We start from the raw sequence: 55,948 nt of genomic DNA, 5'->3' as shown, positions 1-55,948 counted from the left end.
CATTTGTTGTTTTATCTGATCGAGTGGGCGCGTGGTCGCCCCTTGTCGGATCGGGTGCAGGGTTGGGGGATACAGATCGGTATCAGTTTGGTGGTCGGGGTGATGTTGCTTGCTCTGGTCAATGATCTGGGTCGACTGTAACGCTTCGCTGAATTGCGAATCTGCCGCATTTTGCGGCAGTTTGTTTATTGCCAGTTGGAATAAGAAAGGACTTCATGAAACGTCTGCTGCTAACTGCGGTTCTCACCGTATTGATGATCGCCGAAGTTCACGCCGAGTCCTTCACTATCTCTGATATTCGCGTCAATGGCCTCCAGCGGGTCTCCGCGGGTAGCGTCTTTGGTGCTTTGCCGTTGAACGTCGGTGAACAGGCGGATGATCGTCGCCTGGTGGAATCCACTCGTGCGTTGTTCAAAACCGGTTTCTTTCAAGATATCCAGCTGGGCCGAGATGGCAACGTCCTGGTCATCACGGTAGTCGAGCGCCCGTCGGTCGCCAGTATCGAGATCGAGGGTAACAAGGCGATCTCCACTGAAGACCTGATGAAAGGCCTCAAACAATCCGGTCTGTCCGAAGGCGAGATCTTCCAGCGCGCCACCCTCGAAGGTGTGCGTAACGAACTGCAGCGCCAATACGTCGCTCAGGGTCGCTACTCGGCCACCGTCGACACCGAAGTGGTGCCGCAGCCGCGTAACCGCGTTGCGCTGAAGGTCAATATCAACGAAGGCACGGTTGCTGCCATCCAGCACATCAACGTGGTGGGTAACACCGTCTTCCCTGATGAAGACCTGATCGACCTGTTCGAACTCAAGACCACCAACTGGCTGTCGTTCTTCAAGAACGATGACAAGTACGCTCGTGAAAAACTCTCCGGTGACCTGGAGCGCCTGCGTTCCTATTACCTGGACCGTGGCTATATCAATATGGATATCGCTTCGACCCAGGTGTCTATTACCCCGGACAAGAAGCACGTCTACATCACCGTCAACGTCAATGAAGGCGAGAAGTACACCGTCCGTGACGTCAAGCTGAGCGGCGACCTGAAAGTCCCTGAAGACCAGGTCAAGTCCCTGCTGCTGGTGCAGAAAGGCCAGGTGTTCTCGCGCAAGCTGATGACCACCACTTCCGAGCTGATCACCCGCCGTCTGGGTAACGAGGGTTACACCTTCGCCAACGTCAATGGCGTGCCTCAGCCTCACGATGAAGACCACACGGTCGACATCACTTTCGCCGTTGATCCAGGCAAGCGTGCTTACGTGAACCGCATCAACTTCCGCGGCAACACCAAGTCCGAAGACGAAGTGCTGCGACGTGAAATGCGTCAAATGGAAGGCGGCTGGGCTTCGACCTACCTGATCGACCAATCCAAGACTCGTCTTGAGCGTCTGGGCTTCTTCAAGGAAGTCAACGTCGAAACGCCGGCTGTGCCGGGCGTCGACGATCAGGTTGACGTGAACTACAGCGTTGAAGAGCAGGCCTCCGGTTCGATTACCGCCAGCGTCGGTTTTGCCCAGAGCGCCGGTCTGATCCTCGGTGGTTCGATCACCCAGAACAACTTCCTGGGTACGGGTAACAAGGTCAGCATCGGCTTGACCCGCAGTGAGTACCAGAGCCGCTATAACTTCGGTTATGTCGACCCGTACTGGACTGCTGATGGCGTAAGCCTGGGTTACAACGCGTTCTATCGCACCACTGACTACAAAGACCTCGACGTCGACGTAGCCAGCTATGCCGTGGACAGCCTGGGTGCGGGCGTGAGCGTCGGTTACCCGATTAGCGAGACTTCGCGTCTGACCTTCGGCCTGACTGCGCAACAAGACAAGATCAAGACCGGTCAATACACCGTTGACGAGATCTTCGACTTCGTTAACAAGGAAGGCGACAACTACCTGAACTTCAAGGCTTCGGCCGGCTGGTCCGAGTCCACACTGAACAAAGGCGTATTGGCGACCCGTGGTCATTCCCAAAGCCTGACACTGGAAACCACCACGCCTGGCAGTGACCTGTCGTTCTTCAAACTTGATTACCGTGGCCAGTTGTTCCAGCCATTGTCTGAGAACTACACCATGCGCCTGCACACCGAGCTGGGCTACGGCGATGGTTACGGTTCTACCGATGGCTTGCCGTTCTATGAAAACTACTATGCTGGTGGTTTCAACTCGGTTCGTGGCTTCAAGGACAGCACCCTCGGTCCTCGCAGTACCCCAAGTCGCGGTGCGGCTGTGACGGGTAACACCGGTACGCTCGCTGACCCGGACCAGGACCCGCTGCCGTTTGGTGGTAACGTTCTGATCCAGGGGGGTGTCGAGGTGTTGTTCCCGCTGCCATTCGTCAAGGATCAGCGTTCGCTGCGTACTTCGGTATTCTGGGATGTGGGTAACGTCTTCGACTCCAAGTGCGAAAAAACCACGAACGCGAATGTCGGTTCAACCGCTCAAACAGCGTGCAACGACATCAGCCTGAGCAACGTGGCCAGCTCAGTCGGTGTAGGCGTGACCTGGGTTACCGCACTGGGTCCTCTGAGCTTCGCGTTGGCCATGCCGATCAAGAAACCGGATGAAGCTGAGACTCAAGTGTTCCAATTCTCCCTCGGCCAGACGTTCTAAGCGTTTGACCCAAGATAACGACAATGGATTTTGTAGGAGTGCATCGTGCGTAAGTTGACTCAATTGGTTCTCCTGGCGACCGTACTGGTAGCAGGTCCGGCTTTTGCCGACATGAAAATCGCCGTTCTGAACTATCAGATGGCTCTGCTGGAGTCCGACGCGGCCAAGAAATACGCTGTGGATGCCGAGAAGAAGTTCGGCCCTCAGCTGACCAAACTCAAGACTCTGGAAAGCAGTGCCAAAGGCATCCAGGACCGTCTGATGGCTGGCGGCGACAAGATGCAGCAAGGCGAGCGTGAGCGCCTGGAACTCGAGTTCAAGCAAAAGGCCCGTGACTTCCAGTTCCAGTCCAAGGAACTGAACGAAGCCAAAGCCGTTGCCGACCGTGAAATGCTGAAGCAACTCAAGCCGAAACTGGACAGCGCTGTGGAAGAAGTCATCAAGAAAGGTGCTTTTGACCTGGTCTTCGAGCGTGGCGCAGTGATTGATGTCAAACCTCAGTACGACATCACTCGCCAGGTTATCGAGCGCATGAATCAGCTGAAGTAACCATGACAGCGACTATAAAGCTCGGCCAATTGGCCGAGTTCCTCGGGGCCACATTGCGTGGCGACCCGGAGAAAGAAATTACTGGGCTAGCCACTTTGCAAGAGGCTGGCCCAGCTCAGTTGAGCTTTCTCGCAAACCCCCAATACCGTAAGTACCTGGCTGACAGCCGGGCCGCAGCCCTGTTGCTGAAGGCCGCTGATGCTGAAGGTTTTGCAGGTAATGCGCTGGTGGTGCCTGATCCGTATCTGGCCTACGCGCGGGTTTCCCATCTGTTTGATCCCAAGCCAAAGGCCGCTGCCGGTATTCATCCGACAGCCGTTGTGGCAGCGGATGCAGTGGTCGATCCGGCGGCGAGCATTGGTGCCTTTGCGGTGATCGAAAGCTGCGCGCGTATTGCTGCGGGAGTGACCGTTGGTGCGCACTGCTTCATCGGTGCCCGCTGCGAGATTGGCGAAGGCGGTTGGCTGGCGCCGCGAGTCACGCTGTACCACGATGTTCGCGTCGGTAAACGGGTGGTGATTCAATCGGGTGCCGTACTCGGTGGTGAAGGTTTCGGTTTTGCCAACGAAAAAGGTGTCTGGCAGAAAATCGCCCAGATCGGTGGTGTATTGGTCGGTGATGATGTGGAGATTGGCGTGAATACCGCTATCGATCGCGGTGCGCTGGCCGATACCGTGCTGGGTAACGGTGTGAAGCTCGACAACCAGATTCAGATCGCTCACAACGTGCAGGTCGGTGATCACACCGCCATGGCCGCGTGCGTGGGGATCTCCGGCAGCACCAAAATCGGCAAGCATTGCATGCTCGCCGGTGGTGTAGGGCTGGTGGGGCATATCGAAATTTGCGACAACGTTTTTATCACCGGGATGACCATGGTGACCCACTCGATTACCGAAAAGGGTTCCTATTCTTCCGGTACGGCGATGCAACCAGCAGCCGAATGGCGCAAAAGCGCGGCCCGTATCCGTCAGCTCGATGACATCGCGCGACGTCTGCGACAGCTGGAAAAGCGTGTAGGGGAAGTGACCCCTGGCGGTAATGCTTCATCAGATGGCTGATACCATTTCCATATCAAGTGTGCACAGCCGCTAGACTGCCTCCTTGATTTGCTAGAGGGGTGCGCGTCAGTCGCGCGCTCCCAATCTTTACATAGGCTTCCCCCCGAAATGATGGACATCAACGAGATTCGCGAATACCTGCCTCACCGTTACCCGTTCCTGCTGGTGGACCGAGTCGTGGAACTGGATGTGGAAGGCAAGCGCATTCGCGCCTACAAGAATGTCAGCATCAACGAGCCGTTCTTCAATGGTCACTTCCCTGCGCATCCAATCATGCCGGGCGTATTGATCATCGAAGCGATGGCTCAGGCTGCCGGTATCCTTGGCTTCAAAATGCTCGACGTGAAGCCCGCCGACGGCACGCTTTACTACTTCGTCGGCTCCGACAAGCTGCGTTTTCGCCAGCCCGTCACCCCAGGCGATCAGTTGATCCTCGAAGCCCGCTTCATCAGCTGCAAGCGTCAGATCTGGAAGTTTGAGTGCCAGGCTTCGGTCGATGGCAAGCCAGTCTGCTCCGCTGAAATTATCTGCGCGGAACGCAAACTATGAGTTTGATTGACCCTCGCGCAATCATCGATCCGACGGCCATCCTGGCTGACGGCGTCGAGGTCGGCCCTTGGTCGATCATCGGCGCAGGTGTGGAAATCGGCGAGGGGACAGTGATCGGGCCGCATGTGATTCTCAAAGGCCCGACCCGAATCGGTAAGCACAACCGCATCTACCAGTTTTCTTCGGTAGGCGAGGACACGCCCGATCTGAAATACAAGGGTGAAGAAACCCGTCTGGTCATCGGTGACCACAACGTCATCCGTGAAGGCGTGACCATTCACCGTGGGACCATTCAGGACCGTTCTGAAACGACCCTGGGCGATCACAATCTGATCATGGCCTATGCCCACATCGGCCACGACAGTGTCATCGGCAACCACTGCATCCTGGTCAACAACACCGCGCTGGCGGGCCATGTGCACGTTGAAGACTGGGCGATCCTGTCCGGTTTTACCCTGGTTCACCAGTACTGCCATATCGGCGCCCACAGCTTTTCCGGTATGGGCACCGCCATCGGCAAGGATGTCCCGGCCTACGTCACTGTGTTTGGCAACCCGGCCGAAGCCCGCAGCATGAACTTCGAAGGCATGCGTCGTCGTGGTTTCAGCGAAGATGCGATCCACGCGCTGCGTCGTGCCTACAAGGTGGTTTACCGCCAGGGGCTGACGGTCGAACAGGCGCTCGCCGAACTGGCCGAACCGTCGGCCCAGTTCCCGGAAGTCGCGGTATTCCGTGATTCCATCCAGTCTTCGACCCGCGGCATCACTCGTTAATCATGGCTAATCTGCGTATTGCGCTGGTGGCGGGTGAGGCTTCCGGTGACATTCTGGGCGCGGGTCTCATGCGCGCACTCAAGGCTCAGCATCCGGCTGTCGAGTTCATGGGTGTCGGCGGTCCGCTGATGCAGGCTGAAGGCCTGACCTCGTATTTCCCGATGGAGCGTCTCTCTGTCATGGGTCTGGTGGAAGTGTTGGGCCGATTGCGCGAGCTGATGGCTCGTCGCAGGAAGTTGATCACCGACCTCATCGCCCAGAAGCCGGATGTGTTCATCGGCATCGATGCCCCGGACTTCAACCTCACTATCGAACTGAAGCTGCGTCAGGCCGGGATCAAGACCGTGCATTACGTCAGCCCGTCGGTTTGGGCGTGGCGGCAGAAGCGGGTGCTGAAGATTCGCGAAGGCTGCGACCTGATGCTGACGTTGTTCCCGTTCGAAGCGAAATTTTATGAAGAGAAGGGCGTGCCGGTGCGGTTTGTCGGGCACTCCCTGGCTGATGCTATCCCGCTTGAAGCGGATCGCGCTGCAGCGCGGGCTGAACTCGGCTTGCCTGACGGGCCGCTGGTTGCGCTGATGCCGGGCAGTCGTGGTGGCGAAGTCGGCCGTCTCGGTGCGCTGTTCCTCGATACCGCCCAGCGCCTGCGGGCCTTGCGCCCCGGCGTACGTTTCGTCATGCCGTGCGCCAGCCCTGAGCGCCGAGCGCAGCTGGAAGAATTGCTGGCCGGTCGCGATTTGCCATTGACCTTGCTCAATGGCAACTCCCATCTGGCCCTGGCGGCCTGTGACGCTGTGCTGATCGCTTCCGGGACCGCTACGCTTGAAGCGTTGTTGTACAAACGGCCGATGGTGGTCGCTTACCGCTTGGCGCCGCTGACGTTCTGGATTCTCAAGCGCATGGTGAAAAGCCCCTATATCTCGTTGCCGAACCTGCTGGCGCAGCGCCTGTTGGTGCCCGAGTTGCTGCAGGACGACGCGACAGTTGAGGCCTTGGCCCAGACGCTGTCGCCACTGATCGAAGGCGGTGAAGAACAGACCCGCGGCTTCGATGAAATTCACCGTACCTTACGTCTGGACGCCTCCAATCAGGCGGCGGACGCGGTACTGAACCTGATCGGCAAAACACAATGAGCAAAGCAAGCACTCAGATGGGCCTGGACTTCACCCTGGTCGCCGAAGTTGAAGATCTGGTCGCAGGCGTCGACGAAGTCGGTCGCGGCCCGCTCTGCGGTGCGGTGGTGACAGCCGCGGTGATCCTCGATCCGAACCGTCCGATCCTGGGTCTGAATGACTCGAAGAAGCTCACCGAAGCCCGCCGCGAAAAGCTCTACGACGAGATCTGCGAAAAGGCCCTGAGCTGGTGCATCGCCCGGGCCGAAGTCGAAGAAATCGACGAGCTGAACATCCTTCACGCCACGATGCTGGCCATGCAGCGCGCAGTCGAAGGCCTGCACATCACACCGAAACTGGCGATGATCGACGGCAACCGTTGCCCGAAACTGTCCATGCGCGCCGAAGCGGTGGTGCAGGGCGACGGTAAGGTACCGGCCATCGCTGCAGCGTCGATTCTGGCCAAGGTCAGCCGCGACCGCGAGATGGCAGCGTTCGAGCTGATTTACCCGGGTTACGGCATCGGCGGCCACAAAGGCTACCCGACGCCCGTTCATCTGGAAGCGCTGGCCCGCTTGGGGCCAACGCCGATTCACCGCCGCTCGTTTGCCCCCGTACGTCTGGCGTACGAGGCTCGGGAAAACCTGATCGAGAGCTAGTCACAAGGCTGATGTTTTTGCCAAGGCCCGGTACAATCCGGGCCTTGTTGTCTTCCACGTTTCTAGTTTCTAGACAGGATCACTATGCCGGCTTCATTCGTTCATCTACGCCTGCACACTGAGTATTCCCTGGTCGACGGTCTGGTGCGGATCAAACCGCTGGTCAAGACCCTGGTCGGCATGAACATGCCTGCCGTAGCGGTCACCGATCAGAACAATATGTGTTCCCTGGTCAAATTCTACAAAGCGGCCATGGGCGCCGGGATCAAGCCGATCTGCGGCGCCGACCTGTGGCTGTCGAACAAGGACCCGGACAGCCCGTTGAGCCGGATCAGCCTGCTGGCGATGAACGCCGTGGGCTATCGCAACCTCACCGAACTGATCTCCCGCGGCTTCATCGACGGCCAGCGCAACGGCTCGGTCATCATCGAGCGCGAGTGGGTGGCTGAAGCCAGCGAAGGCTTGATCATGCTGTCGGCGGCGAAAGAAGGCGAGATCGGCCTGGCTATGCTCGGCGGCAACCCGGCCGAAGCCGAAACCCTGGCCCGCGAATGGATGGCGGTGTTCCCTGACCGTTTCTATCTGGAGATCCAGCGCACCAACCGCCCCTACGATGAAGAACAATTGCACGGAGCCGTGGCCCTGGCCGAGAAAATCGGTGCGCCACTGGTGGCGACCAACGACGTGCGCTTCATCAAGCAGGAAGATTTTGCGGCTCACGAAACCCGCGTTTGCATCGGTGAGGGCCGTGCCCTCGACGATCCGCGGCGTTCGAAGAATTACAGCGATCAGCAATACCTCAAAAGCACCGAGGAAATGGCCGAGCTGTTCAGTGACTTGCCCGAGGCGCTGGAAAACACCGTCGAAATTGCCAAGCGCTGCAACATCGAAGTGAAGCTGGGCAAGCACTTCCTGCCCAACTTCCCGATTCCCGATGGCATGACCATCGATGAATACTTCCGCAAGGTTTCCTTCGACGGTCTGGAAGAACGTCTCAGTGTTCTGTTGCCCAAGGACACCACCGAAGACTACGAAGCCAAGCGTCAGGTCTATATCGACCGGCTGAATTTCGAGCTGGATATCATCATCCAGATGGGCTTCCCCGGTTACTTTCTGATCGTTATGGACTTTATCCAGTGGGCCAAGAGCAACGGCGTGCCGGTAGGTCCTGGTCGTGGGTCGGGTGCCGGGTCGCTGGTGGCCTATGTGCAGAAGATCACCGACCTCGATCCACTGGAATATGACCTGCTGTTCGAACGTTTCCTTAACCCGGAACGGGTATCGATGCCCGACTTCGACGTCGACTTCTGCATGGATGGTCGCGACCGGGTCATCGAATACGTGGCCGAGAAATACGGCCGCAACGCCGTAAGCCAGATCATCACCTTCGGTTCCATGGCGGCAAAAGCGGTGGTCCGTGACGTGGCGCGGGTGCAGGGCAAGTCCTACGGACTGGCGGATCGTCTGTCGAAGATGATCCCGTTCGAAGTCGGCATGACCCTGGAAAAAGCCTACGAACAGGAAGAAATCCTGCGTGACTTCATCAAGGTCGATGAAGAGGCCGCAGAAATCTGGGAAATGGCCCGCAAGCTTGAAGGCGTTGTGCGTAACGTCGGCAAGCACGCCGGTGGTGTGGTTATTGCGCCGACCAAACTGACGGACTTTTCGCCGATCTATTGCGACGAGGCCGGTGATGGTCTGGTAACCCAGTTCGACAAGGACGACGTTGAGGCTGCCGGTCTGGTGAAGTTCGACTTCCTCGGTCTACGGACCCTGACGGTCATCGACTGGGCGCTGAAAACGATTAACCGCGACCGCGCCAAGGTTGATGAGCCGCCGCTGGACATCGCTTTCATCCCGCTGGATGACAAGCCGACCTACCAGTTGCTGCAAAAAGCTGAAACCACCGCGGTGTTCCAGCTTGAATCTCGAGGCATGAAAGAGCTGATCAAAAAGCTCAAGCCTGACTGCCTGGAAGACTTGATCGCACTGGTGGCCCTGTTCCGTCCGGGTCCGTTGCAGTCGGGCATGGTGGACGACTTTATCAACCGTAAGCACGGTCGCGCCGAACTGGCGTACCCGCACTCGGACTACCAGTACGAAGGCCTTAAACCCGTATTGGCGCCGACTTACGGCATCATCCTGTATCAGGAACAGGTGATGCAGATTGCCCAGGTCATGGCCGGCTACACGCTGGGTGGCGCGGACATGCTGCGCCGGGCCATGGGTAAGAAAAAGCCCGAAGAAATGGCCAAGCAGCGCGGCGGTTTCATTGAAGGTTGCACCGCTAACAATATCGACGCGGACCTGGCCGGTAACATTTTCGACCTGGTGGAAAAATTCGCCGGTTATGGCTTCAACAAATCTCACTCGGCTGCTTACGGTCTGGTGTCTTACCAAACGGCGTGGCTGAAGACTCACTACCCGGCGCCGTTCATGGCCGCGGTGCTGTCGGCGGACATGCACAACACCGACAAGGTCGTGACCTTGATCGAAGAAATTCGCACCATGAAGCTGCGTCTCGACGCGCCGGATGTGAATACTTCGGAGTTCAAGTTCACGGTAAATGACGAAGGCCGCATTATTTACGGCCTCGGCGCGATCAAGGGTGTGGGCGAAGGTCCGGTGGAAGCGATCACCGAGGCGCGTCGGGACGGTCCGTTCACGGATCTGTTCGATTTCTGCGCCCGTGTCGATCTCAAGCGTATCAACAAACGCACCCTGGACGGTTTGATCCGCAGCGGTGCGCTGGATCGTCTAGGGCCGTTTTTCCATGACGAACCGAAAGCCTATCAAGCCAACATCGACCAAAATCGTGCGGTGTTGCTGACAGCGATGGAAGGGGCGATCAAGGCCGCCGAACAAACCGCTCGCACCCACGACAGTGGCCATGCCGACCTGTTTGGCGGGCTGTTCGTCGAAGAAGACGCCGACGTCTACGCCAATCACCGCAAGGCCAAGGAACTGACCCTCAAGGAACGCCTGAAAGGGGAGAAAGATACCTTGGGCCTGTACCTGACCGGTCACCCGATCGACGAATATGAAGGCGAGATCCGCCGTTTCGCTCGTCAGCGCATCATCGACCTGAAACCAGCTCGTGATACCCAGACCGTCGCGGGCATGATCATCGCCCTGCGAGTCATGAAGAACAAAAAGGGCGACAAGATGGGTTTCATTACCCTCGACGACCGCTCTGGGCGGATCGAAGCCTCGTTGTTCGCCGAAGCATTCCATTCGGCGCAATCGCTGTTGCAGACCGACGCGATGGTGGTGGTCGAAGGCGAAGTCAGTAACGACGATTTCTCCGGCGGGCTGCGGCTGCGGGTCAAGCGGGTGATGAGCATGGAAGATGCGCGCACCAATCTGGCCGAAAGCCTGCGCTTGAAGCTGCAGACCAAGGACCTCAAGGGCGATCAGCTACGCTGGCTGGGTGAACTGTTCAAGCGTCACCGTGGTGCGTGCCCGATCACCATGGAATATACGAGTCCCGATGCGAAAGCCTTGCTGCAGTTCGGCGAGACCTGGCGAATCGACCCGGCGGATGCTTTGATTCAAGCCCTGCGTGACCAGTTCGGGCGAGACAACGTCTTCCTCCAATACCGTTGACGGTCAGGTGCTGCTCTTGTGAATGGGTGCGGCTCTGATCTCGACCCAATTTTTAATCTCGACCTGAACGCGCCTCTCCCTTAAGGTAGGGCGCGAATAGACAACCGGCCGACCCAAGCTCTCTTGGAGGTCGACCCAAGACGGACGCCTATGAACCCGAATTTTCTAGATTTCGAACAGCCGATCGCCGACCTGCAAGCCAAGATCGAAGAGTTGCGCTTGGTCGGTAATGACAATTCGCTGAATATCGGCGATGAGATCTCCCGCCTGCAGGACAAAAGCAGCACGCTGACCGAAGACATTTTCGGCAAGCTGACCAGCTGGCAGATCGCGCGTCTGGCGCGTCACCCGCGTCGCCCGTACACCCTGGACTACATCGAACACATCTTCACCGAGTTCGACGAATTGCACGGCGACCGTCACTTCTCTGACGACGCCGCCATCGTGGGCGGCGTTGCCCGTCTGGACGACCAGCCGGTGATGATCATCGGTCACCAAAAAGGCCGCGAAGTGCGCGAGAAAGTTCGTCGCAACTTTGGCATGCCGCGTCCGGAAGGCTACCGCAAGGCGTGCCGTCTGATGGAAATGGCAGAACGTTTCAAAATGCCGATCCTGACCTTCATCGACACCCCGGGCGCCTACCCGGGTATCGACGCTGAAGAGCGCAACCAGAGCGAAGCGATTGCCTGGAACCTGCGCGTCATGGCACGCCTGAAAACCCCAATCATCGCCACCGTAATCGGTGAAGGTGGTTCCGGTGGCGCTCTGGCAATCGGTGTTTGCGATCAACTGAACATGCTGCAGTACTCGACCTACGCGGTCATTTCGCCGGAAGGTTGCGCCTCGATTCTGTGGAAGACCGCCGAGAAAGCACCGGACGCCGCTGAAGCCATGGGCATCACTGCCGAGCGTCTCAAAGGCCTGGGTATTGTGGATAAAGTGATCGGCGAGCCTTTGGGTGGCGCGCACCGTAATCCAGCCGCTGCGGCGGCATCGATCCGTGCCGAGCTGAGCTCGCAGCTGGCGATGTTGAAGAAGTTCGATAACGAGGCGCTGTTGGCCCGTCGTTACGAGCGTCTGATGAGCTACGGTCTCTGATCGATCGCTCCTGCATCATGTAGGAGCAAGGCTTGCCCGCGATCGGGACGCCTCGGTTTAACAGGCCGACCGCGTTATCGTTTATCGCGAGCAAGCTCGGCTCCTACAGGTTTTGGTGCGTTCATGACTCTCTGCGCAGTACTTCTCAAGCAACTCGCCCCTTGGCGCAACGCTACAACCTGGCGCATTGCCTTCTCCGGTGGTCTCGACTCCACCGTTCTGCTGCACCTTCTAGCCCACCTCGCAAAAACCGAATCCTTGCCGGCGCTCAACGCCATCCACGTCCATCACGGCCTTCAGGCTGTGGCTGATGCGTGGCCGGATCATTGTCAGTCGGTCTGCGATGCTCTGGGTGTGCCGCTGCAGGTGGTTCGCGTGCAGGTTCAACCCGGCGCCAGCCTTGAGCGTGCAGCTCGGGAAGCGCGATATGCCGCGTTCATCGAGGCGACTCAGGCCAATGAAGTGTTGATGACCGCCCAGCACCGTGACGATCAGGCGGAAACCCTGTTGTTTCGGATGTTGCGTGGGGCGGGGGTGAGGGGATTGTCGGGGATGCCACGCCAGCGCCCGCTCGGTAAAGGGCAGTTGCTTCGGCCATTGCTCGATGTCACGCGGGCTGAACTTGAAGCCTATGCGTCCGAGCATCGGCTGAACTGGATCGAAGACCCTTCGAACCAAAACCGACAGTTCTCGCGTAATTACCTGCGGCATCAGGTTTTCCCTGTATTGACCGAGCGCTGGCCGCAAGCGTTGGCGACCATGGTCCGCAGTGCTGCACATCTGAGTGAAGCGCAGGGATTGCTCGATGAGCTTGCGCAAATCGACCTGACCGACGCCAGCACGGCCAATGATTTTGATTGGCTGGGGTTGCCGTCGCTGGAGCTGGCGGCATTGGAAAAGCTGTCCGCTGCTCGTCAGCGTAATGCGTTAAGTCATTGGCTCGAGCCGCTGACGCGACTGCCAGACAGTGACCATTGGTCGGGTTGGGAGGATTTACGCGATGCCACCGGCGATGCCCGCCCGATCTGGCGGCTGGCGAATGGCGAACTGCATCGCGCGGGAGGGCGTATCTGGTGGTTGTCCGATAGCTGGTTGCGCACGCCGCCAGCCGTTGGAACTTGGCCTGATCCCTCGCTATCGCTGGTGTTGCCGGACAACGGAGTGATCACACTCACCGGCCAAATCCCCGATGGTCCGCTGCATATCCGCTATCGTGAGGGAGGCGAGGTCATGAGTCTGCCCGGTCGCGGCCACCGCGATCTGAAGCGATTGCTCAACGAAAGCGGCGTGCCGGGTTTCGCCCGTGGCAGATTGCCGCTGCTCTACCGAGGCGAGCAATTGCTGGCGGTGGCCAACCTGCGGGGCTTGGACGGCAGTGCAAAGGAGCATTGGAATTTGCATTGGCAGCCACCGAACGAAGATCAAGGTTTGAGCTGAAAGGGGCTTTCCGGTAGACTACGCTCCCTTCTTGATACAACTTCTGTGGATTCGCCTGAATTGCAGCAGTTGCCGATTACCAAGCAGTCTTTGCTGGGCGATTCCAAAAAATGTGTAGCGAGCAACGTACCGGTGTTTCATTTTCCGGTCTGTCCCAACGCGGCGGTTTTTTTGAAAGGTGCGCTGTGATTAATGCAGGTGATCGGGGGCTTCGGCCTTCCTTCGCTTTCCCCGGCGGCTCGGACCGCTTTAACGCAGACTTCTAGGGTTTTTCATGACGCGCTACATATTCGTCACGGGCGGTGTTGTTTCTTCATTGGGGAAAGGCATCGCATCGGCTTCATTGGCGGCCATCCTGGAGGCGCGGGGACTTAAGGTCACCATGCTGAAGCTGGACCCGTACATCAACGTTGACCCGGGCACCATGAGCCCGTTCCAGCACGGTGAAGTGTTCGTCACCCACGACGGCGCCGAGACCGACCTGGACCTGGGCCACTACGAGCGGTTCATCCGCACGACCATGACCCAGAACAACAACTTCACCACCGGCCGTGTCTACGAACACGTCCTGCGCAAAGAGCGCCGTGGTGATTACCTGGGCGCCACCATTCAGGTGATCCCGCACATCACCGACGAAATCAAGCGCCGGATCATCAAGGGCGCCGGCGATGCCGACGTGGCGATGGTCGAGATCGGTGGCACCGTGGGTGACATCGAATCCCAGCCGTTCCTCGAAGCGATCCGTCAATTGCGTTTCGAAGTCGGCGCCAAGCGCGCGATGCTGATGCACCTGACACTGGTGCCGTACATCGCCACTGCCGGTGAAACCAAAACCAAGCCTACTCAGCACTCGGTCAAGGAACTGCGTTCCATCGGCCTGCAACCAGACGTGCTGGTCTGCCGTTCCGATCACCCAATCGATATCTCTTCGCGTCGCAAGATCGCGCAATTCACCAACGTTGAAGAACGTGCAGTGATCGCGCTGGAAGACGCCGACACCATCTACAGGATCCCGGGCATTCTGCACGCCCAGGGCCTGGATGATTTCGTTGTCGAGCGTTTCGGCCTGCAATGTGGCGGCGCCGATCTGTCCGAGTGGGAAGCCGTGGTCGACGCCAAGCTCAACCCTGAGCATGAAGTCACCATCGCCATGGTCGGTAAGTACATGGAGCTGCTGGACGCCTACAAGTCGCTGATCGAAGCGATGAGTCACGCCGGCATCAGCAACCGCACCAAGGTCAACCTGCGCTACATCGACTCCGAAGACATCGAAAACCAGGGCACCGCGCTGCTGGAAGGTGTCGACGCGATTCTGGTCCCTGGCGGCTTCGGTCTGCGTGGCGTGGAAGGCAAGATCACTGCCGTTCAATACGCTCGTGAAAACAAGGTCCCGTACCTGGGCATCTGCCTGGGCATGCAAGTGGCCGTGATCGAGTTTGCTCGTAACGTCATGGGCTGGAAAGACGCCAACTCCACCGAGTTCGACCGTGCAAGCGGTCACCCGGTTGTGGGTCTGATCACCGAGTGGGAAGATGCCACCGGCGCGGTCGAAACCCGTACCGAAACGTCCGACCTGGGCGGCACCATGCGCCTCGGGGCACAGGATTGCCTGCTGGAACCGGGTTCCCTGGTGCACGATTGCTACGCCAAGGACGTGATCGTCGAGCGTCACCGTCACCGCTACGAAGTGAACAACAATCTGCTGCCGCAAATCATGGCTGCCGGTCTGAAAATCTCCGGTCGTTCCGGTGATGGCGCGCTGGTTGAAGTGGTTGAAGCCCCGGATCATCCATGGTTCGTCGCTTGCCAGTTCCACCCTGAGTTCACCTCGACACCACGCGACGGCCACCCCTTGTTCAGCGGTTTCGTTAAAGCAGCTTTGATTCAACACCAGAAGAAGGCGCAATTCTGATGGCGCAGAAGATCATTCGCGTAGGCGATATCGAGATTGCCAACGACAAGCCAATGGTGCTTTTCGGTGGCATGAACGTGTTGGAAAGCCGCGACATGGCGATGCAGGTCTGTGAAGAATACGTAAAAGTTACCGAGAAACTCGGGATCCCTTATGTGTTCAAGGCCAGCTTCGACAAGGCCAACCGTTCCTCCGTGACCTCTTACCGTGGCCCCGGCCTGGAAGAGGGCATGCGGATTTTCCAGGACATCAAGCAAGCTTTCGGCGTGCCGATCATCACCGACGTCCACGAGCCTGATCAGGCCGCGGTCGTGGCTGAAGTCTGCGATATCATCCAGCTGCCGGCCTTCTTGTCGCGCCAGACCGACCTTGTGGTCGCGATGGCCAAGACCGGTGCGGTGATCAACATCAAGAAAGCCCAGTTCCTCGCACCTCAGGAAATGAAACACATCCTGAGCAAATGCGTGGAAGCGGGTAACGATCAGTTGATCCTCTGCGAGCGCGGTTCGAGCTTCGGCTACAACAACCTGGTCGTCGACATGCTCGGCTTTGGCATCATGAAGCAGTTCGAATACCCGGTGTTCTTCGACGTGACCCACGCGCTGCAAATGCCCGGCGGTCGCTCCGATTCCGCCGGCGGTCGCCGCGCCCAGGTCACCGATCTGGCGAAAGCCGGTATCAGCCAGTCGTTGGCCGGCCTGTTCCTCGAAGCACACCCGGACCCGGACAACGCCAAATGCGACGGCCCTTGCGCCTTGCGTCTGGACAAACTGGAGCCATTCCTGGCCCAGCTCAAAGCTTTGGACGAACTGGTGAAGAGTTTTCCGACGGTAGAAACCGCGTAATCCTCATTTCTCCGGTAAAGTACCGCACGAATTAATGCTCAGGCCCGCTGGCCGCACTGCTCTTGTAGGAGCATGGCTTGCCAGCGATGGCGCCCTTGAGGGCTCCATCGCCGGCAAGCCGTGCTCCTACAGCGTTTTCGTCAACTTTGGAGTGTTTACAACAATGGCAAAAATCGTCGACATCAAAGGTCGTGAAGTTCTCGACTCCCGTGGCAACCCCACCGTGGAAGCGGACGTGCTTCTCGATAACGGCATCATCGGTAGCGCTTGCGCGCCGTCCGGTGCTTCCACTGGCTCGCGTGAAGCGCTCGAGCTGCGTGATGGCGACAAGAGCCGTTACCTGGGCAAGGGCGTACTCAAAGCCGTCGCCAACATCAACGGTCCGATCCGTGACCTGTTGAAAGGTGCAGACCCAAGCGACCAGAAAGCGCTGGATCACGCGATGATCAAGCTCGACGGTACTGAAAACAAAGGTTCCCTGGGCGCCAACGCGATCCTCGCCGTTTCCCTGGCAGCCGCCAAGGCAGCAGCACAGGACCAGGACCTGCCGCTGTACGCTCACATCGCCAACCTGAACGGCACCCCGGGTGTTTACTCGATGCCGGTTCCGATGATGAACATCATCAACGGTGGCGAGCACGCCGATAACAACGTCGACATCCAGGAATTCATGGTTCAGCCGGTTGGCGCCAAGTCTTTCTCGGAAGGTCTGCGCATGGGCACCGAGATTTTTCATCACCTGAAAGCTGTTCTGAAGGCCCGTGGCCTGAGCACTGCTGTGGGTGACGAGGGTGGTTTCGCACCTAACCTGGCTTCCAACGAAGACGCTTTGAAAGTGATCTCCGAAGCCGTGGCCAACGCCGGTTACAAGCTGGGCACCGACGTGACCCTGGCACTGGACTGCGCGGCCAGCGAATTCTACGAAGACGGTCAATACAACCTGTCCGGCGAAGGCCAGGTGTTCACCGCTGAAGGTTTCGCCGACTACCTCAAAGGTCTGACCGAGCGTTACCCGATCATCTCCATCGAAGATGGCCTGGACGAGTCCGACTGGGCTGGCTGGAAAATTCTCACCGACAAAATCGGCGAGAAGGTTCAGCTGGTAGGCGACGACCTGTTCGTCACCAACACCAAGATCCTGAAAGAAGGCATCGATAAAAAGATCGCCAACTCGATCCTGATCAAGTTCAACCAGATCGGCACCCTGACCGAAACCCTGGAAGCCATCCAGATGGCCAAGGCTGCTGGTTACACTGCCGTCATCTCGCACCGCTCCGGCGAAACCGAAGATTCGACCATTGCCGACCTGGCTGTGGGCACTGCGGCTGGCCAGATCAAAACCGGTTCCCTGTGCCGTTCCGACCGCGTTTCCAAGTACAACCAACTGCTGCGTATCGAAGAGCAGTTGAATGGCAAAGCCAAGTACAACGGTCGCAGCGAATTCCGCGGCTGATTGCTGGATAGTAAAAAAGACACCGGATTGTGTCGGAAAAATCGCTCCAGCGATGGATTTGCCACTAATCTGATGCCTTATTAGCACAAGCCTGGTTTTTCCAGGCTTCGTGCTATCAGATGCTTCAAAGTTTTGGCATGGCTGTCTTTTTTCACTGGATACCTGATATTCGATGCGCAGTCCCAATTGGTTGTTCCTCGTCTTGCTCCTGCTGCTGGCTGGCCTGCAATACCGCCTGTGGGTGGGTAATGGCAGTCTGGCGCAAGTGGCCGAACTGACTCAGCAGATCGCAGATCAACACGCGGAGAACGAGGGGCTGCTCGAGCGCAATCGGGTGATGGACGCTGAAGTCAGTGAGTTGAAAAAGGGCATGGAGACCGTTGAAGAACGGGCCCGCCATGAGTTGGGCATGGTCAAGGACGGTGAAACCCTTTACCAGTTGGCTCAATGAACCCCTCGTTACCGGCCTTCTGGGCCGTGATTCCTGCCGCGGGCGTCGGTGCCCGTATGGCCGCGGACCGTCCCAAGCAATACTTGCAACTGGGCGGGCGCACTATTCTCGAACACAGCCTCGGCTGTTTCCTTGATCATCCTTCCCTGAAGGGGTTGGTGGTCAGTCTTGCTGTTGATGATCCTTACTGGCCGAATTTGGCGTGTGCTTGCGATCCGCGTATTCAGCGGGTTGAAGGCGGCTCCGAGCGCTCCGGGTCGGTGCTCAGTGCGTTGCTGCATTTGCATGCGCTGGGCGCTGATGATGAGGATTGGGTGTTGGTTCACGATGCCGCACGGCCGAATCTGGCCCGGGATGATCTCGATAAGTTACTGAGCGAACTGGCTGACGATCCGGTCGGTGGTTTGTTGGGTGTTCCTGCACGGGACACCCTCAAGCGTGTCGACAAGCACGGGCGTGTGCTGGAAACCGTGGATCGCAATGTGATCTGGCAGGCCTATACACCGCAGATGTTTCGCCTTGGTGCGCTGCATCGGGCATTGGCCGACAGTCTGGTGGCAGACGCGGTCATCACTGACGAAGCTTCGGCGATGGAGTGGGCAGGTATGGCTCCGCGGTTGATCGAAGGCCGATCCGACAACCTCAAGGTCACTCGCCCTGAAGACCTCGAATGGTTGCGCCAACGTTGGACTAACCGTCGCTAGGCAGCGTACTCCGGCCGCTCGGCCAATCCTTCCTTCAAGTAATCCACCAACTTGCGCACCTTCGGCGACAAATGCCGCTGTTGTGGATAAAGCGCCCACACGGCAGTGTTCGGCGGTTGGTGGGCTTCCAGCAGCGAAACCAACTCACCACTTTTAAAATGCTCCAGCACGTAGTAGTCCGGCAGCTGGCACAATCCAACCCCTTGCAACGCCGCATCCAAAACCGCTTGCCCACTGTTGCAGCGCCAGTTTCCCTGTACTCGCTGAGAAAACTCCCGCCCGTTCTGTTCCAGTTGCCAGAGGTCCGAGCTGCCGATGAGGCAGTTGTGGCGGCTCAGTTCCGACAAGCTGTGCGGGCGACCATACCGTTCCAGGTAAGACGGCGATGCGCACAGGTACATGCGCCGTGGCGCCAGGCGTGCCGCCACCAGCCGCGAGTCCTGCAGGCGACCGAGGCGGATTGCCAGGTCCAGGCCTTCATGCACGAGGTCCAGTGGACGATTGCTCAGTTCGAGGTCGATTCGCAGTTGCGGATAGAGCCCCATGAAACGGGTCACCAGCGGCACGATGAAGCGTTCGCCATACGCCACGGCGCAGGTCATGCGCAGCATGCCTTTGGGTTCGCTGGTCAGGTCACCCACCGCTCGCAGTGCTTCTTCTCGACCATCCTGTAAACGCTGGCAATGTTGCAGAAAGGTTTGCCCGGCCTCGGTCAAAGTGACCCGGCGGGTGCTGCGGTAAAGCAGGCGCGTTTGCAGCCGCTCTTCAAGGCGTACAATTTGTCGACTGATGTGGGAGGACGAAACCCCAAGGCGTTCCGCGGCAGCCGTGAACTGGCTGCATTCGGCGACAGCGACGAACTCGTCGATACCTTCCCAGCGGTTTTCGGACATTAGGATTATCCCTGTATGGCAATAATGTTTTGCTTTTGTCCGGATTATTCACCGTGGAGCGTTGTATTACACTCCCGGTCTCGTTTTTATTCACTGGAGAATCCACATGATCAAGTCGCGCGCTGCCGTTGCCTTCGAGGCCAAGAAACCCCTCGAGATCGTTGAAGTCGATGTCTCCATGCCCAAGGCCGGTGAAGTCCTGCTGCGCGTGGTTGCCTCCGGTGTCTGCCATACCGACGCCTACACGCTGTCGGGCACGGACCCGGAAGGCATCTTCCCGTCGATCCTTGGTCATGAAGGTGGTGCAGTGGTTGAAGCAATCGGCGAGGGCGTGACCTCCGTCGCCGTCGGCGATCATGTGATCCCGCTGTACACCCCGGAATGCCGCCAGTGCAAATTCTGTCTGTCGGGAAAAACCAACCTGTGTCAGGCCATTCGCGCGACTCAGGGTAAAGGCCTGATGCCAGATGGCACTTCGCGCTTTTCCTACAAGGGCCAACCAATTTTCCACTACATGGGTACTTCGACATTCTCCGAGTACACCGTGCTGCCGGAAATCTCCGTCGCCAAGATTCCTAAAGAAGCGCCCTTGGAAAAAGTCTGCCTGCTGGGTTGCGGCGTCACTACCGGCATCGGTGCCGTCCTCAATACCGCCAAGGTGAAACCAGGTGATACCGTCGCCATTTTCGGCCTCGGCGGCATCGGTCTGTCGGCCGTAATCGGCGCCGTCAAAGCCAAGGCTGCGCGGATCATTGCCATCGACATCAACCCGACCAAGTTCGCGATCGCCACGCAGTTGGGTGCAACCGATTGTGTGAACCCGAAAGACTTCGATCGTCCGATCCAGGAAGTCATCGTCGACATGACCGACGGCGGCGTCGACTTTTCCTTTGAATGCATCGGCAACGTCCAATTGATGCGTGCTGCACTTGAGTGCTGCCACAAGGGTTGGGGCGAGTCGGTGATCGTCGGTGTTGCCGGTGCCGGCCAGGAAATCGCCACTCGTCCATTCCAGCTGGTGACCGGTCGCGTCTGGCGCGGTTCGGCGTTCGGCGGCGTGCGTGGTCGTACCGAGCTGCCGAGCTATGTCGAAATGGCCGAAACCGGCGAGATCCCGCTGGATACTTTCATCACCCACACCATGGGCCTGGAAGATATCAACAAGGCTTTCGACCTGATGCATGAAGGCAAAAGCATCCGTAGCGTCATCCATTTCTGAGGTCGGTCATGAGCCTGGAAAATATCTCCTGTCAGAAAAGCTTTGGCGGTTGGCACAAGCGCTACCGGCACCGCTCCGATGTACTCGGCTGCGACATGGTGTTTGCCGTGTACCTGCCGCCGCAAGCGGAGCAGGGCGGCAAATTGCCCGTGCTGTACTGGTTGTCCGGCCTGACCTGCACCGACGAGAACTTCATGCAAAAGGCCGGTGCGATGCGCATGGCCGCCGAGCTGGGGCTGATCATCGTTGCACCGGACACCAGTCCTCGCGGTGCCGATGTGCCGGGTGATCCGGATGGCGCCTGGGACTTCGGTCTCGGTGCCGGGTTTTATCTGAATGCCACGCAGGAACCCTGGTCCAGGCACTATCGGATGCATGACTATGTCGTGCAGGAATTGCCCGCATTGGTCGAAGCCCATTTCCCGGCTTCGGACAAGCGCGGCATCAGCGGTCACTCCATGGGTGGCCACGGTGCGCTGGTCTGCGCGTTGCGTAACCCGGGGCGTTATCAGTCGGTGTCGGCGTTCTCGCCGATCAACAATCCGATGGATTGCCCGTGGGGTCAGAAGGCCTTTTCCCGCTACTTGGGTGAAGACCGATCGAAATGGCGCGAGTGGGATGCCTGTGCCTTGATCGCCGAGGCAAACGAGAAGCTGCCATTGCTGGTCGACCAAGGTGATCGCGACGATTTCCTCGCCACCCAGCTCAAGCCTGAAGCCTTGCAACAGGCAGCCAAACTGGCGGGTCATCCGCTGACGTTGCGCTTGCAACCCGGCTATGACCATAGCTATTTCTTCATCGCCAGCTTCATCGCCGACCACTTGCAACATCATGGGCGCGCTCTAAGCGCCTAATGTCCGACAAAGCAGGTAGAATCACGCCCTGACAAAAATCGGGGCGTTTTTTTATGCGTATTGGCCACGGCTATGATGTGCACCGTTTCGCTGAAGGCGATTTCATTACTCTGGGCGGCGTGCGGATTGCGCACGGCTTCGGGCTGCTCGCTCACTCCGACGGTGACGTCCTGCTGCACGCCTTGAGCGATGCCTTGCTCGGCGCCGCTGCGTTGGGTGATATCGGCAAACATTTCCCGGACACCGACCCAACATTCAAGGGCGCCGACAGCCGTGTGCTGTTGCGTCACGTCGTCGCACTGATCCACGCCAAGGGCTGGAAAGTCGGTAACGTCGATAACACCATCGTCGCCCAGGCCCCGAAAATGGCCCCGCATATCGAATCGATGCGCGCGCTGATTGCCGCGGATCTTCAAGTTGAGTTGGATCAAGTGAACGTAAAAGCTACCACCACCGAAAAGCTCGGCTTTGTCGGGCGCGAAGAAGGCATTGCCGTGCACTCCGTTGCCTTGTTGTTGCGCGCATGAACGAGGCGCAATTGCTCGGCCCGCGGGCCTATGGCCAAGTCCTCGGCACCGCGGTACTGAAAGCGACGGCGGAAGATTTTCAGGTCGACGAAGTGCTCAATATTCCCCTCAGTGGCGATGGCGAGCACCTGTGGATCTGGGTGGAAAAACGCGGTCTGAATACCGAAGAAGCGGCACGGCGGATCGCCAAGGCGGCAGGCGTGCCATTGCGCACCGTCAGTTACGCGGGCCTCAAGGATCGTCAGGCGCTGACTCGCCAGTGGTTCAGCGTGCAGCTGCCGGGCAAGGCCGATCCTGATCTGTCGGCGGCGGAAAACGATACGCTGAAAATCCTCAAGACCGGTCGGCACAAACGCAAGCTGCAACGCGGTGCTCACTCGGCCAATGGCTTCACGTTGCGACTGACGCAATTCGCTGGCGACAAAGCGGCGATCGAGGAGCGTCTGCAACTGATCGCCAAGCAAGGTATTCCCAATTATTTCGGCGCTCAGCGTTTTGGGTTTGACGGCGGTAACGTGGTCGATGCCCGTGCGTGGGCTGCTCGCAAAGCCTTGCCAGAACAACGCAACGTGCGTTCGCGGCTGCTCTCCACCGCGCGCAGTTTTCTATTCAATCAGGTGCTGGCGGCGCGCGTCGCCGATGGCACCTGGCAGCGTGCCCTGGTGGGTGATCTGCTGGCCTTCACCGACAGCCGCAGCTTCTTTCCGGCAGGTGTTGCCGAGTGCAGCGACCCGCGTCTGACGATTCTCGATCTGCACCCGACTGGTCCGCAGTGGGGCGAAGGTGACTCGCCGGCGACTGGCGCTGTCCATGAACTGGAGCAGGCAATCGCCACGCGCGAAGCGGACTTGCGTGATTGGTTGATTAACGCCGGTATGAGCCACGAACGTCGCATCCTGCGGCTGCCCATTGGTGGGTTGACGTGGCATTATCCCGAGCCTGACATTCTGCAACTGGAATTCGTCCTCCCGGCCGGATGCTTCGCCACTGTATTGGTGCGCGAGCTCGTTGATCTGGTGCCGGTGGGGCAGACGGACAGCCCATGCGTATTCTGATTTCTAACGACGATGGGGTAACCGCACCCGGTCTCGCCGCGCTTTATGCTGCGCTGGCGGATTACACCGAATGCGTGGTTATCGCCCCGGACCAGGACAAAAGCGGCGCCAGCAGCTCGTTGACGCTCGACCGTCCGTTGCACCCGCAAACCCTGGCCAATGGCTTTATCAGCCTGAATGGCACACCCACCGATTGCGTGCACCTGGGCCTTAACGGCTTGCTGGAACGCGAACCGGACATGGTGGTTTCGGGCATCAACCTGGGCGCCAACCTGGGTGATGACGTGTTGTATTCCGGCACCGTGGCGGCGGCCCTTGAGGGACGTTTCCTGGCGCGCCCTTCGTTTGCCTTTTCGTTGGTCTCACGGCAAGTGGAGAACCTTCCCACAGCCGCGTACTTTGCGCGCAAACTGGTAGAGGCTCACGCGGACCTTGAACTGCCACCGCGTACGGTACTGAACGTGAACATTCCCAATTTGCCGCTGGACCACATCCGGGGTATTCAGCTGACCCGTCTCGGGCATCGCGCACGTGCTGCGGCGCCGATGAAAGTGGTCGATCCGCGCGGTAAATCCGGTTACTGGATTGCGGCGGCAGGCGATGCTGAAGACGGCGGCCCGGGCACCGATTTCCATGCGGTGATGCAGGGCTATGTTTCAATCACTCCACTACAACTGGATCGCACCTTCAATGATGCCTTCAGAAGTCTCGATGGCTGGCTGGAGGGGCTGCACTAATGGGGCGTGAACAAGACGATATGCTGCGTCGCGGCATCGGCATGACCTCTCAGCGGACTCGCGAGCGCCTTATTCAGCGGCTTTATGAGGAGGGGATTTCCAACGCCAAGGTGCTGGAAGTCATCCGCCGTACGCCGCGTCACCTGTTCGTCGACGAGGCGCTGGCCCATCGCGCTTACGAAGATACTGCGCTGCCGATTGGGCATAACCAGACCATCTCCCAGCCTTATATGGTGGCCCGCATGAGCGAGTTGCTGCTGGAGGCAGGTCCTCTCGACAAGGTGATGGAAATCGGCACCGGTTCGGGCTACCAGACGGCGGTGCTGTCGCAACTGGTCGAACGAGTATTTTCGGTCGAGCGCATCAAGGTTTTGCAGGATCGGGCCAAGGAGCGCCTGGTAGAGCTGAACCTGCGCAACGTGGTGTTCCGCTGGGGCGATGGTTGGGAAGGCTGGCCGGCACTGGCGCCGTACAACGGCATTATCGTGACCGCAGTGGCGACGGATGTACCTCAGGCGCTGCTTGATCAATTGGCGCCGGGAGGGCGGCTGGTGATCCCGGTTGGGTCGGGTGAGGTTCAACAATTGATGCTGATCATCCGGGAAGAGCAGGGCTTTTCCAGGCGTGTTCTGGGGGCTGTTCGCTTCGTCCCGTTACTCAATGGGCCGCTCGCCTGAGCATTTGTTTCAGCGCGCTGAATTCTCTTCGATTGCTCCTGTCTTACAGCGGCACCGATCAGTTAAACGGGATTCATCGTCAGGCAGCAAACGTGTGCGCGAAGCCCTTTCGCTTCATTAAAGGTAAAGCCTGCACGGCTCGTTATACTGGCGACATTTCATGCCGGAACACGGCAATCCACATTTTCAGCCACCACAAAGGGAGCGGCGGGTGAGTCTCACAGTCATTGCGCAGCGAATGGGTAAAACGAGCTTTCAGCGCCTGGTGACTGGCCTTGTCTTGAGCACCTTGCTGGTAGGTTGCTCCAGCAACAAGTCGAGTGATGTACGCGTCGTCGATCGCAACAACGGCGTCGCCCAGCGTCCGGCAGTGACCACGGGTCAATACGTCGTCCGACCTAAAGACACCTTGTTCTCCATTGCCTTTCGCTACGGCTGGGACTACAAAGCCCTCGCGGCACGCAACAACATTCCTGCGCCTTATACGATCCATCCGGGTCAGACGATTCGCTTTGACGGCCGTACCGGTTCAACACCGCCAGCAGTGGTCAGTTCGTCGAATTCAACGCCTTCGTCGTCGAGTAAAACCACGGTCTTCCGTCGTCCGGTAACAGGTGTGACCACGGGCACAGGGGGGGTTGTACCGTCCGTCGCGAACAAACCGGCACCCGCTCCACTGCCTCCGGCAGGCCCGGCCCCGACCGGCTGGGGATGGCCATCTAATGGCATTCTCATTGGTAAATTCTCTTCAAACGGGAGTTTGAATAAAGGAATTGATATCGCCGGGGATTTGGGACAGCCTGTTTTAGCTGCGTCTGATGGGACGGTGGTATACGCCGGGAGTGGCTTAAGGGGCTACGGCGAATTAGTCATCATCAAACACAGCGATACCTACGTCAGTGCCTACGGACATAACCGCAGGCTGTTGGTTCGGGAGGGGCAGCAGGTCAAGGTCGGACAGACAATTGCCGAAATGGGGTCAACGGGAACAGACCGGGTGAAGCTGCATTTTGAGATTCGCCGTCAAGGTAAACCCGTAGATCCGCTGCAATTCCTGCCACGTCGTTGATCGCTTTCCAGCCTGTTCCGTCGCGTAGAGGGAACAGGCTCCAGCGTTGCCAAGGATAGAGGCGCCGCTTGAGCTTGAGGTCGAACTCACCAAAGGACTATAACAATGGCTCTCAGTAAAGAAGTGCCGGAGTTTGACATCGACGATGAGGTTCTCCTGATGGAGACCGGCATCGGTACGGATTCGATGTCGAATGATGAAGGGGCTGCTCCACCTTCCGTTCGTGCCAAATCCAAACACTCCGCCTCGTTAAAGCAACACAAGTACATTGACTACACGCGTGCACTCGATGCCACGCAGCTGTACCTCAATGAGATTGGTTTTTCCCCTCTGCTGTCCCCCGAAGAAGAAGTTCATTTTGCGCGCTTGTCGCAAAGTGGAGATCCGGCCGGGCGTAAACGCATGATTGAAAGTAACTTGCGGCTGGTGGTGAAAATCGCCCGGCGTTACGTCAATCGTGGTCTGTCGCTGCTGGACCTGATCGAAGAGGGCAACCTCGGGCTTATCCGGGCAGTAGAGAAGTTCGATCCTGAACGTGGCTTCCGCTTCTCGACCTACGCGACCTGGTGGATTCGTCAGACCATCGAGCGCGCGATCATGAATCAGACCCGGACCATCCGGTTGCCGATTCATGTGGTCAAAGAGCTCAACGTGTACCTGCGGGCCGCACGGGAGCTAACGCAAAAACTCGATCACGAACCCTCACCCGAAGAAATCGCCAACCTGCTGGAAAAGCCAGTGGGAGAGGTCAAGCGCATGCTCGGCCTGAACGAGCGGGTTTCTTCGGTCGACGTCTCGCTGGGTCCGGATTCGGATAAAACCCTGCTGGACACCCTTACCGATGACCGTCCAACCGATCCATGTGAACTGTTGCAGGATGACGACCTGTCTCAGAGCATCGATCAATGGCTCTCGGAGCTGACCGACAAGCAACGTGAAGTGGTGATACGCCGCTTCGGGCTGCGCGGTCATGAGAGCAGCACGCTTGAAGATGTAGGCCTGGAAATTGGCCTGACCCGGGAGCGGGTCAGACAGATTCAGGTTGAAGGCCTGAAGCGTCTTCGGGAGATTCTCGAGAAGAATGGCCTGTCGAGCGAGTCGCTGTTTCAATAAGTCATTTGCTGGCTGGCATTAAAAGCCCCGACTGGTTCGCAATGCTGTTCACTTAAGGATTGTTGACTAATCCTCAGGCAGCAGGAAAATCCGGAATCTGATAAGGAATCCGGATTTTTTATGTCTGTTGCTCAAGATTTAAGCGCTGTTCTGGACTTCGCTGCACAGCCACTCTCACACCTTGGGGTGTTCACCGATCACATTCCTCAGGATTGGATCACCGCTGCGGCCGCTCTGGCGGACAAAGCGACTATCCGACGTCGACGCCTGCCTTCGGACATGGTCCTTTAGCTGGTAGTGGGGATGGCGCTTTTCAGAGGCGAGCCAATAGTTGAGGTCGCTCGCCGACTCAATATCTGTGCCGACGGCCTTAAGTTTGCCTGTTGGCACATCGCCAGCCATCTCGTCGTCATGGCTGGAGCAGTGTCGCCGTCACACACACCCAGACGCCTGGAGGAGCTTCGCGGCAGCATCGGTGTGCTTTTCATAACAAAACGCCCCAGACCGGCGAGGCCCAGGGCGGTGAAGATGTCAAAAAACCGGTATCCGGTTAACCGCAAAGCTGCTCCGCTTAAGTGAACAGCATTACGACTGGTTCGGGGTTTTTTATTACCTGAAAGGCAGGTTTTGAGTTCCCTCCGTAATCATCTCTGGTTTGTAGTCCCTCGCTGTAAGTGTTTGCTTACTCTTTCGTAAGTGTTCGCTAACTCCATGAGTAGCAGTCGTACATATTTTTACGTGAGATAAGATTAACCAATTGATTTATATGCTTATTTTTTTATATGAATAGCCTGTAACGGGCAGTTTCAATTGTCCGGGGCCATTGCTCTTGGTAGGGAACTCTCTAGTATCTGAACCGTGTCAACGGACAGACACTCCCTTCAAGGATGAGGGGAAAGGACATCGCAGGAATCGATTCATCAGGACGATGAAAAGGAATACAGGGAATAGGGAAAAAATGTGGGCGGGTCAAACCGCCCCTTTTTTTGCCTGCAGAAAAGCAAAAAGGCCCGCAAGGGGCCTTTTCGAGAACGCGGGGATAATCAGCGTTCGAGGTTTTTGAGCTTGCCTTTGACGCCATCCCACTCTTCGGCATCGGGCAACGATTCTTTCTTCTCGGTGATGTTGGGCCAGATTTCCGCCAGCTCAACGTTCAGCTGAATAAACTCCTGCATGTCTTCCGGGACTTCATCTTCGGAGAAGATGGCCACGGCAGGGCATTCTGGTTCGCACAGTGCGCAGTCGATGCACTCATCCGGGTGAATCACCAGGAAGTTCGGGCCTTCGTAAAAGCAGTCCACCGGACAGACTTCTACGCAGTCGGTGTACTTGCACTTGATGCAGTTGTCGGTGACGACGAAGGTCATTTCTAATTTTCTCCTCAGGCGGCGGCAGCGGAGCCCCTTCACGTTGGGGTCGCCAGGTTTGGGAGCGATAGTCTGCTGGTCAGGCTATTAGCCAGCAGCATCCCAAACCGCGCGAGATTCTAACAGCTTGCAGGCAAGTGCGTTAGATCCGTGTCTTAAGTGTATAGAGCATTTCGAGCGCACGACGCGGGGTCATGTCGTCCAGATCAAGTTTGGCCAGATCATCCAGTACCGGATGCGGCAGGCTGGCGAACATGTCGCTTTGCTGCGGCGCAGCGGGTTTTCCCTTGGTTGGCTTCGGCACTTCATGGGGCAGCGCGGTAGCTTCCAGCCGGCCCAGGTGTTCGCGAGCGCGCACGATCACTTCGCTCGGCACACCGGCCAACTGTGCAACCGCCAGGCCATAGCTCTGGCTTGCAGGTCCGGGTAGCACGTGGTGCAGGAACACGATCCGCTCATTGTGCTCAGTGGCGTTGAGGTGCACGTTGGCCACCAACGGCTCGGCTTCCGGCAACACGGTCAGCTCAAAGTAGTGGGTGGCGAACAGCGTGTAAGCCCGCAGGTGTGCGAGGCGTTCAGCCGCGGCCCACGCCAGGGACAAGCCATCAAAGGTGCTGGTGCCGCGACCGACTTCGTCCATCAGCACCAGGCTGCGTTCGGTGGCGTTGTGCAAAATGTTCGCTGTTTCACTCATTTCGACCATGAAGGTCGAGCGCCCGCCTGCAAGGTCATCGCTGGAACCGATCCGGGTAAAGATCCGGTCCACCAGAGACAACTCACAACTGGCCGCTGGCACGAAGCTGCCGATGTGCGCCAGCAACACGATCAAAGCGGTCTGGCGCATGTAGGTGGATTTACCGCCCATGTTCGGACCGGTGATCACCAGCATGCGGGTGTTGTCGTCGAGGCTCAAATCGTTGGCCACAAACGGCGTGGTCAGTACTTGCTCGACCACCGGGTGACGACCCTGGCTGATGCGCATGCACGGCTCATCGACGAAGCGCGGGCAATTCAGGTCGAGATTCAATGCGCGTTCGGCGAGGTTGCTCAACACGTCCAGTTCGGCCAAGGCAGCAGCGGTGTCCTGCAGCGGTGGCAACTGGGCGATCAGGTCTTCGAGCAGCGCTTCGTAGAGCATCTTCTCGCGGGCGAGGGCGCGGCTCTTCGCCGACAGCGCCTTGTCTTCGAACGCCTTCAGTTCCGGCGTAATGAAGCGCTCGGCACCTTTCAGCGTCTGGCGACGGATATAGTCTGCCGGCGCTGATTCGGCCTGCTTGCTCGGCAACTCGATGAAGTAGCCGTGAATGCGGTTGTAACCGACTTTCAGATGAGACAGGCCGGTGCGGGCCTTCTCACGGGCTTCGAGGTCAATCAGGAACTGCCCGGCATTTTCGCTGAGCGATTGCAAGTCGTCCAACTCGGCGTCGTAACCGGTTTTCAACACACCACCGTCCCGGATCACTGCGGGCGGGTTGTCGATGATGGCTTTTTCCAGCAGTGCCGCCAGCTCCGGGTAGGTGTTGGTGGTTGTCGCCAGTTGAATGATGTGCGGAGCTTCCAGCTCAGTCATCGCCACTTGCAATTCAGGCAGTGCACCGAGCGCATCGCGTAGGCGAGCCAGGTCACGAGGACGGGCATTGCGCAGGCCGATCCGCGCCAGGATCCGCTCGATGTCGCCGATTTCCTTGAGCTGCGGTTGCAGCTTTTCGAAACGGTAGGCGTCGAGCAGGCAGGTGATCGAGGTCTGGCGTGCCAGCAATACGGTCAGATCCCGCAGCGGACGGTTCAGCCAGCGGGTCAGCAGACGGCTGCCCATGGCGGTCTGGCAGCGATCGACCACCGATTGCAACGTGTTGTCGCGACCGCCAGCCAGGTTAGTGTCCAGTTCGAGGTTGCGGCGGCTCGCGCCGTCCAGCACCACGGTATCGTCCAGGCGTTCATGCCGCAGGCTGCGCAAATGGGGCAGGGCGGTGCGCTGGGTTTCCTTGGCATAGCTGAGCAAGCAACCGGCGGCGCCGATGGCCAGGGTCAGGTTTTCGCAGCCGAAACCTTTGAGGTCTTGGGTGGAAAATTGCTGGCAAAGACTTTTCAGCGCCGAATCGCGCTCGAAATCCCACGGCGCCCGGCGACGAACCCCGCGACGTTTCTCCGCCGGCAGGTCTTTGGGCCAGTCATCCGGAATCATTAGCTCCACCGGATTGACCCGCTCCAGTTCTGCCAGCAGATTCTCCCAGCCCTTGATCTCCAGCACGGTGAAGTTGCCGCTGGTGATGTCCAGCACGGCGAGACCGAACAGGCGCTCGTCACCCAGAACGGCAGCGATCAGGTTATCCCGACGCTCATCCAGCAGGGCTTCATCACTGACCGTGCCGGGCGTGATGATCCGCACGACCTGACGATCCACCGGCCCTTTGCTGGTGGCCGGGTCGCCGACTTGCTCACAGATCACTACCGACTCGCCGAGCTTCACCAGTTTCGCCAGGTAGCCTTCCGCGGCGTGGTAAGGAATCCCACACATCGGAATCGCCTGACCCGCCGACTGCCCGCGGGCAGTCAGGGTGATGTCCAGCAACTTGGAGGCCTTCTTCGCGTCTTCATAGAAGATCTCGTAGAAGTCGCCCATGCGGTAGAACATCAGCTGGTCAGGGTGCTGGTTTTTCAGGCGCCAGTACTGCTGCATCATTGGCGTGTGGGAGGACAGATCGGAGAGTGCTTTATTCATCGGATAATCAGGCAAATTCGTTGAAAGGTGTAGGGCAAAGGAGGGGCATCGGCCCGGCTTTTCCGCGATGGGCGCAAGGTTAACATGGGCAGTCCACCCGACGCAGGCATGAAAGCCCCGCGGTACATTTCTTCTGAGTATGCACGCCTATGCATTGTCTATGCAGTTTGGCATTTGTCTTCTGCAGAAAGAACAAGCACTATGCGCGTTATGCAAAAACGCAATGTTTCTACCGTCTTAAGAGCGCTGCTCGATCAGCACGGGATCTCCCCCACGGAGCTTCACCGTCGCACCGGCGTGCCTCAATCCACACTCTCGCGGATTCTCAGCGGAAAGATCGTCGATCCCTCGGATAAACACATCTCGAAGATCGCCGAGTACTTCGCCGTGAGCACCGACCAGTTGCGGGGCCGTGCGGATGTCGCGCCGGCAGCCAACACTGGGCGCGATCAATTGCATTCGGAACTCAAGGACATAAGTCTGTGGGACGACGATACGCCTGTCGATGATGACGAGGTATCCGTCCCCTTTCTTCGCGAGGTTGAATTGGCTGCAGGATCAGGAAGATTCGTCATCGAAGAGAGCGAGCGCTCTAGTCTGCGCTTCGGTAAGCGGAGTCTGCGCCACAACGGCGTTCAGTTCGACCAGGCCAAATGCGTGACGGTGCGCGGCAACAGTATGTTGCCGGTCCTGCGCGACGGCGCCACGGTTGGCGTGAACGCCGGCAAATGCGGAATTGGCGACATCGTCGACGGTGACCTGTACGCCATCAACCACAATGGTCAGTTGCGGGTGAAACAGCTTTATCGCCTGCCGACAGGGATTCGCCTGCGCAGCTTCAATCGCGATGAGCATCCGGACGAGGACTACACCTTCCAGGAAATCCAGGAAGAGCAGATTGTCATCCTCGGTCACGTCTTCTGGTGGGGCATGTACGCCCGTTAACCTCAACGTTGTCAGATAAAACCCGCCACCGAGCGGGTTTTTTTTCGCCTGCCGAAAAGCCGTCAGAGACTTTGCCTGCGGGACGTTCATGCGCCAGCGCATTGCCAGCGCATAAATAAATGCATTTACGCATTGACTGTATATGCATCCATGCATATTCTTTGTCTCAAGCCGCTCAACAAAGCAGCTCGAGACGAAGCTCTTTAGTTCCACCACAAAGGCAGCGATGAACCGGCCTCAACGGTTCAGAGGGTTGGCAACTGACCCGGGTGTGCAGCGTAAAGCACCACAAGCAGTTATCCGGCGGGCAGGGACCGCGGTCGGAAGAACAATGTGAATCGATCCGTACCGCGCCAGTAGCGCCGAAAGGTCAACGCGAAGGACCGCATTACTGAAAAGCCCGGCAAGCGCCGGGCTTTTTGGAATGCCTACCTACCGTCAGGCAACTCAAGAGACACCGTTTGAAAGACACACACATCACTCATTAATCACCCCCCAGGAGGCGTGACATGACAAACGAGCAACAAGCGTTGCTGGACATGCCGATCTGGCTCGTCATCGTCCTCGCCCTGGTGGGCGGGGTGTCCGGCGAAATGTGGCGTGCCGACAAGGAGGGCGCCCGCGGCTGGTCATTGCTGCGGCGTCTGGCCTTGCGATCCGGGGCCTGCATGGTCTGCGGGGTCTCGGCAATCATGTTGTTGTATGCCGCCGGCGTGTCGATCTGGACGGCTTGCGCGTTCGGTTGCCTTACGGCGATGGCCGGAGCAGACGTTGCCATTGGTCTTTATGAGCGCTGGGCGGCCAAGCGGATTGGCGTTTGCGAAGTGCCGCCGCGAGATACCCGCCAGGACCAATGAACACAAAGCCCAATGGAATGGCGAGCAGCGGTGCCGACCGGCATCCGACCCGCAAGGACGCGGGTTTCTCAAGGCCAGTACCTTTCACTCAAACCCGCCAACAAGCGGGTTTTTTATTGCCCGGTGAAAACACCATGAAGATCACCCCACTGATCACCCAACTGCGTGATCACTGCCCAACCCTCGCCAATCGCGTGGCTGCCGGCATCGACCTCGAAACGCTGAAAGCCAGTACCCCGCTTTCAACTCCTTGCGCCTACGTGGTGCCGATTACCGATCTGGCGGGCGCAAACGCGGCGCAAAACGCTACGTGGCAGACCATTCGCGACCGCTTCGAAGTGACCCTGGTGCTTGACACCACCGACGCTACAAAAGCGCTGGATCTGTTGCACGACCTGCGGGCCGAACTGTGGCGGGCGCTGGTGGGTTTCAAGCCCGGCAGTGATTACGACGCCATCGCCTATGACGGCGGCGAACGGGTTTCCATCAACAGCAACCGCGTGCTGTATCGCCTGCGCTTTTTTGCCGAGTTCCAGCTCGGCCGCAATCTGCCTGGTCAGCCTGCGGAGAGCTGGCACGAACGTGAGCTGGACGGTTTGTCGTCCTTTACCGGGGTCACCGTGCGGGTCGATGCGATTGATCCAGCGGACCCCAATCTGAAACGCCCAGGCCCCGACGGACGCCTGGAACTGACTTTCTCTGGAGACGTAACCCCATGAGCAAACGCATCACCGTGCTGCCGGCCCCAGGCCGTGCCGTGCCCGACCCGGAAGCGGGCGATCTGTTGCCCCTCGAGGGCCGTGAAGTGCCGGACAACGCCTGGTGGCGTCGACGTCTGGCCGATGGCGATATCACTACCAAAGCCGTGAAAGCGGCAAAACCACAGGGAGCCAAATAATGGCGATCGGATTCAGCAACATCCCCGCGGACATTCGTGTTCCGCTGTTTTACGCCGAGATGGACAATTCGGCCGCCAATAGCGCGTCGTCGGCCATGCGCCGTTTGATCGTCGCTCAGGTCAACGACAACATTGCGCCGGCCGAGGTTGGCAAACTGGTGTTGGTGTCCAGCGTGGCGCTAGCCAAAAGCATTGGCGGCCAAGGCTCGATGCTCGCCTCGATGTATGAAACCTGGCGCAAGACCGACCCGATCGGCGAGATCTGGTGCCTGCCGCTGCACAACACTGAAGGCAGCATCGCCAAAGGCGTGTTGACCCTGACCGGCGCGGCCACTCAAAGCGGTGTGCTCAACCTGTACGTCGGCGGCGTTCGCGTTCAAGCGGCCATCGTCAACGGCGCTACGGCAGCTCAGGCCGCTACCACGCTGGCGCTGAAAATCAACGCCTCGGCAGATCTGCCGGTCAGCGCTGCTGCCGTTGAAGGCATCGTGACCCTGAGCGCCAAATGGACTGGCGACAGCGGTAACGACATCAGCCTGCAATTCAATCGCCTAGGCAAGAGCAACGGCGAAGAAACCCCGGCCGGCCTCACCACGGCCATCGCCGCCATGACCGGCGGCGCCGGTGTGCCGGATCAGGTCGCTGCGGTAGCGGCGCTGGGCGATGAACCGTTCGAGTTCATCTGCATGCCATTCTCGGACCTGTCGACCCTCAACACCTGGCAAGCCGTCATGGATGACAGCACCGGTCGTTGGTCGTGGGCCAAGCAATTGTTCGGTCATGTCTACAGCGCCAAGCGCGGCACCATTGGTACTTTGGTCGCTGCCGGCCAAGCGCGTAATGACCAGCACATGACCCTTCAGGCGCTGGAACCGGGCGTCCCGCAACCGTTCTGGGTGCAGGCTGCGGCATTGGCTGCGCGCACCTCAGTGTTCATCTCTGCCGACGCCAGCCGCCCGACCCAAAGCGGCAGCCTGCCAGGTCTCGACCCGGCACCGGCCAGTGAGCGTTTCACCCTGACCGAGCGTCAGTCGCTGCTCAATTACGGTATCGCCACCGCTTACTACGAAGGCGGCTACGTGCGCATTCAGCGTTCGATTACCACCTATCAGAAGAACGCCTACGGCCAGGCAGACAATTCCTACCTGGACAGCGAAACCATGCACCAGTCGGCCTTCATCGTGCGTCGTCTGCAAAGCGTGATCACCAGCAAATACGGTCGCCACAAACTGGCCTCTGACGGCACCCGTTTCGGCGCCGGCCAGCCGATCGTTACCCCGAGCACGATTCGCGGCGAGCTGATCGCCCAGTACGCCAAGCTCGAACTGGAAGGCCACGTAGAAAACGCCGAGCTGTTCGCCGAGCACCTGATCGTCGAGCGCGACGTGCAGGACCCGAGCCGGGTCAACGTGCTGTTCCCGCCGGATTACATCAATGGCCTGCGCGTGTTCGCGCTGCTTAACCAATTCCGTCTGCAGTACGACGACGCAGCCTGATCGCTGCCCTTGACTGTGTGATTTCAGCCCACCACGCGTGGGCTTTTTATTTGAAGGGAGAAACACCATGGGTCAACTGATTGCGGGCACCTGCTACGTCAAAGTGGACGGCGCTCAACTGACTATCAATGGCGGCTGCGAAGCGCCGTTGATGGCTGTGAAACGGGAAACCGTCGTACCGGGTTTCTACAAGGAAACCGACATTTCCCCGTCGTTCAAAGTGACGGCGCTGCACACCGCGGACTTCCCGCTCAAGCAACTGATCGCAGGCACTGACATGACCGTCACTTGCGAATTCAGCAACGGCAAAGTCTACGTACTGGCTGGCGCCTACCTGGTGGAAGAGCCTGTCTCCAAAGGCGACGACGCCACCATCGAACTGAAATTCGAAGGCATCAAGGGGACCTGGCAATGACTGGCGCCGTGAAGCTTCAGGTTGCGATCGAAGCTCACGGCGAGCCCTTGACCGAACTCAACCTGCGCCGTCCAACGGTGCAGGAAGTTCGAGCGATCAAGGCGCTGCCGTACAAGATCGACAAGAGCGAAGAAGTCAGCCTCGACATGGACGTCGCGGCCAAATACATCGCGGTCTGCGCCGGCATCCCGCCGTCGTCGGTCAATCAGTTGGACCTGGCTGACCTCAACGCGCTGAGCTGGGCTGTCGCGAGTTTTTTCATGAGTGCGGCGTCGGAGCCATCACCGACCTGATTTCAGTCGCCTATGACCTGGCCTGGTTCTGGAAGGTTGACCCCGAACAGATGATGGCCAGGCCACTGGATGTGCTCCGCGAATCGCTGGAGCACGCGCAACGGATCAATGCGATGCAGCAGGTGCAGTGATGGCAGACATAGAAAAGGAAGATGAAAAGTCGGTCCGGCTGACCGGGATCGATGAACTGACCCCCAGGCTCGCCGGCCTTCGAGCGAAGGTCGAGGGCTTCAGAACACATCTTGAACAAACCGGGCTGGGCAAGCTGGATATCAGCGGTCTGTTCAAGGGTGGCAGCGTGATCACGCCCTTCGTGGACGGGATCAAGGCCTCCGCTGCGTTCAAGGGCCAATTGACCGAGGTCAATGAGGCCGCCAAAGGTGTCGATGTGCCGAGCGTACCGACCAGCGCCGCGCAAACCATGAATGTGTTCAGTCGGTCGATGGAGCAGGTGTCGGCTGCCGCTAATACCGCGTTACAACCTGCCGTCGCGACCGTCACGGCAGGGCTTCAGCCGCTGCTCATTGGCTTTGGCAGTCTGCTCAATGACAACCCGAAGCTGGTCGAGGGAATTGCGGCCGGTGCCATTGCGTTTTCGGCGATGCAAACCGCCGTGACCGGCGCGACCCAAGTGTTCGATCTGATGAACAGGGTGCTCAAGACCCATCCCATCGTGTTGATTGCCACGGGCATCGCCTTGGCAGCCGGTTTGATTGTGGCCAACTGGAAACCCATTTCGGCGTTCTTCGCCGGGCTTTGGCAAAAGATTTCTCCGGTCGTGATGCCCATGGTCGAGTTCTTCAGGACGATGTTTGCGTTCACGCCGCTGGGACAAATCATCAGCCATTGGGGACCGATCACCGCCGTGTTCGCGGCGATCTGGGACGTCATCAAAGCGGCGGCCACGCCGGTAATCGGATTTTTTCAGACGCTTTTTTCCTGGTCACCACTGGGTTTGATCATCAGCAACTGGACTCCGTTGACGGGCCTGTTCTCGGCCATCTGGGACTTGCTCAGAGCGCTGTCGGTGCCGGTCATGGACTTTCTGCACGGCCTGTTCGACTGGTCGCCGCGGGAGTTGATCATCGCTGGCTGGGGCGCGGTCACCGAATTGTTTTCCGGTATCTGGGACAGCATCAAGGTCCCGGCGCTGGTGATGTACGGCACGCTGCGCAGCCTGTTTGACTGGTTTCCGTTGGAGGAGATCAAAAAGCGTTGGGAGCCGATCACCGAATGGTTCAGCCAATGGTGGGACAAGCTGCAAGGCGTCGTCGCGCCGATCAAGGAATTCTTTGCCGGTGGTTTCGGCAGTCTTGTCGCCAGTGTGACCGGCAAGGTCGAAGGCCTGACCGAGGCTCAAGAAAAAACCAATGCCGAAGGCAACGGTAAGTTTGCGCCGGCGTTTTTTGGCACCGATACCGAGCAACCACAAAGCCTGTCGGTGCTGCCCGGTAATCTGCCGCACAAACCCTCGATGCAGCCTGGATCCCTGACACAAAACTCCAACGCCCTGATTCAGCAAAGCGCCGCCAACAGCCGCACACAACTCGAAGGCGGCCTGACCGTGCGCTTCGAAAATGCGCCGGCCGGCATGCGCACCGATCAGCCGCAAACCAATCAACCGGCGCTGGCGCTCAATTCGCGCATCGGCTACCGCACACTGTCCCTTGGAGGTTCCAATGAGCTGGCGTGATCGTTTGATGCCGGCGTCGTTTCGCGGCGTCCAGTTCTGGGTCGATCAGGCGAAAAACTCGGTCGGCCAAAAGGGCCAGTTGCACGAGTACCCGCAGCGCGATCTGCCGTATTTCGAGGGCCTTGGCCTGCAGGCGAAGATTCACGATCTGACCGCATTTATCGTCGGCCCCGATTGCCTGGAGCAGCGCGACAAACTGCTCAAGGCGCTGGAGCAGGGCAGTGGTGAGCTGGTTCACCCGTGGCTGGGACGTCTGCAGGTCAAGGTCGGCGAATGCGACATGACTCACACCCGCCAGGACGGCGGGCTGGTGACCTTTACCCTGAAGTTTTACCCCGATCAACCGGTGCCGTTTCCGACGGCGGCGGTCAGTACGCAGAAGCTATTGCTGGTGTCGGCCGACAGCTTGCTGGGCTCCGCAGTGAAGCGTTTCGAAGACGCGATGACTTTGATCAAGGCTGCGCGGATCGGCATTGCCAACCTGCGCAACAGCATCAAGGAGGCTTACGAGGTGATTCAGCAGCACCTTCAGCCGTTGATCGATGAGTACCAGCAGATCAGCGATCTGGTCAAAGCCGTCAAGGAACTGCCCAAGGACGTGGCGGCGGAATTCAAGGGATTGATCGGCGACATCAACGAACTGAAGGACTTCGCCCGTGAAGGTTATCGTGGCGTGATTGCCAACGTCTCCCAACAGGTCGAAGCCATCAAGAAGGCCGATGCGCCGAAGCTCACCACCGGCAAGGACACCACCGCTGCGGCCCAGGCGCTGACCAATCTGGTGCAGGACACTTTGATTGTGCAAATGGCCCAGTGGGTCGCGTCGATGCCGGTGGCTTCGCAGGCAGTCAAGCGGGTCACCAACCTGCCGGTCGGGCATCAGGCTGTGCAACCGACCACGCACCAGGACGTTCCGGTGGTCGACGATTTAGAGGCCTTGCGTGTGGCACTTGAGGAAGTGTTCAAGCTGCCCGAGGCCAAGGCGGATCCTGCGCACTATCTGGCGATGAGCAATCTGCGCCAGGCGCTCCGGGCGCATTTGAAAGCGGTCGCGTCGTCCGGCGTTCGACTGGTCAGCAAGTCTTTCAAGCAAAGCCTTCCGGGGCTGGTCGTGATCTATCAGCAAAGTGGAGACGCCACGCGAATCGCTGAAGTACTACAGCGCAACGGCATTATTCATCCGGGTTTTCTCCCGCTGGACGACGTAAAAGTCCTGGGGAAATAGACCATGAATGAACTCGACAACAGCGTGTTGCTGACCGTTGACGGTCTGGAGTATGGCGGCTGGAAAAGCGTTGAAATCACCGCGGACCTAGAGCGCCAGTTCCGCACTTTCAAGCTCGATATCACCTGGCAATGGCCAGGGCAGACGGTCGACCGACCCATTCGTCCGGGTGCGCCCTGCCAAGTGCGAATCGGTTGCGATCTGGTGCTCAGCGGGTATGTGTTCAAGGCGCCGATCAGCTATGACGGGCGGCAGATCAGCCTGAGTATCGAAGGCAGTTCAAAGACTCAGGACCTGGTGGACTGTGCGGCGATCAACACGCCCAACCAATGGCATCAGCAATCGTTACTCAGCATCGTCGAAGCGCTGGCCGCGCCCTATGCCGGGAAAGTGGTCAGCGAAATCCCGGAAACCACGCGGCTCGGCAGCCACACCATCGTGCCGGGGGAAACGGTCTTTCAGTCGATCGACCGCTTGCTCACGCTGTTTCGGGTGTTTTCCACCGATGACGCTGAAGGTCGGGTAGTACTGGCCCGGCCGGGCAGCGGCGGGCGAGCGAGTGATGTGCTTGAGCTGGGCAAAAATATTCTGTCGGCCAACGCGCCGATGGACTTCAGCCAGGTGTTCTCCGAGTACCGGGTGATCGGTCAGCACAAGGGCGGCGACGAGAAGAGCGGTGCGGCCGTGAGCGAAGTGTCCGGGGTTTCCACCGACCCGATTATCGGGCGCAAGCGGATCACCGTGATCAACGAAAGCGCGCAATTGACCCCGGAACTGGCGCAGCAGCGTGCCGATTGGGAAAGCGGTGTTCGCGTCGGCAAGGCTGGCACCACGACCTATCGGGTACAAGGTTGGCGGCAATCCAACGGTGATTTGTGGAAGCACAACACCTTGGTGCGGGTGATCGACAAGGTATTGGGTTTTGACCACGACATGCTGATCTCCAAGGTGACTTACTCGCTGTCCGAACAGGGCTCGGTCACCACACTTCTAGTGGCGCCGCCTTACACCTTCGATGCGAACCCGGTGCCTCCAAAAACCTGACACCCCGCTATGCCTCGCTCCTACAAGGTAATCCACATGAGCCTACTGACACGCCTCCTGGCGCGCGGCACTGTCGTGCTCGCCAACTCGGCTACCAAGCTTCAATCCCTGCAAATGCGCCTCACCGCCGGTGAAGTGAACGACGACATGGAACACTTCGAACCCTACGGTTTCACCAGCAATCCGCTGGCCGGTGCTGAAGGTATCGCCACGTTTTTGGGTGGCGATCGTTCTCACGCCATCGTGCTGGTGGTCGCCGACCGCCGCTATCGCCTCAAGGCACTGGCCCAGGGCGAAGTAGCGATCTACACCGACGAAGGCGACAAGATCCACTTCAAGCGTGGACGGATCATCGACATCGAAACCACCACCCTGAACATCCGCGCCAGCACTGCCGTAAATATCGACACACCGACCCTGAACCAGACCGGCAAGATCGTCTCTCAGGGCGATCAGATTGCCGGTGGCATCAGCCAGATCAAGCACGTGCACGTCGGCGTGCAGGCGGGCAACGGCCAGACCGGCGTGCCGGCGGGAGGCCAGTGATGTTTATCAGCCAAAACCTCCACGCCGCACTGACCCGTTCAGTGCTGATCAGCCTGTTCACCTGGCGCCGCGCCGCCGATGACGATGCCCTCGATGACGAAGAACGTTTCGGCTGGTGGGGCGACACCTTTCCTACGGTCGCGGACGACCGTATCGGCTCACGCCTGTGGCTGCTGCGGCGGGTCAAGCTGACCCGACAGACCCAGATGGACGCCGAGTTCTATGCCCGCGAAGCCTTGCAATGGCTGATCGACGACGGCCACTGCAGCGCCATCGACATCATCAGCGAACGCCTCGACGCTCAGCGCCTGAACCTGCGCACGGTCCTGACCCTGGCCGACGGCGAGCGCCTGGACATCAACCCTGATAACAGTTGGCAGGTGATCTATGCCGTTTGAAACCCCTTCGCTGCCGGTGCTGATCAAGCGCACCCAAAGCGACCTGGCCAGCGATTCGCTGCGCCAGTCCGATGCGCAAGTGCTGGCCCGCACCCTCGGTGGCGCCGCCTATGGTCTGTATGGCTATCTGAACTGGATCGCCGAGCAGATCCTTCCGGACAAGGCCGATGAGTCGACCCTGGAACGGATCGCCGCACTGCGTCTTAACCAGCCGCGCAAAGCCGCACAATCGGCCAGTGGCAGCGTCAGCTTTACCGCCAGCGCTGGCGCTGTGCTGGACGTCGATACTCTGCTGCAATCGAACGACGGTCGCATTTACAAAGTCACTTCCGCCCGCACCACCAGCAATGGCTTGAACAGCACCACCATCGCCGCCCTCGACGCCGGCAGTCTCGGGAATGCCGACGCCGGCATGACGCTGATTCCGGTGCAGCCGATTCTGGGCATTATCGGCAACAGCTTCACGGTGCTGGCGCCGGGGTTGACCGGCGGAATCGCTCGAGAAAGTCTGGAATCCCTGCGGTCCCGGGTGATTCGTTCTTACCGGATCATTCCTCACGGCGGTTCGGCGCAAGACTACGAAACCTGGGCGCTTGAATGTCCGGGGGTGACCCGTGCCTGGTGTCGCGGCAGCTATCCCGGCCCCGGCATTGTCAGTCTGTACATCATGCGGGACGACGATGCGAAACCCGTCCCCAATCCCGAGCAACTGGCTGAAGTCAAGGCCTACATCGAACCTCTGCGCCCGGTCACCGCCGAGTTGCGTGTGCTGCCACCGGTACAAGTGCCGGTGACCTACCGACTGAACCTGAAGCCCGACACCACGGCCGTACGCGCCGCTGTTGAAGCGCAACTGCGCGATCTGCATAACCGCGAAGGAGGCCTGGGCGACACTTTGCTGGTAAGTCACATCCGTGAAGCCATCAGCAGCGCAACCGGCGAAAGTGATCACGGTCTCAAGTCACCTACCGCCGACGTCGAAGCCGAGAGCAACCAGTTGCTGACCTTCGGAGGTTGCGTATGGCAGTGATCAGAACCGCCGCACAATACCGGGCCCAACTGCGCAGCCTGCTACCCAGCGGTCCCGCGTGGGACCCCGAGCGGGTCCCGGAACTTGAAGAAGTCCTTGAAGGCGTCGCCCAGGAACTGGCCCGCCTCGACGCCCGCGCCGCCGACCTGCTCAACGAAATGGACCCCGCCGGCGTCAGCGAACTGGTGCCGGATTGGGAGCGGGTGATGAACCTGCCCGACCCGTGCCTGGGCGCGACGCCACTGTTCGACGACCGCCGCCTCGCCGTACGCCGTCGACTGCTCGCTGTTGGCAGCCAAGCCATCAGCTACTACGTCGAGATCGCCAAGAGTCAGGGGTACCCGAACGCCACCATCACCGAGCTTGAAGTCCCGCGAATGGGACGGGCCCGGTTTGGCCAGACGCATTTCGGAACATGGCAGGCGCATTTCATGTGGACGCTGAACACCGGTGGCCGCCTGCTGCTGGGCCGACGTTTCGGCGCCAGTTACTGGGGCGAACGCTTCGGTATGAACCCGGGTTCTGCACTGGAATGCCAGATCCATCGCAGCGCACCGGCGCATACCAAGGTGCACATCAATTATGACTAAGGAGTAGAGGTGGATGGACTATCCGAAAAGTGTGCCCAGCGCCGGGTTGGTGAATGGGAAGTTTGTGGATGAGAACCCGTTGATGGGGACGCCGGGGTCGTTGATTCCGGCGAGGTGGGGCAACAGCGTCACGGATGAAATCGTCAATGTCATAACCGCCGCCGGTCTTGTGCCTGCTGAAGCGGATAGCACTCAGCTCAGAGCGGCGATCTCGGTGATTGTCGAGAAGAACAAGGCCGACTCTTTCGCGAGCAAGGAAGAAGCTGAGTCAGGAGCAAGCAGCAGTCGATTGATGACGCCGCTACGGGTGTTTCAGGCGATAGAAAAGAAAGTGGTGCAAGCGACAGAGTCGATCTTTGGCTGGGCACGCATCGCTTCTCAAGCCCAAGTCAATGCCGCAGCAGACGACACCACAATCGTGACACCGAAAAAACTCTGTCTGGGTGTCTCCTACAGTTTTGCGGAAAACGGCTACATCGCGTTTCCGGCCTGGCTGGGCGGCTTCATGATTCAGTGGGTACAGGTTTCTATCAGCGTCAATGGCGGCTACGTATCCAAACCTTGGCCACTGGCCTTTAAAAACCAGTGCCGGGGCGCATGGGCCAGTTATTCGCACTCGGGGAACGCTCCGTTTGTTGATATCACTACAGCACCCCTGGTCACTTACTTTGACGCCGTCAGGTTCAGGTCATGAGCAATTCCGGTGGTACTGGCTGGATCGCTGTCCTGAGTGTGGGGAACTGAAATGAAGCGTTTTTATAGCCGCAGTACCGGTAACACCTACCTGGCGGGTTATCACACCAGGCTTCCCGAAGATGCCGTTGAAATTGACGACGAATGCTATAGCGCGGTGATTGCCAATCCGAAGGCGGGAACAGATAGATCTCATGACGATCAGGGCCTGCCGGTGTTGGTTGAACTTGCGCCGCTCTCGGAAGAACAACTTTTGCAGGAAGCCAAGGCATGGCGCGACAACGAATTTGCGCGCGTGGTCTGGCTTCGCGACCGACATCGGGACGAGTTGGAACTGATGAAGGCCACCACGCTTTCCGACACTGACTATCAGGCGCTGCTGGTTTATCTGCAGGCACTGCGCAAGTGGCCTCAGGCGAAGAAGTTTCCCTCCAAACGCTCGCGTCCAAAAAAGCCAGTCTGGATGACTGTCGAGTGAACGGATACCGCTGGTATGAACGCTTTGATTCAAGCGCGCTATCGGTATCTCCAATGAATATTCCAGACAAGGAATGAAATATGGATTATCCAAAAAGCGTCCCCAGTGTCGGGCTGGTCAATGGACGGTTTGTTGACGAAAACCCGGTGGCCGGTTCGCCCGGATCGTTGATACCAGCGGTTTGGGGCAATGCTGTTACGCAAGAGATTTTGAGTGTGGTGGCCGGCGCCGGAATGGCGCCGTTGGAGGCGGACAACGGCCAGTTGCTCAAGGCCATCCAGGCGATCATTGGCGTGACGAGCCCGATGCGTTCGGTGGTCACCCGGCTAGCGGCATCAAAGCTGCTGGCGCCGGAAGAACTCGGTCTGGTGTTGATTGATGCAAGCCCCGGCGCCGCCACCATCACTCTTCCGCCAGCCAACGTTGCCATGGGCGTTCGCGACGTCATTCTTCGACGCGTAGACAATAGCGGTAACCGCCTCGTTATCCGGGCTGCCGGCACTGACCGACTCAAATTTCATACCCATCTTTCGGCAGCCGGTTATACGTTTCTCGTACTGATGGGCGGTGGTGACTGGTGGCATCTGCGCAGTGATGGCGCTGGCAGTTGGTGGCCGGTGGGGCGGTTTGACAATACCCCCTTGGGTCGACCGTTTTTCGAAACGACCACGCTGCTCAGTCCCGGTGGCTATGGGGCACTCAACGGCTCGGTCATGAACCGTGCGCAGTGGCCGTGGTTGTGGGATCACGCCCAGCAATCGGGAATGCTCGGGACCGAGGCCGCGCGGGTCGGGAACGAAGGTAAGTGGACTAGCGGTGACGGTGCGCTGACGTTCCGTGGACCTGAAAATCGCGGGGAGTTTTTAAGGGTTCTGGACGAAGGCCGTGGCGTGGATGCCGGGCGTGTAGTGGGTGCCTTCCAGCCCGGAACTTCTCATTCCTATGCCATGGGGGCGAATGGCGGCGGTGCAGTAGGGTCACGATGGAGTGACAGTCTGGCTGCCGTCGGTGCCGACACCCGTGAGGAGCCACAATATATCGGCTCGCTCAGCAATGGCGGCCCCATCTATCCGGCCGGAACCAGTTACCAGATGGATCCTGCCGGCACCTTGCTCTATCTCTTCAAATCCCGTCCTCGCAACATCGCCTATCCCGGCCGCATCAAACTTATCTGAGGTGTCCATGTTTAATTATCTGATTGATAACTCGGGCGCCTTGTCGGGGCCCGTGGAGTTCTTCGTGACGCCGGGAATCGGTATTCAACTGCCCAGTAATGCCGTTGAACTTTCATTTGAATTGCCGCCTCCGGAACAGGGCCGTACATGGGCACTGGTCAATAATGTCCCGCGCGAAGTGATCGACCGGCGCGGTCTGGTGTATCGCAAAGAGGGCGGGGCTCAGCAGATCTGGAGTGAACTTGGGGAGCTGCCTGACGCCTTTACCACGATTCCATGGCCGGGTGAGTTTTATGTCTGGCGTGATAACACCTGGGAGTCGGATGACCAGGCGCGATTGGCGGATGTCAGGAATCAGGTGTTCACCAAGCGAGACGCGCTACTTCGTGACGCAGTCCTGCGTATAGCCCCGCTTCAATATGCCGAAGATATCGGCGACGGCACTCACGATGAGCAACTGGCATTGATGGAATGGAAACTCTACAGCGTTGAGTTGAATCGCCTTGAACGGCAAGCAACCTTTCCTGCAGAGATCGACTGGCCTCAGGTTCCAGGCTCGACCGAGTAACTGCACTGCCTGTGTTTATGCCCTACAACTTGAGTAGATCAAATGGACTATCCAAAAAGCGTCCCCAGTGCAGGACTGGTCAACGGTAGATTTGCCGATGAAAACCCGATAGCCGGAACTCCCGGCTCCCTGATTCCAGCCAGTTGGGGTAACAGCGTCACCCAGGAAATTCTCAACGCCATCACCGCCGCGGGACTGATGCCTTCCGAGAATCAAAATGATCAGTTGAGCCTGGCCATTAAAGAGTTGGCGAAACTCGACCCCCAACAGAGTTTTCCGGTGCAGGTTTATCGCAAAAACCTGCTGATTAATGGCAACTTCGATATCTGGCAGCGCGGTACAGTCAACTTGGGGCCTTACACCGGTGCTTATATCGCTGACCGTTTTCGTTGCGACTGGAACGGAAACGCCGGGGTGAATATTTCCCGGCAGAGCTTTGCGCTGGGTCAGGGTGAGGTGCCCAATGAGCCCCGTTACTTTATGCGTTGGCAGCAAATCACTGCGGGAGTTGGCGCCAGCGTGCATAAAATTTCCCAGGCTATCGAGTCGGTCAGGACCTTGGCGGGGAAAACCGCGACGCTGACGTTCTGGGCCAAGGCCGACACGGCGCGTCAACTCAATGTGACTGTCGCGCAGTATTGCGGAGCGGGCGGTAGTGTGGATACCGTGACGCCGGTTGGCAGCTTTCAACTCAAAACCTCCTGGACCCGATACAGCTCGACGATTCAAGTACCGTCCCTGGCGGGCAAAACGTTGGGAAGTAGTGGCAATGACTTTCTGCGGCTCTCCTTTGACCTGCCGTTGAATGTTTTGCAGGTTATAGACCTGGCGCAGATCCAGTTGGAAGAGGGGCGGGTGTCGACGCCGTTCGAGCTCCGTAGCCCTGGCGATGAGTTGATGATGTGTCAGCGTTATTACGAAAAAACCTATAGCCAGGATCTGCCGCCTGGAAGCATGACAGGTCCCTACGGTGCGCTGTTATCCACAGTGAAACAGGGGCAAACGAGCTTTGCCTCACAGCCCTTGGCTCAGTGGACCTTCAAGGTTGAGAAGAGAGCTATTCCAAGTCTCAGTTTGTTTACCACTACTTCGAAGGGGGTCGCTGGGCAATGGCGTTCGGGGAGCGATGAAGTTTCATCGGCTAATGCTCGACCTCTTGGGGTGTCGACTCGCGGCATCTGGGTAGATAACTCCGATATCGGGCTGGTTACTCAGACTTATTACATCCACGCCACCGCCGATGCCGAACTTTAAGGAGGTTTTCCCTATGCACTATCAACTCACTAAAGACCCGGCCACTGTCATTCGTCTGCCTGACGGAGCAACCGTGCCTCGGCATCACCGTTTCTGGGATGAATACCAGCAATGGCTGGCGAGTGGTGGCGTGCCGTTGCTCGCCGTGCTGGAAGACGATCCGGAGGCAGAACCTGAACCAGCCACAGTTGCCCGAGCCTGGCGGAACCAGGAACTGGCCGCCAGCCAATGGCTGGTCGACCGTGATCGCGATGAGCAAGCTGCCGGCACTCCGTTGGCTTTGAGCAGCGATCAATATCATGAACTGCTGGATTACCGGCAGGATCTGCGCGACTGGCCCTCGCTAGCCAACTTTCCAAAAGACTTCAGCAAACCCCTGGCGCCGGTCTGGTTTAAAACAACGGCAAATGGAACATGACCCATGTCTCTCACTTCAGCGCAGTTGCAACAAATTTTCCCCAACGCCCGCCCTCAAGCGGGTGTTTTCATTTCCGCCCTCAACACCGCCATGGCCCACCGCAACATCAACACCCCGAAACGCGTCGCCGCCTTCCTCGCACAAGTGGGTCACGAGTCAGGGCAGTTGCAGTACGTGCGTGAGTTGGGGAGTAATCGATACCTCGGCAAATACGATACCGGTTCCCTCGCTGCCCGGTTGGGTAACACTCCGGAGCCGGACGGCGACGGTCAAAAGTACCGTGGCCGAGGCCTGATTCAGATCACTGGTCGCGACAATTACCTTCAGTGCAGTCTCGGACTCTTCGGTGATGATCGTTTACTGTTTTTGCCAGAACTACTGGAGCAACCGCAGTGGGCCGCCGAGTCGGCCGCGTGGTTCTGGGAGCAAAATGGCTTCAACGAACTGGCCGACCGCGACCAGTTCAACAGCATCACCCGCCGCATCAACGGCGGCCTGAACGGGCTGCAAGACCGTTTGCAACTCTGGGCACGGGCGAGGGCGGTGTTATGCCCGCCTTCGGTTTGATGCCGATGTCTTACCGCGTCATTGGCGTTGTTGTGTTTCTGGCTGTGTTGGCCGGTGGCTCGGCGGCGCTGGCCTGGCAGTTTCAGGATTGGCGGTATGGCCGGCAACTGGCGGAACAGGCCAGGTTGCATGCCGAGGCGCTGAATCTGCTGACCCAGGCAGCCGCGACGCAGCAACAGACCGAGCAGGGCAAGCGTCTAGCACTGGAGCAGCGTCTTTCGACCAGCGAACAAAACCATTACCGAGCGCTTAGCGATGCCCAACGTGATCAAGGTCGCCTGCGCGATCGTCTTGCCACTGCTGATCTGCGCCTGTCAGTCCTCCTCGATGCCAATGACGCCGCCTCGGCCTGTGGAGTGCCAACCGCCTCCAGCACCGGCGGCGTGGATCATGGAGCCGCGCGTGCCCGACTTGATCCGACGCATGCTCAACGAATTATCACCATCACCGACGCCGGTGACAGCGCTCTGATTGCCCTGCAGGCCTGTCAGGCTTATATCAGAGCCCTCGCTCGCTAACATTTTGATCGATCCTGCGCCTTGCAAGCGTTATCCGCTCGTGTACGGTAGTTCTCATTCCGCTTGCTCAGGAGATGACCGTGAAAGAAATCACCCAACTGGCCGCTGAACTTGGCAGGCGTTTGCAGGTTCTCAATGCCCATGTCACCGCCGCCGAGTCCTGTACCGGCGGCGGGATCAGCGAGGCGATCACCCGGATTCCGGGGAGTTCGGCATGGTTTGAGGCCGGTTATGTCACTTACTCCAACCCCCAGAAAACCGAGCAATTGAATGTCCCGGTCGAGTTGTTTGCGACGGTGGGGGCGGTCAGTCGCGAGGTGGTCGAGGCCATGGTCCGAGGCGCGCAGAAAAAATGCCAGGCGCGTTTTGCCGTGGCGGTCAGCGGTGTGGCGGGGCCGGATGGCGGTTCGCCGAGCAAGCCGGTGGGCACCGTGTGGCTGGCCTGGGGCGTTGGTGAGCAGGTGTTCAGCGAGGTGCAGCACTTTCCCGGTAACCGTGACGAGGTCCGCCGACAAACGGTGAAGGCCGCGCTAGAGGGGCTGCTGCGCCATACCGCTGAAGAAATCTCAAATCAGGGGTAGGCGATCCTGAAACGCTGTGGAATAATACTGGCTACTTATACAGGTTTTGGCCGTCAGGCCTTATTGATTACGTGAGGACTTTAATGGACGACAACAAGAAGAAAGCCTTGGCTGCAGCCCTGGGTCAGATCGAACGTCAATTCGGCAAGGGTGCCGTAATGCGTATGGGCGATCAGGACCGTCAGGCGATCCCGGCTATCTCCACTGGCTCTCTGGGTCTGGACATTGCGCTCGGCATTGGCGGTCTGCCAAAAGGCCGTATCGTTGAAATCTACGGTCCTGAATCCTCCGGTAAAACCACGCTGACACTGTCGGTGATCGCCCAGGCTCAAAAAGCCGGCGCGACCTGCGCATTCGTCGATGCCGAGCACGCCCTCGACCCTGAATACGCCGGCAAACTGGGCGTCAACGTCGACGACCTGCTGGTTTCGCAACCGGACACCGGCGAGCAGGCCCTGGAAATCACCGACATGCTGGTGCGTTCCAACGCGGTTGACGTGATCATCGTTGACTCCGTAGCAGCTCTGGTACCAAAAGCTGAAATCGAAGGCGAAATGGGTGACATGCACGTGGGCCTGCAAGCCCGTCTGATGTCCCAGGCGCTGCGTAAAATCACCGGTAACATCAAGAACGCCAACTGCCTGGTGATCTTCATCAACCAGATCCGCATGAAAATCGGCGTGATGTTCGGCAGCCCGGAAACCACTACCGGTGGTAACGCGCTGAAGTTCTACGCTTCGGTTCGTCTGGACATCCGCCGTACTGGCGCGGTGAAAGAAGGTGATGAGGTTGTCGGTAGCGAAACCCGCGTCAAGGTTGTGAAGAACAAGGTCGCTTCGCCGTTCCGTCAGGCCGAGTTCCAGATTCTTTACGGCAAGGGCATCTACCTTAACGGCGAGATGATCGACCTGGGTGTTCTGCACGGTTTCGTCGAGAAGTCCGGTGCCTGGTATGCCTACGAAGGCACCAAGATCGGTCAGGGCAAAGCCAACTCGGCCAAGTTCCTGGCGGACAACCCGGAAATCGCCACGAAACTTGAGAAGCAGCTGCGCGACAAACTGCTGACTCCAGCGCCGGACGTTAAAGCATCGCCGGTCAAAGAGACGGCTGATGACCTGGCTGACGCTGATATCTGATTGAACCGATGACCGCCGTACTCGATACACTCGTCGCGGTGCGGCGAACCGCAATGGACCTGCTCGCGCGACGCGAGCACGGTCGAGTCGAGTTGACGCGTAAACTGCGCCAACGCGGCGCCCTTCCTGAAATGATCGACACGGCACTCGACCGTTTGACGGAAGAAGGCCTGCTGTCCGAGTCCCGCTATCTCGAAAGCTTTGTTTCCTACCGTGCCCGTTCCGGTTATGGCCCTTTGCGTATTCGTGAAGAGTTGAGCCAGCGCGGCCTGCAACGTATCGACATCGAACTTGCTTTACGCGAGAGCGGTATCAGCTGGCAGGAACAACTGGAAGACACTTGGCGGCGAAAATTTTCCGGGCATTTACCGATAGACGCCCGGGAACGTGCCAAACAGGGCAGGTTCCTGAGTTATCGGGGATATTCAATGGAAATGATCAGCCGCTTGTTCGGCGGCCGAGGGATGGATGATTGACTGAAACGGCTCACTATTTCGATAGTGGGCCGTTTTTTTGCCTACGTAACCTTGGACGGTTCCCGCGTGCGCTGTTGCGATTGGGGTTTGGACTGCGCCCAGTTTTCCGGCAAGTTGATGTAATCCACCAGTTCCCGCAGCCGACCATGATCACGGGCATTGAAGGTGAAGGCCAGTCGCGCCAGATGGCTGAACTGCGGTTCGTCGTGTTCCTCACCGCTGTAGGCATGTTGATGGAAATGATCGCTCAGACACAGGTCGGCAAATGCCCCCTGCATGTGTTCGAGCGCCTGGTCGCTTAGTTTGTGATTCATGCGAATCACAAACTGATGCTTGAGCCAGCGGCTGGAGTGGAAGTTGCTGTAGAACTGGTTGATCTGCTCCACAGCCTCTTCCGCGCTGTAGACCAAGCTCACGAGCTTCATATCGGTCGGCAGGATGTAGCGATTTTCCTCCAGCTGATGGTGAATGAAGTCCAACGCACCTTGCCAGAACTTGCCGCCAGGAGCGTCCAGCAGTATCACGGGCACCAGCGGGCTTTTACCGGTCTGAATCAGAGTCAGCACTTCCAGCGCTTCATCCAGGGTGCCGAAACCTCCTGGGCACAGGACCAGCGCATCGGCTTCCTTGACGAAGAACAGCTTGCGGGTAAAGAAGAAGTGGAAGGGCAGCAAGTTGGTGGTGCCATTCACGGTGGGATTGGCATGCTGTTCGAAGGGGAGGGTGATATTGAATCCCAGGCTGTGTGCCAGGCCGGCACCTTCGTGGGCCGCCGCCATGATGCCGCCACCGGCACCGGTGATGACCATCAAATCTGAGCGCGCCAGCGCGGCGCCAAGTTCCCGGGCCAGACCGTATAAAGGATGTTCTATCGGTGTTCGGGCCGAGCCAAAAACGGTGACCTTGCGGCGCCCCCTGAACTGCTCCAGCGCACGGAAGGCATGTTCCAGTTCGCGTAGGGCTTGCAGGGTGATCTTGGCATTCCAGCGGTTGTGATCTTCCTGGGCCATGCGTAGCACGGTCAGGATCATGTCGCGGTAGATCGGGGTGTTCGGGCTGTTGGGTGAAACCAGGTTGAGTTGCTCTTCGACCTTGCTGATGAGGTCGTGGCCGCTTTCTTCAAAATGACGGCTCAGGAGGTCATTCGGTTGGTAAGGCATCAACTTCTCCTTCCATACAGGCTCTGTTTTTCCCTTGGATGAAGGAAACATTCGCGCAACAAGACGTGCAATGGGCAGCCCCTTTTCTGCCCTGAAAAGTGAACGTGAACACTATGAATCTAGACCCTCGCAGAGATTTTCGCTGACTTGATCATTGCGCCGCAAAGTCTTTCCTGGCAACCGCTTATTGGCGATTTGCGAGGTGCTTTCACCGCTCGTCTGAACGCAGCCCGCGTGTCCGATAGTCTGATTTACTAAATGACAGGCACGTCAACTTTGCGTCAAAGGCAGGGCGTACGGTACAAGTGGTTCAAGGATTTTATCGCTCAAGCAAGGGCGAGGTGCAAGGAGGCGGGAAGCGATGGCCAGAGTCATTCTGGAGATCGATACGCAACTGTATCGATTACTGAAGTCATCGGCCGAGACCAATCATTTGAGTCTCGAAGAGGAGTGCTGCCGGCGTCTGGAGGGGGCCGACCGACGTTCACGTTACTTGCAGGCGCTGGTGGCAGAACTGCGCGCCGAGGATGAACAGCGGCGCGCCAATTCCCATTGATTACTTCTTCTTGGCCGGAGCCGCTTTTGGGCAGTCCGATTCCTGATAGCTGGCGGAGCCGACTGAGCGGTTGGTCTTCACCTCAGTGAAGTCGTAACGCATGACCGCGCCCTTGGCCATCAGCTTGCGGAACGATGGGTTGTTGCACACAGAGGCGCCCAGCTGGAAATACACGGCTTTCGGGTCGGCACGCATCTTGTTGGCGTGGCTGCTTTGTACACTCAGATGATTGATCAGCGTGTTGCCTTCGACGGTGTATCCCTGATCAAGAATGTCTTCGTTGATCGCCCGTGGAGTGCCAGCACTGCTTTGTGTGGCGACGTTTCGCAGCTCTCTGGTGAGATTCTGCTCACTCAAGGAAGCAGCTTGAGCGCTGAAGGACGACGCCAGCAAAATGGCAGCGGTGGGAACGATAAGGCGCAGCATGAAACTCTCCTGGTTCAGTGACTGGTGGTTCGACCCATCACATGACTGTGCGTTCAGTGGCGGCGAATTATAGGGGACGAGACCTGGACGGTACAGGCTTGCGCCGACTGCTCTGATAAACTGCCGGCACTTTCTGCCCTGCCGAGTGTTTACGTGTCGATTTTCTTCCCCTGCCGGCGTTGCCTGCGATGAACCCTGCAACCCCACGCTTTGCTGCAAACGCAGTAGCCCGCTTGCGCGATGAGCGAGAGGAAGAGGGTATCAAGCCGATTCAGGCCCGAGGCTGGAGGGCGTCGCGTTGCCGAGCCTGCCGCGTGATCGAGAGCCACTGCCTATGCGCCTGGCGCCCGCAGGTCGAGGCCCGCTCTGGTGTGTGCCTGATCATGACCAACAAGGAAGTGTTTAAGCCGAGCAACACCGGTTGGCTGATCGCCGATGTGGTGCGCGACAACCATGCATTTATCTGGTCACGCACGGAAACTGATCCGCAGTTGCTGGCGTTGCTGGCCGACCCGCAATGGCAACCGTATCTGGTCTTTCCAGGTGAATACGTCGAACCTGAGCGAGTGACGAACACCGTCGAAGCCGATAGCACCAAGCGACCACTGTTCATTCTACTAGACGCGACCTGGACCGAAGCCCGGAAGATTTTCCGCAAAAGCCCGTATTTTAATGCGTTGCCGATCCTGAGCCTGTTGCCCGAGAAGTTGTCGCGGTACCGGTTGCGCAGGTCGACCCGCAGCGAGCATTTGTGCACGGCCGAGGTGGCGGCGCTGTGTCTCGATCTTGCAGGTGATACCGAGGCTGCGTCGGCGCTGGACGCTTATTTCGACGTGTTCAGCCAGCATTACCTGGATGCGAAACATCAACTGGACATGAACGTTGCAACGCCAGCCCACGCCGAACTGATGCCTTTCGTGCAGAACACGGCCCCGGTCATCTGCTGATTGTCGCCCATACTGCAAAGAACTGTACCGGCCCTGCACCTTGACCACCCCGGTTTCGCTGGGCATGCTTGGCGCCGATTAGGGCGCGGCCAAAGTTTGATACGCCGTATTCTTTACGTGAATAGCCACGTGATTGGCGTTGAACGTGCCCTGTTGGTGCAGCTCCGTGGCTGTGCCTTGAGTTGTTTGAAAAACAGGATCATTTGAAAAATGGCCACATACGAAATCCTGATTGCCGATGACCACCCTCTTTTTCGTAGCGCCCTGCATCAAGCGTTGACTCTAGGCCTGGGCCCCGAAGTCCGTCTGGTGGAAGTGGCGAGCATTGCCGAGTTGGAAACCCGTCTTGACGAGAAGTCCGACTGGGATTTAGTGCTGCTGGACCTGAACATGCCGGGGGCCTACGGTTTTTCTGGGTTGGTGCTGCTGCGCGGTCAGTATCCGCAGATTCCGGTGGTCATGGTGTCGGCCCAGGAAGAAGCTTCGATTATGGTGAAGTCCCGTGAGTTCGGCGCCAGCGGCTTCATCCCCAAGTCCAGTGATCTGAGCGTCATCCAGAAAGCCGTACGCGCGGTGCTCGATGGTGATGTGTTCTGGCCGCCCCAGGCGTTCGAGGCGGTCAGCGTTTCCGCCGAAGCCAAGGCCGCCAGCGAAGGCCTTGCGAGCCTCACGCCCCAGCAGTTTCGTGTCCTGACCATGGTCTGTGAAGGTTTGCTGAATAAGCAGATAGCCTACGAACTGAGCGTTTCCGAAGCGACGATCAAGGCCCACGTGACAGCGATTTTTCGCAAGCTGAATGTGCGGACCCGGACGCAGGCAGCGTTGCTTCTGCAACAACTTGAGTCAATTTCGAACCACTAAGGCGCTGCATGTTCACGCTTTTTTGACTTTGCTTAATCTAGCTTTCCCACTTCCTTCCTGGTCAGTTGCCTACTTTATGTCACCTTTCAAAGGCCAAACCGGCCTAAAACGCATCCTTAACGCCTCCGGTTATTCCCTGGACGGCCTGCGCGCAGCCTTCACCGGCGAAGCGGCCTTTCGGCAGCTGGTGTTGCTCAACGTCATATTGGTCCCGCTGTCGTTCTTCCTGAACGTCAGTCGCGTCGAGCAGGCGTTGCTGATTGCAGTGTGTTTGCTGGCATTGATCGTCGAATTGCTCAATTCGGCAGTGGAAGCGGCCATCGACCGCATTTCCCTTGAATTGCACCCGCTGTCCAAGAACGCCAAGGACATGGGCAGCGCCGCTCAATTCGTGGCGCTGAGCATGATCGCGCTGGTGTGGGCGGTGATTCTGCTTTAAGCGATGGTGGGCAGCACAATCTCGTCGCTGCGCTGAACCCCGGCGGTGAAGGCGCGGCACAGGTCGAGAAATTCACGCATCGCTGATGTCTGATATTTCTGTTTGTGCCAGATGAAATAGAATTGCCGCGCCAGGTCCAGATCCGGTGTCTCCACGGGCACCAGGCTGCCACGGCGAAATGCATCGCGCAGTGCCAGGCGAGAAATACACCCAATCCCCAACCCAGACTCCACAGCACGCTTGATCGCTTCGGTGTGTTCCAGTTCCAGTCGGATATTCAGCGAGCTGCGATGGTGACGCATGGCCTGGTCAAAGGTCAGTCGCGTGCCAGAACCCTGTTCACGCAGAATCCAGGCTTCGTGGGTCAGCTCTTCCATAGTCGCCGTGCCGCGTTTGGCCAGCGGATGCTGGGGCGCGCAGAACACCACCAGCTCATCCTCGACCCAGCTCTGCACTTCGATGTCTGGATGGCTGCAGTCGCCTTCGATTAGACCCAGATCAATTTCATAGTGGGCAACCTGCTGCACAATGTTGGCAGTGTTCTGCACGTGCAGCTTCACCTGGCTTTCCGGATGGCGCTGCATGAAGCTGCCGATCAGCAAGGTGGCCAGGTAATTGCCGATGGTCAGGGTCGCGCCGACCGCCAGAGAGCCGAATCCCGATTTGCCATTGAGCAAGTCTTCGATTTCTTTGGACTGATCGAGCAACGCCACCGCTTGCGGCAGCAGCTGTTTGCCGAGGGCGTTGAGGCTCAGCCGTTTGCCGGCGCGGTCGAACAGCTGACAGCTGGACTGACGCTCTAGCTCGGTGATCGAGGTGCTCGCCGCCGACTGCGAGAGGTTGAGCAGACCCGCAGCACGGGACACGCTTTCCTGCTGGGCGACGGCGACGAATACTTGAAGTTGACGGAGAGTAAATCGCATATCTATATAACCGATAACCCTTATCTTAATAATCCAGTTAACAGATATTGTGGCTGCCATTAGAATGCGATGCAATTGTGCACATCAGCTCATTTTTCGCAGAGCAGGCGCAGAGCAAGCGCAGACAAAATCCCCAGGAGTCCCACGTACATGAGCAACATGAACCACGAGCGTGTCCTCAGTGTTCATCACTGGAACGACACTCTGTTCAGCTTCAAGTGCACCCGCGATCCGGGCCTGCGCTTCGAGAACGGTCAGTTCGTGATGATCGGCCTGCAACAGCCCAGCGGCCGGCCG

Annotated in this window: 59 protein-coding genes and 3 pseudogenes (2 of these 62 running past the window's edge); 56 read left to right on the top strand and 6 right to left on the bottom strand. The window is 58.5% G+C overall.

The genetic code is table 11. The features are described from left to right. The 16 genes from rseP to ispD all read left to right on the top strand — a co-directional run. Positions 1-141, top strand: partial view of a sigma E protease regulator RseP gene (rseP, locus tag QK293_RS09625; protein ID WP_282376967.1) — the final stretch only. Its footprint begins 1,212 nt before the window's first position; 141 of the gene's 1,353 nt are visible here — the last part of the coding sequence; the start codon falls outside the window, past its left edge; it ends in the stop codon at positions 139-141. 74 nt (positions 142-215) lie between these two features. Continuing rightward, the gene (gene bamA / locus QK293_RS09620) at positions 216-2,606 is read left to right on the top strand and encodes an outer membrane protein assembly factor BamA (RefSeq protein WP_282376966.1); all 2,391 of its coding nucleotides are present in this window, start codon (positions 216-218) and stop codon (positions 2,604-2,606) included. A gap of 45 nt (positions 2,607-2,651) precedes the next feature. Further along, positions 2,652-3,155, top strand: a complete 504-nt coding sequence (locus QK293_RS09615; RefSeq protein WP_008028980.1) for an OmpH family outer membrane protein — start codon at positions 2,652-2,654, stop codon at positions 3,153-3,155. Between the two features lie 2 nt (positions 3,156-3,157). Then, a complete protein-coding gene (gene lpxD / locus QK293_RS09610; protein WP_282376965.1) occupies positions 3,158-4,213 on the top strand; it encodes a UDP-3-O-(3-hydroxymyristoyl)glucosamine N-acyltransferase in 1,056 nt (351 codons plus the stop codon). A gap of 108 nt (positions 4,214-4,321) precedes the next feature. Continuing rightward, positions 4,322-4,762 (top strand): 3-hydroxyacyl-ACP dehydratase FabZ, encoded by a 441-nt coding sequence (fabZ, locus tag QK293_RS09605; protein WP_017336708.1) that lies wholly within the window; start codon positions 4,322-4,324, stop codon positions 4,760-4,762. Further along, positions 4,759-5,535: an acyl-ACP--UDP-N-acetylglucosamine O-acyltransferase gene (lpxA, locus tag QK293_RS09600; protein ID WP_262165811.1), complete on the top strand. Its 777-nt coding sequence runs from the start codon at positions 4,759-4,761 to the stop codon at positions 5,533-5,535. The genes fabZ and lpxA overlap by 4 nt, the downstream gene beginning before the upstream one ends. A 2-nt stretch (positions 5,536-5,537) precedes the next feature. Further along, positions 5,538-6,668: a lipid-A-disaccharide synthase gene (gene lpxB, locus QK293_RS09595; RefSeq protein WP_282376961.1), complete on the top strand. Its 1,131-nt coding sequence runs from the start codon at positions 5,538-5,540 to the stop codon at positions 6,666-6,668. Beyond that, a complete protein-coding gene (gene rnhB, locus QK293_RS09590) occupies positions 6,665-7,306 on the top strand; it encodes a ribonuclease HII (protein WP_282376959.1) in 642 nt (213 codons plus the stop codon). Before lpxB ends, rnhB begins: the two co-directional genes overlap by 4 nt. A gap of 84 nt (positions 7,307-7,390) precedes the next feature. Next, positions 7,391-10,912, top strand: coding sequence for a DNA polymerase III subunit alpha (dnaE, locus tag QK293_RS09585; protein WP_282376958.1), 3,522 nt, complete (start codon positions 7,391-7,393; stop codon positions 10,910-10,912). A 150-nt stretch (positions 10,913-11,062) separates the two neighbouring features. Then, positions 11,063-12,010, top strand: coding sequence for an acetyl-CoA carboxylase carboxyltransferase subunit alpha (locus QK293_RS09580; protein WP_282376957.1), 948 nt, complete (start codon positions 11,063-11,065; stop codon positions 12,008-12,010). A gap of 123 nt (positions 12,011-12,133) precedes the next feature. Beyond that, positions 12,134-13,447, top strand: coding sequence for a tRNA lysidine(34) synthetase TilS (gene tilS / locus QK293_RS09575; protein ID WP_282376956.1), 1,314 nt, complete (start codon positions 12,134-12,136; stop codon positions 13,445-13,447). A gap of 274 nt (positions 13,448-13,721) precedes the next feature. Further along, on the top strand, positions 13,722-15,359 hold the full coding sequence (locus tag QK293_RS09570; protein ID WP_282376955.1) for a CTP synthase: 1,638 nt from the start codon (positions 13,722-13,724) through the stop codon (positions 15,357-15,359). Beyond that, positions 15,359-16,204, top strand: a complete 846-nt coding sequence (gene kdsA / locus QK293_RS09565) for a 3-deoxy-8-phosphooctulonate synthase (RefSeq protein WP_282376954.1) — start codon at positions 15,359-15,361, stop codon at positions 16,202-16,204. Before QK293_RS09570 ends, kdsA begins: the two co-directional genes overlap by 1 nt. 163 nt (positions 16,205-16,367) lie before the next feature. Further along, positions 16,368-17,657 carry a phosphopyruvate hydratase gene (eno, locus tag QK293_RS09560; protein WP_282376953.1) on the top strand — a complete coding sequence of 430 codons (1,290 nt, stop codon included), beginning with the start codon at positions 16,368-16,370 and terminating at the stop codon, positions 17,655-17,657. A gap of 172 nt (positions 17,658-17,829) precedes the next feature. Continuing rightward, positions 17,830-18,108, top strand: coding sequence for a cell division protein FtsB (ftsB, locus tag QK293_RS09555; RefSeq protein ID WP_008028992.1), 279 nt, complete (start codon positions 17,830-17,832; stop codon positions 18,106-18,108). Next, entirely contained in the window at positions 18,105-18,812 is a 708-nt protein-coding gene (gene ispD / locus QK293_RS09550; RefSeq protein WP_282376952.1) for a 2-C-methyl-D-erythritol 4-phosphate cytidylyltransferase, read from the top strand. Before ftsB ends, ispD begins: the two co-directional genes overlap by 4 nt. On the opposite strand, the gene QK293_RS09545 is transcribed toward ispD, so the two are convergent. Then, the gene (locus tag QK293_RS09545) at positions 18,809-19,705 is read right to left on the bottom strand and encodes a LysR substrate-binding domain-containing protein (RefSeq protein ID WP_282376951.1); all 897 of its coding nucleotides are present in this window, start codon (positions 19,703-19,705) and stop codon (positions 18,809-18,811) included. The genes ispD and QK293_RS09545 overlap by 4 nt on opposite strands. A 106-nt stretch (positions 19,706-19,811) precedes the next feature. On the opposite strand from QK293_RS09545, the gene QK293_RS09540 reads away from it, so the two are divergent. From QK293_RS09540 to QK293_RS09495, 10 genes and pseudogenes are all read left to right on the top strand, one after another. Continuing rightward, positions 19,812-20,924 carry an S-(hydroxymethyl)glutathione dehydrogenase/class III alcohol dehydrogenase gene (locus QK293_RS09540; RefSeq protein ID WP_282376950.1) on the top strand — a complete coding sequence of 371 codons (1,113 nt, stop codon included), beginning with the start codon at positions 19,812-19,814 and terminating at the stop codon, positions 20,922-20,924. Between the two features lie 8 nt (positions 20,925-20,932). Then, positions 20,933-21,778, top strand: coding sequence for an S-formylglutathione hydrolase (gene fghA / locus QK293_RS09535; RefSeq protein WP_282376949.1), 846 nt, complete (start codon positions 20,933-20,935; stop codon positions 21,776-21,778). A 53-nt stretch (positions 21,779-21,831) separates the two neighbouring features. After that, complete coding sequence (ispF, locus tag QK293_RS09530) at positions 21,832-22,305, top strand: 2-C-methyl-D-erythritol 2,4-cyclodiphosphate synthase (RefSeq protein ID WP_010462780.1); 474 nt, start codon at positions 21,832-21,834, stop codon at positions 22,303-22,305. Further along, positions 22,302-23,360, top strand: coding sequence for a tRNA pseudouridine(13) synthase TruD (gene truD / locus QK293_RS09525; protein ID WP_282376948.1), 1,059 nt, complete (start codon positions 22,302-22,304; stop codon positions 23,358-23,360). The genes ispF and truD overlap by 4 nt, the downstream gene beginning before the upstream one ends. Beyond that, entirely contained in the window at positions 23,348-24,097 is a 750-nt protein-coding gene (surE, locus tag QK293_RS09520; protein WP_149419682.1) for a 5'/3'-nucleotidase SurE, read from the top strand. The genes truD and surE overlap by 13 nt, the downstream gene beginning before the upstream one ends. Before the next feature lie 41 nt (positions 24,098-24,138). After that, positions 24,139-24,774 carry a protein-L-isoaspartate(D-aspartate) O-methyltransferase gene (locus QK293_RS09515; protein ID WP_177318845.1) on the top strand — a complete coding sequence of 212 codons (636 nt, stop codon included), beginning with the start codon at positions 24,139-24,141 and terminating at the stop codon, positions 24,772-24,774. Positions 24,775-24,985: 211 nt separating this feature from the next. Continuing rightward, the gene (locus QK293_RS09510; protein ID WP_282377060.1) at positions 24,986-25,843 is read left to right on the top strand and encodes a peptidoglycan DD-metalloendopeptidase family protein; all 858 of its coding nucleotides are present in this window, start codon (positions 24,986-24,988) and stop codon (positions 25,841-25,843) included. Positions 25,844-25,948: 105 nt separating this feature from the next. Beyond that, a complete protein-coding gene (gene rpoS, locus QK293_RS09505) occupies positions 25,949-26,956 on the top strand; it encodes an RNA polymerase sigma factor RpoS (RefSeq protein ID WP_008154012.1) in 1,008 nt (335 codons plus the stop codon). Between the two features lie 120 nt (positions 26,957-27,076). After that, positions 27,077-27,328 (top strand): annotated as a pseudogene (locus tag QK293_RS09500) (transposase domain-containing protein); the annotation flags it as partial. Next, a pseudogene (locus QK293_RS09495) lies at positions 27,329-27,535 on the top strand (IS4 family transposase); the annotation flags it as partial. A 464-nt stretch (positions 27,536-27,999) separates the two neighbouring features. Here the strand turns inward: QK293_RS09495 and fdxA are convergent. Next, positions 28,000-28,323, bottom strand: coding sequence for a ferredoxin FdxA (fdxA, locus tag QK293_RS09490; RefSeq protein ID WP_282376947.1), 324 nt, complete (start codon positions 28,321-28,323; stop codon positions 28,000-28,002). Positions 28,324-28,465: 142 nt separating this feature from the next. After that, entirely contained in the window at positions 28,466-31,045 is a 2,580-nt protein-coding gene (gene mutS / locus QK293_RS09485) for a DNA mismatch repair protein MutS (RefSeq protein WP_282376946.1), read from the bottom strand. A gap of 210 nt (positions 31,046-31,255) precedes the next feature. On the opposite strand from mutS, the gene QK293_RS09480 reads away from it, so the two are divergent. The 25 genes and pseudogenes from QK293_RS09480 to recX all read left to right on the top strand — a co-directional run bounded on the left by QK293_RS09480 (position 31,256) and on the right by recX (position 50,339). Then, positions 31,256-31,990 carry an XRE family transcriptional regulator gene (locus tag QK293_RS09480; RefSeq protein WP_282377059.1) on the top strand — a complete coding sequence of 245 codons (735 nt, stop codon included), beginning with the start codon at positions 31,256-31,258 and terminating at the stop codon, positions 31,988-31,990. A 509-nt stretch (positions 31,991-32,499) separates the two neighbouring features. Continuing rightward, positions 32,500-32,847 carry a phage holin family protein gene (locus QK293_RS09475; RefSeq protein ID WP_282376945.1) on the top strand — a complete coding sequence of 116 codons (348 nt, stop codon included), beginning with the start codon at positions 32,500-32,502 and terminating at the stop codon, positions 32,845-32,847. A 134-nt stretch (positions 32,848-32,981) separates the two neighbouring features. Next, entirely contained in the window at positions 32,982-33,566 is a 585-nt protein-coding gene (locus tag QK293_RS09470; protein WP_282376944.1) for a hypothetical protein, read from the top strand. Beyond that, positions 33,563-33,745, top strand: coding sequence for a DUF2635 domain-containing protein (locus QK293_RS09465; RefSeq protein WP_003198311.1), 183 nt, complete (start codon positions 33,563-33,565; stop codon positions 33,743-33,745). Before QK293_RS09470 ends, QK293_RS09465 begins: the two co-directional genes overlap by 4 nt. Then, positions 33,745-35,241, top strand: a complete 1,497-nt coding sequence (locus QK293_RS09460) for a phage tail sheath subtilisin-like domain-containing protein (RefSeq protein ID WP_282376943.1) — start codon at positions 33,745-33,747, stop codon at positions 35,239-35,241. Before QK293_RS09465 ends, QK293_RS09460 begins: the two co-directional genes overlap by 1 nt. A 67-nt stretch (positions 35,242-35,308) precedes the next feature. Beyond that, a complete protein-coding gene (locus QK293_RS09455) occupies positions 35,309-35,656 on the top strand; it encodes a phage tail tube protein (RefSeq protein ID WP_282376942.1) in 348 nt (115 codons plus the stop codon). Then, positions 35,653-35,949 (top strand): phage tail assembly protein, encoded by a 297-nt coding sequence (locus tag QK293_RS09450; protein WP_046054588.1) that lies wholly within the window; start codon positions 35,653-35,655, stop codon positions 35,947-35,949. Before QK293_RS09455 ends, QK293_RS09450 begins: the two co-directional genes overlap by 4 nt. A gap of 130 nt (positions 35,950-36,079) precedes the next feature. Further along, positions 36,080-37,642, top strand: a complete 1,563-nt coding sequence (locus tag QK293_RS09445) for a phage tail protein (RefSeq protein WP_282376941.1) — start codon at positions 36,080-36,082, stop codon at positions 37,640-37,642. Beyond that, entirely contained in the window at positions 37,629-38,867 is a 1,239-nt protein-coding gene (locus QK293_RS09440; RefSeq protein ID WP_282376940.1) for a DNA circularization N-terminal domain-containing protein, read from the top strand. Before QK293_RS09445 ends, QK293_RS09440 begins: the two co-directional genes overlap by 14 nt. 3 nt (positions 38,868-38,870) lie before the next feature. Beyond that, positions 38,871-39,911 carry a phage baseplate assembly protein gene (locus QK293_RS09435; protein ID WP_282376938.1) on the top strand — a complete coding sequence of 347 codons (1,041 nt, stop codon included), beginning with the start codon at positions 38,871-38,873 and terminating at the stop codon, positions 39,909-39,911. Positions 39,912-39,947: 36 nt separating this feature from the next. Then, positions 39,948-40,457: a phage baseplate assembly protein gene (locus QK293_RS09430; protein WP_282376937.1), complete on the top strand. Its 510-nt coding sequence runs from the start codon at positions 39,948-39,950 to the stop codon at positions 40,455-40,457. Continuing rightward, entirely contained in the window at positions 40,457-40,855 is a 399-nt protein-coding gene (locus tag QK293_RS09425) for a phage GP46 family protein (protein WP_038979177.1), read from the top strand. The genes QK293_RS09430 and QK293_RS09425 overlap by 1 nt, the downstream gene beginning before the upstream one ends. Then, positions 40,845-41,885, top strand: coding sequence for a baseplate J/gp47 family protein (locus tag QK293_RS09420; RefSeq protein ID WP_282376934.1), 1,041 nt, complete (start codon positions 40,845-40,847; stop codon positions 41,883-41,885). The genes QK293_RS09425 and QK293_RS09420 overlap by 11 nt, the downstream gene beginning before the upstream one ends. Beyond that, entirely contained in the window at positions 41,876-42,475 is a 600-nt protein-coding gene (locus tag QK293_RS09415; protein ID WP_282376933.1) for a putative phage tail protein, read from the top strand. The genes QK293_RS09420 and QK293_RS09415 overlap by 10 nt, the downstream gene beginning before the upstream one ends. Before the next feature lie 13 nt (positions 42,476-42,488). Then, positions 42,489-42,686: pseudogene (locus QK293_RS09410) on the top strand (hypothetical protein); the annotation flags it as partial. A 534-nt stretch (positions 42,687-43,220) separates the two neighbouring features. Next, entirely contained in the window at positions 43,221-43,646 is a 426-nt protein-coding gene (locus tag QK293_RS09405; protein WP_282376932.1) for a phage tail assembly chaperone, read from the top strand. Positions 43,647-43,726: 80 nt separating this feature from the next. Continuing rightward, a complete protein-coding gene (locus tag QK293_RS09400) occupies positions 43,727-44,821 on the top strand; it encodes a phage tail protein (protein WP_282376931.1) in 1,095 nt (364 codons plus the stop codon). 7 nt (positions 44,822-44,828) lie between these two features. Next, positions 44,829-45,389, top strand: a complete 561-nt coding sequence (locus QK293_RS09395) for a tail fiber assembly protein (protein ID WP_282376930.1) — start codon at positions 44,829-44,831, stop codon at positions 45,387-45,389. A 42-nt stretch (positions 45,390-45,431) separates the two neighbouring features. Beyond that, complete coding sequence (locus tag QK293_RS09390) at positions 45,432-46,643, top strand: carbohydrate-binding protein CenC (protein WP_282376929.1); 1,212 nt, start codon at positions 45,432-45,434, stop codon at positions 46,641-46,643. A 13-nt stretch (positions 46,644-46,656) separates the two neighbouring features. Further along, positions 46,657-47,061 carry a phage tail assembly chaperone gene (locus QK293_RS09385; protein WP_282376928.1) on the top strand — a complete coding sequence of 135 codons (405 nt, stop codon included), beginning with the start codon at positions 46,657-46,659 and terminating at the stop codon, positions 47,059-47,061. A 3-nt stretch (positions 47,062-47,064) separates the two neighbouring features. Further along, the gene (locus tag QK293_RS09380; RefSeq protein ID WP_282376927.1) at positions 47,065-47,628 is read left to right on the top strand and encodes a glycoside hydrolase family 19 protein; all 564 of its coding nucleotides are present in this window, start codon (positions 47,065-47,067) and stop codon (positions 47,626-47,628) included. Further along, positions 47,610-48,146, top strand: a complete 537-nt coding sequence (locus QK293_RS09375) for a lysis system i-spanin subunit Rz (protein ID WP_282376926.1) — start codon at positions 47,610-47,612, stop codon at positions 48,144-48,146. Before QK293_RS09380 ends, QK293_RS09375 begins: the two co-directional genes overlap by 19 nt. Positions 48,147-48,226: 80 nt before the next feature. After that, on the top strand, positions 48,227-48,727 hold the full coding sequence (locus tag QK293_RS09370; protein WP_282376925.1) for a CinA family protein: 501 nt from the start codon (positions 48,227-48,229) through the stop codon (positions 48,725-48,727). An 83-nt stretch (positions 48,728-48,810) separates the two neighbouring features. Continuing rightward, positions 48,811-49,863 (top strand): recombinase RecA, encoded by a 1,053-nt coding sequence (gene recA, locus QK293_RS09365; RefSeq protein WP_282376924.1) that lies wholly within the window; start codon positions 48,811-48,813, stop codon positions 49,861-49,863. An 8-nt stretch (positions 49,864-49,871) separates the two neighbouring features. Further along, the gene (gene recX / locus QK293_RS09360; protein ID WP_282376923.1) at positions 49,872-50,339 is read left to right on the top strand and encodes a recombination regulator RecX; all 468 of its coding nucleotides are present in this window, start codon (positions 49,872-49,874) and stop codon (positions 50,337-50,339) included. A 41-nt stretch (positions 50,340-50,380) separates the two neighbouring features. Here the strand turns inward: recX and QK293_RS09355 are convergent, their stop codons facing one another. Then, positions 50,381-51,499, bottom strand: a complete 1,119-nt coding sequence (locus tag QK293_RS09355) for a TIGR00730 family Rossman fold protein (RefSeq protein ID WP_282376921.1) — start codon at positions 51,497-51,499, stop codon at positions 50,381-50,383. Positions 51,500-51,860: 361 nt separating this feature from the next. Between QK293_RS09355 and QK293_RS09350 the strand changes: the two genes are divergently transcribed. After that, positions 51,861-52,055: a hypothetical protein gene (locus tag QK293_RS09350; RefSeq protein WP_282376920.1), complete on the top strand. Its 195-nt coding sequence runs from the start codon at positions 51,861-51,863 to the stop codon at positions 52,053-52,055. Here QK293_RS09350 and QK293_RS09345 read toward each other — a convergent pair whose 3' ends face one another. Further along, positions 52,056-52,481: a PA3611 family quorum-sensing-regulated virulence factor gene (locus tag QK293_RS09345; protein WP_282376918.1), complete on the bottom strand. Its 426-nt coding sequence runs from the start codon at positions 52,479-52,481 to the stop codon at positions 52,056-52,058. A gap of 188 nt (positions 52,482-52,669) precedes the next feature. Here QK293_RS09345 and QK293_RS09340 point away from each other — a divergent pair, with 188 nt between their 5' ends. From QK293_RS09340 to QK293_RS09330, 3 genes are all read left to right on the top strand, one after another. Continuing rightward, positions 52,670-53,428, top strand: a complete 759-nt coding sequence (locus QK293_RS09340; RefSeq protein ID WP_282376916.1) for a tRNA-uridine aminocarboxypropyltransferase — start codon at positions 52,670-52,672, stop codon at positions 53,426-53,428. A 210-nt stretch (positions 53,429-53,638) separates the two neighbouring features. Next, positions 53,639-54,289: a response regulator transcription factor ErdR gene (gene erdR, locus QK293_RS09335; protein WP_282376915.1), complete on the top strand. Its 651-nt coding sequence runs from the start codon at positions 53,639-53,641 to the stop codon at positions 54,287-54,289. Between the two features lie 76 nt (positions 54,290-54,365). Continuing rightward, the gene (locus tag QK293_RS09330) at positions 54,366-54,728 is read left to right on the top strand and encodes a diacylglycerol kinase (RefSeq protein WP_282376914.1); all 363 of its coding nucleotides are present in this window, start codon (positions 54,366-54,368) and stop codon (positions 54,726-54,728) included. Here QK293_RS09330 and QK293_RS09325 read toward each other — a convergent pair. After that, complete coding sequence (locus tag QK293_RS09325) at positions 54,725-55,651, bottom strand: LysR family transcriptional regulator (protein ID WP_008153977.1); 927 nt, start codon at positions 55,649-55,651, stop codon at positions 54,725-54,727. The genes QK293_RS09330 and QK293_RS09325 overlap by 4 nt on opposite strands. A 150-nt stretch (positions 55,652-55,801) precedes the next feature. Between QK293_RS09325 and fpr the strand changes: the two genes are divergently transcribed. Further along, positions 55,802-55,948: the 5' end (the start) of a ferredoxin-NADP reductase gene (gene fpr / locus QK293_RS09320; RefSeq protein ID WP_282376913.1), read on the top strand. The gene runs 633 nt beyond the window's last position; 147 of the gene's 780 nt are visible here — the first part of the coding sequence; its start codon is at positions 55,802-55,804; the stop codon falls past the right edge of the window.

Origin of the sequence: Pseudomonas sp. AL03 (genome assembly GCF_029960815.1) — a bacterium.
In the GTDB taxonomy this organism is placed as follows: domain Bacteria; phylum Pseudomonadota; class Gammaproteobacteria; order Pseudomonadales; family Pseudomonadaceae; genus Aquipseudomonas.
Note: the sequence above shows the minus strand (reverse complement) of the source record. Positions and strands in the feature narration are given on the sequence as shown.

Bases quoted from the DNA above. Each gene is read 5' to 3' on its own strand.
- QK293_RS09355 (WP_282376921.1), bottom strand. From the start codon at position 51,499: ATGCCTTACCAACCGAATGACCTCCTGAGCCGTCATTTTGAAGAAAGC.
- bamA (WP_282376966.1), top strand. From the start codon at position 216: ATGAAACGTCTGCTGCTAACTGCGGTTCTCACCGTATTGATGATCGCC.
- QK293_RS09540 (WP_282376950.1), top strand. From the start codon at position 19,812: ATGATCAAGTCGCGCGCTGCCGTTGCCTTCGAGGCCAAGAAACCCCTC.
- fghA (WP_282376949.1), top strand. From the start codon at position 20,933: ATGAGCCTGGAAAATATCTCCTGTCAGAAAAGCTTTGGCGGTTGGCAC.
- QK293_RS09435 (WP_282376938.1), top strand. From the start codon at position 38,871: ATGAATGAACTCGACAACAGCGTGTTGCTGACCGTTGACGGTCTGGAG.
- ispD (WP_282376952.1), top strand. From the start codon at position 18,105: ATGAACCCCTCGTTACCGGCCTTCTGGGCCGTGATTCCTGCCGCGGGC.
- ispF (WP_010462780.1), top strand. From the start codon at position 21,832: ATGCGTATTGGCCACGGCTATGATGTGCACCGTTTCGCTGAAGGCGAT.
- QK293_RS09415 (WP_282376933.1), top strand. From the start codon at position 41,876: ATGGCAGTGATCAGAACCGCCGCACAATACCGGGCCCAACTGCGCAGC.
- QK293_RS09325 (WP_008153977.1), bottom strand. From the start codon at position 55,651: ATGCGATTTACTCTCCGTCAACTTCAAGTATTCGTCGCCGTCGCCCAG.
- QK293_RS09340 (WP_282376916.1), top strand. From the start codon at position 52,670: ATGAACCCTGCAACCCCACGCTTTGCTGCAAACGCAGTAGCCCGCTTG.
- rnhB (WP_282376959.1), top strand. From the start codon at position 6,665: ATGAGCAAAGCAAGCACTCAGATGGGCCTGGACTTCACCCTGGTCGCC.
- QK293_RS09440 (WP_282376940.1), top strand. From the start codon at position 37,629: ATGAGCTGGCGTGATCGTTTGATGCCGGCGTCGTTTCGCGGCGTCCAG.
- QK293_RS09570 (WP_282376955.1), top strand. From the start codon at position 13,722: ATGACGCGCTACATATTCGTCACGGGCGGTGTTGTTTCTTCATTGGGG.
- QK293_RS09430 (WP_282376937.1), top strand. From the start codon at position 39,948: ATGAGCCTACTGACACGCCTCCTGGCGCGCGGCACTGTCGTGCTCGCC.
- QK293_RS09545 (WP_282376951.1), bottom strand. From the start codon at position 19,705: ATGTCCGAAAACCGCTGGGAAGGTATCGACGAGTTCGTCGCTGTCGCC.
- QK293_RS09480 (WP_282377059.1), top strand. From the start codon at position 31,256: ATGCAAAAACGCAATGTTTCTACCGTCTTAAGAGCGCTGCTCGATCAG.
- QK293_RS09390 (WP_282376929.1), top strand. From the start codon at position 45,432: ATGGACTATCCAAAAAGCGTCCCCAGTGCAGGACTGGTCAACGGTAGA.
- QK293_RS09470 (WP_282376944.1), top strand. From the start codon at position 32,982: ATGAAGATCACCCCACTGATCACCCAACTGCGTGATCACTGCCCAACC.
- fabZ (WP_017336708.1), top strand. From the start codon at position 4,322: ATGATGGACATCAACGAGATTCGCGAATACCTGCCTCACCGTTACCCG.
- truD (WP_282376948.1), top strand. From the start codon at position 22,302: ATGAACGAGGCGCAATTGCTCGGCCCGCGGGCCTATGGCCAAGTCCTC.
- erdR (WP_282376915.1), top strand. From the start codon at position 53,639: ATGGCCACATACGAAATCCTGATTGCCGATGACCACCCTCTTTTTCGT.
- QK293_RS09385 (WP_282376928.1), top strand. From the start codon at position 46,657: ATGCACTATCAACTCACTAAAGACCCGGCCACTGTCATTCGTCTGCCT.
- QK293_RS09515 (WP_177318845.1), top strand. From the start codon at position 24,139: ATGACCTCTCAGCGGACTCGCGAGCGCCTTATTCAGCGGCTTTATGAG.
- QK293_RS09580 (WP_282376957.1), top strand. From the start codon at position 11,063: ATGAACCCGAATTTTCTAGATTTCGAACAGCCGATCGCCGACCTGCAA.
- QK293_RS09465 (WP_003198311.1), top strand. From the start codon at position 33,563: ATGAGCAAACGCATCACCGTGCTGCCGGCCCCAGGCCGTGCCGTGCCC.
- eno (WP_282376953.1), top strand. From the start codon at position 16,368: ATGGCAAAAATCGTCGACATCAAAGGTCGTGAAGTTCTCGACTCCCGT.
- dnaE (WP_282376958.1), top strand. From the start codon at position 7,391: ATGCCGGCTTCATTCGTTCATCTACGCCTGCACACTGAGTATTCCCTG.
- QK293_RS09425 (WP_038979177.1), top strand. From the start codon at position 40,457: ATGTTTATCAGCCAAAACCTCCACGCCGCACTGACCCGTTCAGTGCTG.
- QK293_RS09345 (WP_282376918.1), bottom strand. From the start codon at position 52,481: ATGCTGCGCCTTATCGTTCCCACCGCTGCCATTTTGCTGGCGTCGTCC.
- QK293_RS09475 (WP_282376945.1), top strand. From the start codon at position 32,500: ATGACAAACGAGCAACAAGCGTTGCTGGACATGCCGATCTGGCTCGTC.
- QK293_RS09395 (WP_282376930.1), top strand. From the start codon at position 44,829: ATGTTTAATTATCTGATTGATAACTCGGGCGCCTTGTCGGGGCCCGTG.
- mutS (WP_282376946.1), bottom strand. From the start codon at position 31,045: ATGAATAAAGCACTCTCCGATCTGTCCTCCCACACGCCAATGATGCAG.
- ftsB (WP_008028992.1), top strand. From the start codon at position 17,830: ATGCGCAGTCCCAATTGGTTGTTCCTCGTCTTGCTCCTGCTGCTGGCT.
- QK293_RS09420 (WP_282376934.1), top strand. From the start codon at position 40,845: ATGCCGTTTGAAACCCCTTCGCTGCCGGTGCTGATCAAGCGCACCCAA.
- QK293_RS09400 (WP_282376931.1), top strand. From the start codon at position 43,727: ATGGATTATCCAAAAAGCGTCCCCAGTGTCGGGCTGGTCAATGGACGG.
- lpxD (WP_282376965.1), top strand. From the start codon at position 3,158: ATGACAGCGACTATAAAGCTCGGCCAATTGGCCGAGTTCCTCGGGGCC.
- QK293_RS09405 (WP_282376932.1), top strand. From the start codon at position 43,221: ATGAAGCGTTTTTATAGCCGCAGTACCGGTAACACCTACCTGGCGGGT.
- QK293_RS09455 (WP_282376942.1), top strand. From the start codon at position 35,309: ATGGGTCAACTGATTGCGGGCACCTGCTACGTCAAAGTGGACGGCGCT.
- QK293_RS09375 (WP_282376926.1), top strand. From the start codon at position 47,610: ATGCCCGCCTTCGGTTTGATGCCGATGTCTTACCGCGTCATTGGCGTT.
- surE (WP_149419682.1), top strand. From the start codon at position 23,348: ATGCGTATTCTGATTTCTAACGACGATGGGGTAACCGCACCCGGTCTC.
- fdxA (WP_282376947.1), bottom strand. From the start codon at position 28,323: ATGACCTTCGTCGTCACCGACAACTGCATCAAGTGCAAGTACACCGAC.
- recX (WP_282376923.1), top strand. From the start codon at position 49,872: ATGACCGCCGTACTCGATACACTCGTCGCGGTGCGGCGAACCGCAATG.
- QK293_RS09460 (WP_282376943.1), top strand. From the start codon at position 33,745: ATGGCGATCGGATTCAGCAACATCCCCGCGGACATTCGTGTTCCGCTG.
- lpxA (WP_262165811.1), top strand. From the start codon at position 4,759: ATGAGTTTGATTGACCCTCGCGCAATCATCGATCCGACGGCCATCCTG.
- lpxB (WP_282376961.1), top strand. From the start codon at position 5,538: ATGGCTAATCTGCGTATTGCGCTGGTGGCGGGTGAGGCTTCCGGTGAC.
- rpoS (WP_008154012.1), top strand. From the start codon at position 25,949: ATGGCTCTCAGTAAAGAAGTGCCGGAGTTTGACATCGACGATGAGGTT.
- recA (WP_282376924.1), top strand. From the start codon at position 48,811: ATGGACGACAACAAGAAGAAAGCCTTGGCTGCAGCCCTGGGTCAGATC.
- QK293_RS09380 (WP_282376927.1), top strand. From the start codon at position 47,065: ATGTCTCTCACTTCAGCGCAGTTGCAACAAATTTTCCCCAACGCCCGC.
- QK293_RS09450 (WP_046054588.1), top strand. From the start codon at position 35,653: ATGACTGGCGCCGTGAAGCTTCAGGTTGCGATCGAAGCTCACGGCGAG.
- kdsA (WP_282376954.1), top strand. From the start codon at position 15,359: ATGGCGCAGAAGATCATTCGCGTAGGCGATATCGAGATTGCCAACGAC.
- QK293_RS09445 (WP_282376941.1), top strand. From the start codon at position 36,080: ATGGCAGACATAGAAAAGGAAGATGAAAAGTCGGTCCGGCTGACCGGG.
- QK293_RS09330 (WP_282376914.1), top strand. From the start codon at position 54,366: ATGTCACCTTTCAAAGGCCAAACCGGCCTAAAACGCATCCTTAACGCC.
- tilS (WP_282376956.1), top strand. From the start codon at position 12,134: ATGACTCTCTGCGCAGTACTTCTCAAGCAACTCGCCCCTTGGCGCAAC.
- QK293_RS09350 (WP_282376920.1), top strand. From the start codon at position 51,861: ATGGCCAGAGTCATTCTGGAGATCGATACGCAACTGTATCGATTACTG.